The organism is Pseudomonas sp. SLFW (genome assembly GCF_009905615.1).
In the GTDB taxonomy this organism is placed as follows: domain Bacteria; phylum Pseudomonadota; class Gammaproteobacteria; order Pseudomonadales; family Pseudomonadaceae; genus Aquipseudomonas; species Aquipseudomonas bambusae.
In genome coordinates this window covers 172,758-230,428 of the sequence record NZ_JAAAKW010000007.1, presented here as the reverse complement: position 1 = coordinate 230,428, position 57,671 = coordinate 172,758, and the positions used below count along the sequence as shown (strand labels likewise).

Below are 57,671 nucleotides of genomic sequence, written 5' to 3'. Positions count from 1 at the left end.
GCACTCCATGCGACGGTTGTCCATGTGCGGTTCAGGGTCGGTTTCGTACGCCCAGTTGTAGCGCCGGCCTTGCAGCGGGAAGGCGAGGGCGGCGGGCATTTGCGTGCGGAAGTCAGCGCGGTAATCCGGGCCACCGGCTTCAAGCAAAAGGACCGTGACACCAGCGTCTTCGGTGAGACGGGCGGCCAGGGTGTTACCGGCCGAGCCTGCGCCGATGATGATGTAGTCGAATTCCTGGGACATTGAAGAACTCCCTCTGGAGAAAATGGCCAATGAGAGAGGGGAGGGGGAGCGGTGTGGCTGCTCTACCCCTAGCACCCCATGCTAGTGCGCTAGCCGAAGCGAGATCTGGACCTGTAGGAGTGAGCTTGCTCGCGATAGCGGCGGGTCAGCCGGCAAAGATGCAAATTGTGCCAACGTCATCGCGAGCAAGCTCACTCCTGCAGAGATCGGGTCATGGCGTAAGGCCGGGTTCAGAACACCGAAACGTAATCGCCCAGCTCGACCTGCACCGATTTGATCCGGGTGTACTGCGCCAACGAGCTGATCCCGTTTTCGCGACCGACGCCCGATTGCTTGTAGCCACCGACCGGCATTTTCGCGTCGGATTCGCCCCAGGCGTTGATCCAGCAAATGCCTGCTTCAAGCTGATGAATCACGCGGTGGGCGCGGGTGATGTCGCGGGTGACGATACCGGCGGCGAGGCCGAACTCGGTATCGTTGGCGCGGCGGATCACTTCTTCTTCGGTCTCGTAGCTGAGGATGCTCATGACCGGGCCAAAGATTTCTTCTTTGACGATGGTCATGTCGTCGCTGCAATCGGTGAACACGGTGGGTGCCACGAAGGCGCCTTGGGCGAATTCACCCTCGGTCAGACGGTCGCCGCCGATCAGCAGGCGCGCACCTTCTTCCTTGCCCTTGGCGATGTAGCCCAGCACGCTTTCCATGTGGGCGAAGCTGACCAGCGGACCGAAGTTGGTGTTGTCGTCCTGCGGGTTGCCGACTCGGATGCGCTTCACACGCTCGACGATCTTGGCTTCGAACGCAGCCTTCAACGCGCTCGGCACGAACACGCGGGTGCCGTTGGTGCAGACCTGACCCGAGCTGTAAAAGTTGGCCATCATCGCGATGTCGGCGGCGCGGTCCAGATCGGCGTCGTCGAAGATGATCAGCGGCGACTTGCCGCCCAGTTCCATGGTCACTTCCTTGAGCGACGAACTCGACGCGCTGGCCATGACTTTCTTGCCAGTGTCGGTGCCTCCGGTGAACGAGACCTTCTCGATGCGCGGGTGCTCGGTCAGCCAGGTGCCGACTTCACGGCCGCTGCCGGTCAGTACGTTGAACACGCCATTCGGCACGCCCGCTTGGGTGTAGATTTCGGCAAGTTTCAGGGTGGTCAGTGAGGTGACTTCGCTCGGCTTGAAGATCATCGCGTTACCGGCGGCGAGGGCTGGGGCGGACTTCCACAGGGCGATCTGGATCGGGTAGTTCCACGCGCCGATGCCGACGGTCACGCCCAGCGGCTCGCGGCGGGTGTAGACGAACGCGGTGTCGCGCAGCGGGATCTGTTCGCCTTCGATGGCAGGGACCAGACCTGCGTAATATTCCAGCACGTCGGCGCCGGTGACGATGTCGACGTATTTGGTTTCAGAGATCGCTTTACCGGTGTCGAGGGTTTCCAGTTCGGCCAGTTCGTCATTGCGCTCGCGCAGGATATCGACGGCGCGGCGCAGGATGCGCGAACGCTCCATGGCGGTCATCGCGGCCCAGATTTTCTGGCCCTTTTCAGCGCTGGTCACGGCACGTTCGACGTCTGCCTGAGTGGCCCGCTGGACCTTGGCGAGCACTTCGCCGGTGGCCGGGTTGATGGCTTCGAAGGTCGCATCGCCGCTGGCGTCGACGTAACCACCGTCAATGTAGAGTTTTTGCAATTCGAAACGGGCCATAAAGTCCTCGCAGTTGTCTGTGATGGGCGTTGACCGGATGCGCCGAGCGCAGTGCCAATCGTTGTCGGGCCGCTTGCCGTCCCTATCAGGATCAGCGCGGCGCTTTTGCCAGTTGGAAATCCATGTATTCGTAGGCGATCTGTTGCGCCTGTTCGGTATCGAAGGCGTCGCCCGAAAGCGCGCCACGCAGCCACAAGCCGTCAATCAAGGCCGCCTGACCGCGAGCGGCGGTGCGCGCCTGCTCCAGCGGCAAGACGCGGCGGAACTGGCAGCACAGGTTCGAATACAGGCGGTGATCGTTGATCCGCTGTAAGCGATGCAGCGTCGGCGAATGCATGCTGGTGGCCCAGAAGGCCAGCCAGGTTTTCATTGCCGGGCCGTTGACCTGGCTGGCGTCGAAGTTGCCCTCGATGATCACTTTCAGATGCGCGCGCGGGCTGTCATCGGTCAGCGCCTGACGCCGCTCGGCGACGTTGACGATCAGCGCGTTCATCAAGTGGCGCATGGTTGCGGCGATCAGGCCGTTCTTGTCCTGAAAGTAGTGACTGATGATGCCGTTGGAGACCCCCGCCAGTTTGGCGATCAACGCAATGCTGGCGTCGCCCATGCCGACCTGGTCCACCGCCGTGAGCGTGGCCTGGATCAGTTGTTGGCGCCGAATGGGTTGCATACCGACCTTGGGCATCTGTGAGTCTCCTTGGCTCGCCGAGTGATCGTTAAGGACTGAAAAACGGCCTCCAGTCTATTGCTTTTTAATTGAACGTTCAATCAAGAAAAAAAGATGGGCGCGCGGAAAGGGCACGAAATATGCCGAATCAGCTTTTTGAAACGATCAATTGTAGAAGTGAGCTTGCTCGCGATTGCGTTCTGTCAGTCACTCCATTTGTTGGATCTACTGACGTTTCGCGAGCAAGCTCACTCCTACAGGTTTTGCGTGAAGCGTTTGTGCGGTCAGCCGTGATTCTTGCCGAGCAACGCGTGATACAGCTCGCTGTCGCCGAGGATGCCGACCAACTGGTTGTTCTCTTGCAGCACCAGCTTGTTGCCGGTGTGGTAACGGATCTGTAGGGCTTCGCGCATGCCGATGTCCGAGTGCACGACGGTCGGTCTGCGGCCCAGGTTCTCTACCGACTGACCCGGTTCCCAGCTTTGCAGGTCAACCGGCGCGCCGTGTTGATGCAGGCCTTTGATGGTGTTGCCGTCGGCCAGATCGATCCACGAATCGTTGCCCGGGTCCAGGCACACTTGGGAGCCGTTGATGCGGGTGCAATCGTTGATCGGGCGCATCAGGCTGCGACCGCACAGCACGTTCAGCGGGTTGGTGTGGGCCACGAAGGTCCGCACGTATTCGTCCGCCGGGTTGAGCACGATTTCTTCCGGCACGCTGTACTGGATGATCCGGCCGTCCTTCATGATCGCGATGCGGGTACCGAGCTTGAGGGCTTCGTCCAGGTCGTGACTCACGAACACGATGGTCTTGCTGAGTTTCTTCTGCAGGGCCAGCAGTTCGTCTTGCAGGCCTTGGCGAATCAGAGGGTCAAGCGCCGAGAACGGTTCGTCCATCAGCAAAATGTCGGCGTCCATCGCCAGCGCACGGGCCAGGCCCACACGTTGCTGCATGCCGCCGGACAGTTCGTCGGGCTTCTTGTTGCGCCATTGGGTCAGGCCGACCAATTCGAGCTTCTCGTCCACCAATTGGCGACGTTCTTTCTCGGGACGACCCTGCATTTCCAGACCGAAGCTGATGTTCTCGCGAACGGTCAGCCAGGGCATCAGGGCGAACTTCTGGAACACCATCGCGATGCGCTTGGTGCGCATCATTTTCAGCTCGGCGGGCGTGCAGTTCGCGATGTTGATCTGCTTGCCTTCGTGCTCGACGAACAGCGAGCCACGGCTCACGGTGTTCAGGCCGTTGATGCAGCGCAGCAGACTGGATTTGCCCGAACCGGACAGGCCCATCAGCACGCAGATCTCGCCTTTGTTGATTTCCAGACTGGCTTTTTCAACACCGACGATCTGGCCGGTTTTTTTCAGGATTTCCGGCCGCGCAAGGCCTTGGTCCAGCAGCTTGAGAGCCTCACGCGGGTCTTTGGAGAAGACGACGTCTACCTGGTCGAATTTGATGATGCTCATGCGTCGGCCCTCACTTTAGCGTCGGGTTGTTTGCAGATACGGTCGAGCATGATCGCCAGCAGTACGATCGCAAGGCCCGCTTCGAAGCCCAGTGCGATATCAGCAGTGTTCAGTGCGTTGACCACGGGTTTGCCCAGGCCGTCGGCGCCCACCAGTGCCGCAATCACCACCATCGACAACGACAGCATGATGCACTGGGTGATACCGGCCGCGATGCTTGGCATGGCGTGGGGCAGTTCAATACGGGACAGCAGTTGACGGCGGGAGCAGCCGAAGGCTTTACCGGCGTCGAGCAGTTCTTGCGGGACATCGCAGATGCCCAGATAGGTCAGACGGATAGGCGCGGCAATCGCGAACACCACCGTCGAAATCAGACCCGGCACCACGCCCAGCCCGAAGAGGGTCAGGGTTGGAATCAGGTAAACGAAAGTCGGGACCGTCTGCATCAGGTCGAGGACCGGGCGCATCGCGGTGTAGAACCACGGTTTATGTGCGGCGACGATGCCCAGCGGCACACCAATGACCACGCAGACCAGGGTGGCGAACAGCACTTGCGCCAGGGTCTCCATGGTTTCCTGCCAATAGCCCAGGTTCAGGATCAGCAGAAAGGAAATCACGACAAAGGCGGTCAGGCCCCACTTGCGCTGAATGAAGTGAGCAAGCAGAGCAATCAAGCCGATCAGAACGAAAGGGTTAAACCAGGTCAGACCACCGGTAAGCCCATGAATCATGGATTCCAGCGACGAAGCGATGGCGTCGAAGGTGCTGGCGCCGTGTTGCGTCAGCCATTCGACAAAGCCTGCGATGTACTGGCCTAGGGGGATTTTATGATCAGTCAGCATGATATCGATTGTCCGCGTGCGGGATGAAAAGAGGACAACAGGCGGGCGCGCCCGCCTGCGTGTCGAGTTACTTCGTCAGCTCGGCTTTAGCGGCATCCAGGCCAGGTTTACCGTCCACTGTGGTGACACCCGCCAGCCAGGTGTCGAGTACTTGCGGGTTTTTCTTCAGCCACGCCTTGGCGGCGGCTTCCGGTTTCATCTTGTCGTCGAGGATGTTGCCCATCAGCTCGCTTTCCATGTCGACGGTGAATTCCAGGTTCTTCAGCAACTGACCCACGTTGCTGCATTCCTGGCTGTAACCCTTGCGTGTGTTGGTCGCGACGGTTGCAGCGCCGAAGTCAGGTCCGAAGAAGTCGTCGCCGCCGGTCAGGTACTGGATCTTGAAGCGCTTGTTCATCGGGTGCGGTGCCCAGCCAAGGAACACCACGGCGGTGTCGCGTTTGGAGGCGCGGTCCACTTGCGACAGCATGCCGGCTTCGCTCGATTCGACGACCTTGAAGCCTGCGTCTTTCAGGCCGAAGGCGTTCTTGTCGATCATGCTCTGGATCAGGCGGTTGCCGTCGTTGCCAGGCTCGATGCCGTAGATTTTGCCGTCGAGGTCTTTCTTGAATTTGGCGATGTCGGCGAAATCGTGCAGGCCCTTGTCATAGAGCGCTTGCGGGACCGCCAGGGTGTATTTGGCGCCCTTTAGGTTGGTGCGCACCACTTCGACAGTGCCTGCGTCACGGTAAGCCTTGATGTCGTTTTCCATGGTCGGCATCCAGTTACCGAGGAACACGTCCATGTTCTTGCCATCGGCCAGCGATTTGTAGGTCACGGGCACGGAAATCATCGTGGTCTTGGTTTTGTAGCCCAGCGACTGGAGGACAACGCTGGTAGTGGCCGTGGTGGCCGTGATGTCGGTCCAGCCGACATCAGAGAAATTGACCGTCTGGCAAGCGGCGGGCTCTGCGGCCTGGGCCAGCATCGGCAGACTCAACGCAACGCCTAGCAATAGCTTATGTGAACCTTTCATGGTTGGACTCCTTAGGTGCTTTCTTCTCGTCATCAGTCAGGGCTGACGCGTTTTTTTGGTGTCGGCGAGTCAAGTGGAAATCAGCTCTATCACTGCGTCTGGCGATTGAGTCGACAACGATCATGTAACAGCCAAAATCAAACGCCTACAGGGTGCGTCGTAACCAGTACAGAGGGGGTCGTATCCAGTGTCAGTGACGTCGCTTACAGATTTTTTCCCCGTCCGCCGAACGCTTTTCGAGTGTCCTTGCGGCAAAAAGTGTCGAAAACAGTGGCACTTTCTCCACGCACAGTGCTGCCCCCTGCGGATCATCAGCCGCGGCGTTCGTGGACAAGAGTGAGTCGGTGTGAGACGCCGTCCCTCCAGATAAAAGGCTGATGATGCCGACATCTCGATGGACTGCAGCTAGAAGCGTAGCAGCTCCGTCGCCGGCCGCTTGGCGCGCCGGAAGCCCTGTTCTTCGGAGGTTTGCGGTAAATGGCTATCAGCGTGTTCGACCTGTTCAAGATCGGTATCGGCCCATCCAGTTCTCACACCGTGGGGCCGATGCGCGCCGCCGCGTTGTTCGTTCAGGGCCTGCGTGAAAGCGACAAGCTGGCGCACGTGGAACGCATCGAAGTGCGCCTCTATGGCTCGCTGTCGGCAACCGGTGTCGGACACGGCAGCGACAACGCCGTGATCATGGGCCTGATGGGCGAATGGCCGGACGCAATCGACCCGACCACCATCGGCCGTCGCATCGCCGAGTTGCGCGAAACCGACACCCTGAAGCTCAACGGCGATCATCCGATCGCATTCGTCTGGCAGCGGGACATGTTGCTTATCGACGAAAACCTCCCTTATCACCCTAACGCCATGACGCTGATCGCCTTCGATGCCAGTGGCGAACTTCATCGCGACACCTATTACTCGGTGGGCGGTGGATTCGTGGTGGACGAGGCACAGGCGGCCAGCGGCGTGCTCGATGCCGACAGCACGGTTTTGCCCTATGACTTTTCCAGCGCCGAAGAACTGCTGCGTCTGTGCGAGAAGCACAACCTGCGTGTCTCGGAACTGATGCTGGAAAACGAGAAAGTCTGGCGCAGCGAAGAAGAGATTCGCGCCGGGCTCATGCGACTTTGGAAAGCGATGCAGGATTGCGTCGAGCACGGCCTTAAAGAAGAGGGCGTGTTGCCAGGCGGCTTGAACGTGCGCCGTCGTGCGGCGCGTTTGCATCGCAGCCTTCAGGAATTGGGTAAGCCCAACGTCATCGGCTCGACCCTGAGCGCAATGGAGTGGGTCAACCTCTTCGCCCTCGCGGTCAACGAGGAAAACGCAGCGGGCGGGCGCATGGTGACGGCGCCGACCAATGGTGCGGCGGGGATCATTCCTGCGGTGCTGCATTACTTCGTGAAATTCAGCGATGAAGTCAGCGAAGCCAACGTCGTGGATTATTTCCTCGGTGCGGCATCGATCGGCATCCTCTGCAAAAAGAACGCGTCGATTTCGGGCGCCGAAGTGGGGTGTCAGGGCGAAGTCGGTTCGGCGTGCGCCATGGCCGCTGCGGGTCTGGCCGACATTCTGGGGGCTACGCCTGAGCAGCTGTGCAACGCCGCCGAAATCGGCCTCGAACACAACCTGGGTCTTACCTGCGATCCAGTGGGCGGTCTGGTGCAAGTGCCGTGCATCGAACGCAACGCGATTGCGGCAGTGAAAGCCATCAACGCGGCACAAATGGCGCTTCGTGGCGACGGCCAGCACTTCATCTCGCTGGACCGCGTCATCCGCACGATGCGCGACACCGGCGCTGACATGCACGACAAATACAAAGAAACGTCGCGCGGCGGGTTGGCAGTCAGCGCGGTGGAGTGCTGACGCTAAATCGGTTCTGCTCGCTTTTCGCTCACGCGCTCAACCCGCCGCTACCTTTTGGCGCGTGAAGTGTGGGGACGTGGCGCAACGCCACGCTTCACCCACCTGGCTGACCTACCGCCGGTCAGCCGTGCACTGGGTGACACTCCCTCAGCGTCTGATCTCGGGGTTTTTCACACAAGTGATACCGATTTGCTCATCCCGCCCAATGTTCTCAAGGCTCCCGAATCGATAGGTCGCTAACGGAACACCCATGTCGCTCCCGAATAGACGCATCGCGACGTCGCTATCAGAAGTTATTGAATGCCCATTCAACTTTAGGCATGGCATTTGCGTTGCAATAGACAAAGCTCTCCACTGACGAGGGCAAAACAACAAGAGCCTCTAATTGGGGCCATCAACCGCTTTTCGTGTGAGGAGATACCGTGATGACTTCGTTCAACTCCGGGGCTCAACCCCAGAACCGTGCGCCTCAATCCATCGGCTTTCTGCTGTTGGACAATTTCACACTCATCTCTCTCGCATCTGCGGTTGAGCCACTGCGTATGGCCAACCAGTTGTCTGGCCGTGAGCTGTATCGCTGGACCACATTGAGCGTCGACGGCGGCCAGGTCTGGGCCAGCGACGGTCTGCAAATTACCCCCGACGCGGCCATGCACAAGGCCCCGGCCCTCGACACCGTGATTGTCTGCGGCGGCGTCGGCATTCAACGCACGGTGACTCGCGAACACGTGAGCTGGTTGCAAAGCCAGGCGCGTCAGTCCCGCCGTCTGGGTGCGGTCTGCACTGGCAGTTGGGCGTTGGCGTGCGCCGGTCTGCTCGACGGTTTCGATTGCAGCGTGCACTGGGAATGTCTGGCCGCGATGCAGGAAGCCTTCCCGCGCGTGGCCATGAGCACCCGTCTGTTCACCCTCGACCGTAACCGCTTCACCAGCTCCGGTGGCACCGCGCCGCTGGACATGATGCTGCACCTGATCAGCCGCGATCACGGGCGTGAACTGTCCGCCGCGATCTCGGAAATGTTCGTCTACGAGCGCATCCGCAACGAGCAGGATCACCAGCGCGTGCCGCTCAAGCACATGCTCGGCACCAACCAGCCGAAGCTGCAGGAAATCGTCGCGCTGATGGAAGCCAATCTCGAAGAGCCGATCGACCTCGACGAACTGGCTGTCTACGTGTCGGTGTCGCGACGTCAGCTGGAAAGGCTGTTCCAGAAATACCTGCACTGCTCGCCGTCGCGTTACTACTTGAAGCTGCGCCTGATTCGCGCGCGTCAGCTGCTCAAGCAAACGCCGATGTCGATCATTGAAGTGGCGTCGGTCTGCGGCTTCGTCTCCACGCCGCACTTCTCCAAGTGCTACCGCGAATACTTTGGCATTCCGCCGCGTGACGAGCGCGTGGGTTCCAACACCGCACAGCAAGTGGCGATGATGCCGATTCCGCAAGCCATGGTGCTGGCGCCGCTGTCCGGCCCGTTGTCGGCTTTGAGCCAAGCGCGTAATGAATCGACGTTTGCGAGTGTGAGGCTGTAAAAGCAGGCGGGACAATATTGGGGTCAGGTGCCGGGCGCATGACCCCTTGTGGGAGCGAATTCATTCGCGATCGGCCAGTACATCCGACAGATTTCTATCAGCTGTACGATCTTTCGCGAATGAATTCGCTCCCACAGTTTTCCAGGGCGTGCTCAGGCCTGCGCGCGCCCTTTGTTGTACGTTGCCAGCGCGGGCAACAACTGCTGATCGATCGCCTGGCGCACAGCTGGCAGGATGGTCGCGCTGCCGCTGAGCATCTTCTCCACCAACTGACGCAACGCACGGGCGCGGTCTTCCGTCAGGCCGCAGACCGCTTGGGCGCAGGCTTGTTCGGCGGTGGCGCCTGATGGCATTTCAAAGCCGATGGATCTGAGTTGACCGAGAAGATCGTCCTGGTCGATCAGGTCTGCATGCATCATGACGCTCGCTCCTTTTATTGAGGTTGAGCCGATTCTGGTAGTGCGCCGCACGCTCGGCAATACCTGTCGTCGGCAATGTCTGGCATGCACATCACTGTGTCGGTTTCAGCTATGTAACCATTTAGTTAATTCGGCATAATGGCGTCATTCAACATTGCTCGGGCCACGGTTTGGTCACCCTCTAGCCCGCGCAAGTCCCTCAACCCCGGTTTTGTAACGGCTTAACCGGGGCTTTTTTTGCCTGTCGTTTGGTCACCCCCGTTCGGCTACGGGCGGTCTGCGCAACGTCGACGGTTTTGGTAAACTCCGCAGCCTTCCAGGAGCCGCCATGAACTACCGTCACGCCTTCCACGCTGGCAACCACGCCGACGTCTTGAAACACATCGTCCTGACTCGCTTGATCGCGCTGATGTCGCGCAAGGAGCAGCCGCTCGCCTACCTCGACACCCACGCAGGCCTCGGGCTGTATGACCTGCAAGGCGATCAGGCGACTCGCACCGGCGAGTGGATCGAGGGCATCGGTCGTTTGTGGGAAGCGGATGACATTCCCGCCGCCGCTGCCGGTTACATGGACGTCATCCGTCACATGAACCGCAAGACCGGCGAGTTGCGCTACTACCCCGGTTCGCCCGAGCTGGCCCGGCGCGTCACCCGCGAGCAGGACCGCGTGCTGCTCAACGAGAAGCACCCCGAAGACGGCGCCCTGCTCAAAGACAACATGAAATACGACCGCCGCGTTGCTGTGCACCTTGGTGAAGGCTGGCAAGTGCCGAGGGCGCTGCTGCCGGTGCAGGAAAAGCGCGCCGTGATGCTGATCGATCCACCGTTCGAACAACTGGACGAGATGAAGCGGTGTTCCGTGGCGTTGAAAGAAACGATCAGCCGCATGCGCCAGACCGTCGCGGCCATCTGGTACCCGATCAAGGACCAGCGCGCGCTCAAGCGTTTTTATCAGGAACTGGCCGAAACCGGCGCGCCGAAGCTGCTGCGCGTGGAGTTGCTGGTGCACCCGCTGGACACGCCGAACAGCCTGAACGGCTCGGGCCTGGCGATTGCCAACCCGCCGTGGGGGCTGGAAGAGGAATTGCGCGAGTTGCTGCCGTGGCTGGCCAGCAAGTTGGGGCAGACCCAGGGTGATTGGCGGATAGATTGGTTGATTGCCGAATCCTGAGTGGTTTCCCGGGTGTCCCCGATCCTTGTAGGAGTGAGCTTGCGCGCGATTGCGGTCTGTCAGGTTGGTCAAACGTGACTGATACGCCGCATCGCGAGCAAGCTCACTCCTACAGGGGATGTGTCGAGCCTTAAGGATTCAAGCTCGCCGGCATGCACACCCCGGTCCCGCCAATCCCGCAGTAACCCTGTGGGTTCTTCGCCAGGTATTGCTGGTGATAGGCCTCGGCGAAGTACACGGTCGGGGCCTGGTCGATTTCGGTGGTGATCTCGCCCAAACCGGCCTTGGTCAGTTCAGCCTGGAACACCTTGGCGCTCGCCTGCGCCGCGTCCAGTTGCTCGGGCGTGGTGGCGTAAATCACCGAGCGGTATTGAGTGCCGATGTCATTGCCCTGGCGCATGCCCTGAGTCGGGTTGTGCAATTCCCAGAACATCGCCAGCAATTCGTCGTAGCTGACTTTCGCAGGCTCGTACACCACCAAAACAACTTCGCTGTGGCCGGTCAGGCCCGAGCAGACTTCTTCATAAGTCGGGTTCGGCGTGAAGCCGCCCGCGTAGCCCACGACTGTGCTGATCACGCCATCACGTTGCCAGAAACGACGCTCGGCGCCCCAGAAGCAACCGAGACCAAAAATCGCGAATTCCACGTCTTCGAAGAACGGCCCGAGCAGCGGACGACCATTCACGAAGTGGGTTTCAGGCAGGGCCATTGGGGTTTCACGACCCGGCAGCGCTTGCTGGGCGGTAGGCATTTCGTTTTTGTTCACAAGAATTTCCGAACGCAGAGCCATGAGGTCAATCCTCTCTGGACAGGTGACTGCCGTTAGTGGGGTCAGAATGTTCTGATTCAACTGTAGGCGACAAGTTTGCCGCACAACGTCAGGAGGGGAAAGTGTCGACGGGAGGCGTCGGCCGGGGGAGGCGACTCAGGCCAATGGCCCGCGAGGGTAGCGGCGCAGGGCTTCGATCAGGTTTTCGCCGGGGATCGGCTTGTCGAACAGATAGCCCTGACCCACGTCGCAACGGTGGCGGCGCAGGAAGGCCAGTTGTTCGGCGGTCTCGATGCCTTCGGCGACCACAGTCAGCTTGAGGTTGTGCGCCATGGCGATGACGGCCGAGGTGATTTCCATGTCGTCCTGATCATCCGGAATGTCGCGGATGAAGCTGCGGTCGATCTTGATCACATCGATGGGGAATTTCTTGAGGTAACTGAACGACGAATAGCCGGTCCCGAAATCGTCCATCGCCAGGGTCAGGCCCAGGGTCTTCAGGGATTCCAGCTGCAAGCGGGTGTCCTCTGTCGCTTCCAGCAACAGGCCTTCGGTCAGCTCCAGCTCCAGCAGGGAAGGGTCGAGCTGTTCTTCGCGCAAGATACTGGCCAGCGAACTGACGAGATCCGGGTCGGAGAACTGCTTGGGCGAGACGTTGATCGCCACGTGCAGCTTGCCGTAACCGGCAGCAGTCAGTTGCTTGCTCATGCGGCAGGACTGGCGCGCCACCCACTTGCCAATCGGGATGATCAGGCCGGTTTCCTCGGCCACGCTGATGAACTGGTCCGGGCGGATCATGCCCTTCTCAGGGTGATTCCAGCGCAGCAGTGCCTCCATGCCCAACAACCGGCCGGTGCGCAGGCACAGCTTGGGTTGGTAGAAGACTTCCAGCTCGTTCTGAGTCAGGGCGCGGCGCAGGTTGTTCTCGACGAACAGCTTGTAGCTGGCCTCTGCGTTCAGTGCTTCAGTGAACACCTGTACCTGATGCTTGCCGTTGGCCTTGGCTTTGTGCAGCGCCAGGCCTGCGTTCTTCATCAGGGTCTGAGGATCGCGGCCATGCAACGGCGCGCAGGCCAGGCCCACGGAGCCGGTGACGCTGATCAACTGGTTGTCGACGAACATCGGCTTGTCCAGCGTCGTCAGCACCTGGCTGGCGATGCGCTGACCTTCGTCAGGGCCGGTGTCGTCCAGCAAAACGGCGAATTCGTTACTGGCAAACCGCGCCAGAATGCCGGTCGGGCTGAGGCTGTTGCGCAGACGACGGGCGAGGCTGATCAGCAGTTTGTCGCCGGTCTGGTGGCCGAGGCTGTCGTTGATGCGCTTGAAGTTGTCGATGTCCACCAGCAACAGGCTGATCGGCGTCTCGATGTCCCGGGCGAAATGCTCGTCGAGGGTACGAATGAACGCCGGGCGGTTGCCCAGATTGGTCAGGTTGTCGGTGTAGGCCAGGCGCTCGATCCGCTGTTGGGAGAGCTTGGCCTGAGTAATGTCTTCGTAGATGCCGATGTAGTGCGTCAGTTCGCGGTTGTCGCCATAGACCTTGGAGATCGACAACTGGCCCCAGTACGGTTCCAGGTTCTTGCGACGGCTCTTGAATTCGCCCTGCCAGCTGTTGCTGGTGGCCAGGCTTGAGTTGGCGTCGAGCAGCAGAGAGTTCAGATTCTCCAGCGCTGGCAGTTCCGACAGGCGGTGGCCGTGGACTTCATCAGCGGAGTACTGAGTGATTTCCGTGAAGCTCGGGTTAACGTACTCAACCACGCCATCGCAATTCACCAGCAGAAACGCGTTGGCACTTTGCTCAACCGCACGCTGAAACAGGTGAAGGGCATTGGTGGCGGTGCGCCGGTTGTGGTTGTTGATGGCGTGGGCGAATTGATCGGCCAGCTCTCCCGCGAACGCGATTTCATCGGATTGCCACTCGCGACCTATTTCGGTGTGCTCCAGGCAGAGCACGCCGACCACCTGTCCGTCGATGCGCACGCTGGCGTCGAGGATCGCGCTGATCTGGCGCGGGAGTAAGCTCTCGGCCAGTTCCTTCGTGCGCGGGTCTTGCTCGAAGTCATTCGCATCAATGGCGCGGCTGGTGTGCAACGCTTCCAGATAACTGGGGAAGCGACTGATGTCGATGGGCCGGGCGGTGAGGTATTCGTCGGTGTCGCGGCGGTATTCCGCGATGGGCTCCAGCGTTTGGCCGTTCAGGTTCCAGATTGCGGCGCGGGCGATGTCGTAGATTTCACAGGCGCTTTTGGTGATCAGCTCGGCGGCTTCCTGCAACGAGTTGCTGGAGCTGTAGCGGTGTTTCGCCAGACGCAGGATCAGGCTTTGCTGAGCGCGAACCCGCTCCAGGTGCTGCAGTTGCTCGTGTTGCGCACGCTGATTGAGTTCCAGCGCGATTTGCAGCCTTGAGTTCTGCACTTCCAGATCGGGGCTGAACGTCAGCTCGCTGGCGTCGAACACTTCGTCGACCACCATCAGATAGCCTCGCAGCAGCTCGCGGTTGTGCTGTCGATAGCCCTCGCCGACTTCCAGCAGACCCAATGGGCCGCGTGTGGTGTGGAGGGTATAGCGAATGACGTAATGCGAGTTGCTGGCCATCTGCATCTGGATGGCGTCGTGCAGCTGATAGCGCGCTTCCGGCTCCATCAGGCTCGCGTAGGGCGCGCCGATGAGGGCGCACAGCTCCACGGCGGGCATGTCGAATTGCTTTTCGCAGCTGGGGTCCAGATACAGCATCGCCCAGCTGGCTTCATTCAGCCGCTCGAAACGCAGCATGCCGAGCCGCGAGGGCACCGGCAATTGCGTCACGACCTCGGCTGCCGATCGGGCGGCAGCATCAGGTTGGCTTTTCATGAAGGAACTCGCTTTAAGAGTACTGTCGCGCATGGGCAGGCGCCCATTGTGAAATCGCGTGTCGCAAGGTTGCATCATGGCGAACGGGCTGACAAGTGAGCGCGATGGCTTAGTGCTATAAATCTGTCGGCAAATCGCACATTAACTGAAGGTTGTTGGTCGGATTTGTCGGAAAGAAGGGGTAAGTGGTTGTTATTCGTGATTCTGAGGCGCTTCCAGGTCTGCTAATACCCGATTTCCCGGGGGATGTCTGCACGACAGACTTTTCCCGCGCCCAAAAAAAGCCCCGCCAAATGGGCGGGGTTGAGGTACGAGCGTGGCAGCTCGAAAAACAGCGAAGGCCCGTCTCGCAAGAGGCGGGCCTTGTACAGCTTACAGCAGGATGGTGCGGATGTCGGCCAGCACGTCGCCCAGACGCTTGGTGAAGCGTGCAGCTGCGGCGCCGTTGATCACGCGGTGATCGTAAGACAGCGACAGCGGCAGCATCAGGCGTGGCTGGAAGGCTTTGCCGTCCCAGACCGGTTGCATGGTGGCCTTGGAGACACCCAGGATGGCGACTTCCGGCGCGTTGACGATCGGCGTGAAGCCGGTGCCGCCAATGTGACCCAGGCTCGAAATGGTGAAGCAGGCGCCTTGCATGTCGTTGGCCGACAGCTTTTTGGAGCGCGCTTTTTCAGCCAGCTCAGCCGCTTCAGCAGCCAGTTGCAGCAGGTTCTTCTGATCAACGTTCTTGATCACAGGGACCAGCAGGCCGTCCGGAGTATCCACCGCGAAACCGATGTGGAAATACTTCTTGCGGATGACCGCTTTGCCGCTTGGGGCCAGCGAGCTGTTGAAGTCCGGCAGTTCCTTGAGCAGGTGCGCGATGGACTTGAGCAGCAATGGCAGCACGGTCAGCTTCACGCCCGCTTTCTCAGCGACGGCTTTCTGCGCAACGCGGAAAGCTTCCAGGTCGGTGATGTCGGCCTGGTCGAACTGAGTGACGTGCGGGATGTTCAGCCAGCTGCGGTGCAGGCCGGACGCGCCCAATTGCATCAGACGGGTCATCGGCACTTCTTCGATTTCGCCGAAACGGCTGAAATCGACTTCCGGGATCGGAGGAATGCCTGCGCCGCCGGTTGCGCCGCCAGCAGCAGGCGCTTCCTTGGACTTGGTCATGATGGATTTGACGTACGCCTGCACGTCTTCCTTCAGGACACGGCCGTGTGGGCCGGTGGCAGCCACAGCGCTCAGCTCAACGCCGAACTCGCGAGCCAATTGACGAACAGCCGGGCCAGCGTGGACTTTCGCGCCGCTGGCCGCTGGGGCCGCAGCCGGAGCAGGTGCTGCTTCAGCTTTCGGTGCAGGAGCCGACGCGGGTGCCGCAGCCGGTGCGTCAGCCTTGGCCGGAGCCGGTGCAGCCGCCTGGGCAGGAGCAGCGGCAGGCGCTGCGCCCGCGACTTTCAGTTTCAGGATCAGATCGCCAGTGCCGACTTCGTCTTCGACCTTGACGCTGATGCTCTCGACTACGCCAGCGGCGGGAGAAGGAATCTCCATCGAGGCTTTGTCGGATTCCAGGGTGATCAGCGATTGATCAGCTTCGATGCTGTCGCCCACCTTGACCAGCAGCTCGATGATGCGAGCCTTGCCCGACGAACCGATGTCCGGGACGTGGATGTCCTGAACGGTTGCTTCGGCGGCAGGTGCAGGCGCAGCGGCCGGTGCTGGGGCAGCCGCTTCCGCAGGCTTTTCAGCGGCAGCAGGGGCAGCAGCCGGAGCAGCAGCAGGCTCGGCGGCAGGCGCAGCAGCGGCGTCGCCTTCCACTTCCAGCTCCAGCAGTTCGTCGCCTTCTTTCAGGCGGTCGCCCAGCTTCACTTTCAGGCTTTTGACCACACCGGCTTTCGGCGCAGGGATTTCCATGCTCGCCTTGTCCGACTCCAGCGTCAGCAGGCTCTGGTCGGCCTCGATGCGGTCGCCAACCTTGACGAACAACTCAATGACTTCACCGTCACCGCTGCCGATGTCGGGTACACGAATTAGCTCACTCACAATGTCTCTCCTCAGGAGAACCTGTTCACTCGACTGCGCCGGTCCAGTAGCAACGAAACAGCCCTGGATGCTCATTTACCCGAAGTAAATTCCGCATCGTCGGCTGTTTCGCGCAATCTGTCAGCGCTCTATACGATCTTCAGCGCAGACCTTAGCAGTCCAGCGGGTTGCGTTTTTCCGGGTCGATGCCGAACTTGGTGATGGCTTCCGCCACGACTTTCGGTTCGATATCGCCACGGTCTGCCAAGGCTTCCAGGGCCGCCAGCACCACGAAGTGACGGTCAACTTCGAAGAAGTGACGCAGCTTCTTGCGGCTGTCGGAACGGCCGTAGCCGTCGGTGCCCAGGACTTTGTATTCCTTGGTCGGAACCCACTGACGGATCTGGTCAGCGAACAGTTTCATGTAGTCGGTCGACGCGATGACCGGGCCTTTGCGACCATTGAGGCACTCTTCAACGTAGCTCAATTGTGGCTTCTGGCCTGGCTTCAGGCGGTTGCCGCGTTCCACGGCCAGGCCGTTGCGACGCAGTTCGTTGAAGCTGGTGACGCTCCAGACATCGGCGCCGATGTTGAACTGCTCGCGCAGGATCTTCGCCGCTTCACGCACTTCGTTGAGGATGGTGCCGCTGCCCAACAGTTGTACGTGATGAGCCGCTTCGCGCTTGTCTTCTTCCAGCAGGTACATGCCCTTGATGATGCCTTGCTCTACACCGGCCGGCATTGCTGGCTGATGGTAGTTCTCGTTCATCACGGTGATGTAGTAGTAGACGTTTTCCTGCAGCGTCATCATGCGATGCGTGCCTTCCTGCATGATCACTGCCAGCTCGTAGGCATAGGCAGGGTCATAGCTGCGCACGTTCGGGATGGTGCTGGCCAGAATGTGGCTGTGACCGTCTTCGTGTTGCAGGCCTTCACCGTTGAGCGTAGTACGCCCGGAGGTGCCGCCCAGCAGGAAGCCGCGGGTCTGGGCATCGCCAGCCGCCCAGGCCAGGTCGCCGATACGCTGGAAGCCGAACATCGAGTAGAAGATGTAGACCGGCAGCATCGGGGTGTTGTAGTTGCTGTAGGCAGTACCCGCCGCGATGAACGAGGAGAACGCGCCTGCCTCGTTGAGGCCTTCCTGCAGGATCTGGCCGTCTTTCTCTTCGCGGTAGTACATGACCTGGTCGCGGTCGACTGGCTCGTACAGCTGGCCGACTGGCGAGTAGATACCCAACTGACGGAACATGCCTTCCATACCGAAGGTACGGGCTTCGTCGGCGAGGATTGGAACGATGCGCTTGCCCAGTTCCTTGTCTTTCACCATCGAGGCGAGGATACGACCGAACGCCATGGTGGTAGAGATTTCGCGGTCGCCCGAACCATCGAGCACCGACTTCAGCGTGTCCAGCGACGGCGTCGGGATGCTGATGTTGCCGCGGTTGCGCTGAGGCAGGGAGCCGCCCAGCTTCTCGCGGCACTTGCGCAGGTATTTCATTTCCGCGCTGTCTTCGGCCGGACGGTAGAACGGCAGCGATTCGAGTTCGGAATCGTTCAGCGGAATGTCGAAGCGATCACGGAATTTCTTCAGCGACTCGATATCGACTTTCTTGGTGTTGTGCGCGGTGTTCTTCGCTTCGCCCGCACCGGTGCCGTAGCCCTTGATGGTCTTGGCGAGGATGACGGTAGGCTGGCCTTTGTGGTTGACCGCCTGGTGGTACGCCGCGTAGACCTTGTACGGGTCGTGGCCGCCACGGTTGAGTTTCCAGATCTCGTCGTCGGACAGGTTCTCGACGCGCTTGAGCAGTTCTGGATCGTCGCCGAAGAAGTGCTTACGAACGTACGCGCCGTCTTTGGCCTTGTAGTTCTGGTACTCGCCGTCGATGGCTTTGTCCATGCGACGCTGCATGAGGCCGTCTTCGTCCTGGGCGAACAGGGGGTCCCACATGCGGCCCCAGATGACCTTGTTGACGTTCCAGGCGGCACCACGGAAAACGCCTTCCAGTTCCTGGATGATCTTGGCGTTGCCGCGAACCGGGCCATCGAGGCGCTGCAGGTTGCAGTTGATGACGAAGATCAGGTTGTCGAGGTTTTCACGACCGGCCAGGGAGATGGCGCCCAGGGTTTCCGGCTCGTCGCACTCGCCGTCACCGATGAAGCACCAGACCTTTTGCTTGCCGGCCGGGATGAAGCCACGGTTTTCCAAGTACTTCATGAAGCGTGCCTGGTAGATCGCAGTGATCGGGCCCAGACCCATGGAAACGGTCGGGAACTGCCAGAAGTCAGGCATCAGGTGCGGGTGCGGATACGACGACAGGCCGCCACCGTCCACTTCCTGACGGAATTTCAGCATCTGCTCTTCGCTCAAGCGACCTTCGAGGAAGGCGCGAGCGTAGATGCCTGGCGAGGCGTGGCCCTGGTAGTAGATCAGGTCGCCGCCGTGTTCTTCGGTCGGGGCCTGGAAGAAGTAGTTGAAGCCGATGTCATACAGGGTCGCACTGGAAGCGAAGGTGGAGATGTGGCCACCCAGATCTGGGTCTTGCATGTTGGCGCGCATCACCATCGCCAGGGCGTTCCAGCGAACGATCGAACGGATGCGGCGTTCCATGAACAGGTCGCCGGGCATGCGTGCTTCGCGGGTAACAGGGATGGTGTTGCGGTATGGCGTGGTGATGGAGTACGGCAGCTGCGAACCACTACGTGTGGCCAGCTCGCCCATACGGGTCATCAAATAATGAGCACGGTCTTCGCCTTCTTTGTCGAGAACCGATTCCAGGGCGTCCAGCCATTCCTGGGTTTCGACGGGATCGAGGTCTTGCATGGCTTGCTCCAGGGCGGAAAGGCTTCCAGAATCGGTTGCCTGAGTTTGTTGCGACTGGCCTTGTGGGCAGACGACGTAAAAATTCTTGGAGACCGGAGTGGTACCCGGCGCTGTGTAGTTTTACTACAAATCTCCAGCCGTTTCAGCTTTTTGACTTGTATATACAGTAGTAAAACTACAGCTGAACGATGTTTTCGCTCATGTATTGCGATGAATCAAATGAAAAATGTTGGTAGAAACCATAAAAAGATCAGCTGACTAATCATGCTGGCAACCAATAACAGGCAAATGCCAGCAATTTTTAACCTTTGTTCGACAGTCCAGTCCGTTTTGTAGGGGGAAACCCCTCGGCGGGTAGCCTTTTGAACGCCGATCAAGGATAGACCATGAGCCTTCCCTCGCTGGCCAATCTGCCGGCCGTCCTTCTGCCGTTGGTTTCTCGCGCGCAGCAATCCTTTCGCGCTGCACTCACCGCTCTGACCGAGGGTGGGCAGGCCACTTTCGAGGCCTGGCCCGCTGAACGTCTGGCCGCATTTGATCGCGTGTGCGCGTCCAGCGACTTTGTCGCCGAACAGATCATGCGCGACCCGCAGATGCTGCTCGACCTCGCTGAATCCGGCGAGCTGGAGCGCAGCTTTGCGGCCAATGAACTGCGTGAGCACATCGCCAACGCGGTGGCCGAAGCGACCACCGACGATGAGCTGGGGCGTAATCTACGTCGTCAAAGGACGCGTCAGCAAGTCCGAATTATCTGGCGCGACCTTACACGCCAAGCCGATCTGATCGAAACCTGCCGCGACCTTTCCGACATGGCGGATGGCAGTATCGACCTCGCGTACCGATGGTTGTATGACAGACATTGCCAACAGTTCGGCGTCCCGACGGGCCGTCGTACGGGCGAAGCGCAGCAAATGGTCATCCTGGGCATGGGCAAGCTGGGCGCCGTCGAGCTGAACCTCTCTTCTGACATCGACCTGATCTTCGCCTACCCCGAAGGCGGTGAAACGGTGGGCGTGAAGCGTCCGCTGGACAACCAGGAGTTTTTCATTCGCCTCGGTCAGCGATTGATCAAGGCGCTGGACCCGGTGACCGTCGACGGATTTGTGTTCCGCGTCGACATGCGCCTGCGGCCTTACGGTTCGTCCGGCGCGCTGGTCTTGAGCTTCAACGCGCTGGAACAGTATTACCAGGACCAGGGCCGCGACTGGGAACGCTACGCCATGATCAAGGCACGGGTCGTCGGCGGCGATCAGGCCAAGGGGAGCGAGTTGTTGGAAATGCTGCGACCGTTCGTCTATCGCCGCTACCTCGATTTCTCCGCCATTGAAGCGCTGCGCACCATGAAGCAGCTGATTCAGCAGGAAGTGCGGCGCAAGGGCATGGCCGCGAACATCAAGCTGGGTTCCGGGGGCATTCGCGAAGTGGAGTTCATCGCTCAGGCGTTTCAGCTGATCCACGGCGGACGCGACCTGAGCCTGCAACAGCGGCCACTGCTCAAAGTGCTGCGCACGCTCGAAGGGCAGGGCTATCTGCCCACGGCGGTCATCACTGAGCTGCGCGAAGGCTACGAATTCCTGCGCTACACCGAGCACGCCATTCAGGTGATTGCTGACCGCCAGACGCAAATGCTCCCTGAAGACGACCGCGATCAGGCGCGCATTGCTTTCATCATGGGCTTTGCCGATTGGGATGCCTTCCACGCGCAACTGATGTACTGGCGCGGACGGGTCGATTGGCATTTCCGCCAAGTGATTGCCGACCCTGACGAGGAAGAGGGTCAGGAGGACGGTGGCGAAGAGATTGTCGGCGGCGAGTGGTTGCCGCTGTGGGAAGAGTCGCAAAACGAGGAAGCTGCTTGCCGTCAGTTGCAGGAAGGCGGTTTCGTCGATGCGCAGAAAGCCCTGAAACATCTGAATAACCTGCGCAACAGCTCGCAATTGCGCTCGATGCAGCGACTGGGGCGCGAACGGCTCGATGCATTCATTCCGCGACTGTTGGCTCAGGCGGTCGAACACGCCAACCCCGATCTGGTGTTGGAACGGGTATTGCCGCTGGTCGAAGCCGTCGCTCGGCGTTCAGCGTATCTGGTGCTGCTCACTGAAAACCCCGGCGCGCTTCGGCGTTTGTTGACGTTGTGCGCCGCCAGTCCTTGGATCGCCGAGCAGATCGCCCGATTCCCGCTGCTGCTCGATGAGCTGCTCAACGAAGGTCGTTTGTTCAGCCCGCCCCAGGCATTGGAGCTCGCCGCCGAGCTCCGCGAACGACTGACGCGCATCCCCGAGGATGATCTGGAGCAACAAATGGAGGCACTGCGTCACTTTAAACTGGCGCACCGGCTGCGCGTGGCCGCGTCGGAAATCACCGGCAGCCTGCCATTGATGAAAGTCAGCGATTACCTGACCTGGCTCGCCGAGGCGATTCTCGAACAAGTGCTGGCACTGGCTTGGCGGCACACCGTTGCGCGTCATGGTGCGCCGCGCCGCCCTGATGGCACGTTGTGCGATCCGGGGTTCGTGATTGTCGGTTATGGGAAAGTCGGCGGCATTGAACTGGGGCATGGTTCGGACCTGGACCTGGTGTTCATCCATGATGGCGACCCCCAGGCGGAAACCGACGGACCGAAGCCGATCGACGGCGCGCAATTCTTCACACGACTGGGTCAGCGGATCATTCACCTGATCACCACGCAGACCAACTCCGGCCAGTTGTACGAAGTGGACATGCGCCTGCGGCCCTCGGGCGCGGCGGGTCTGCTGGTCAGTTCGTTGGGGGCGTTTTCGCGCTATCAGGAGAACGAAGCCTGGACCTGGGAGCATCAGGCGCTGGTTCGTGCACGGGTGCTGGTGGGCAGTGTGGATGTGGGCAATGGATTCGAAGGCGTGCGCGCGTCGGTGCTGGGGCGCGAGCGTGATCTGGCGACGTTGCGACAGGAAGTCAGCGACATGCGCGCCAAGATGCGCGACAACCTCGGAACCAAGGGCACGCTGGCCGGGAAGGGGGCAAATGCCTTCGAACCCACGTCGTCGTTCGATCTCAAGCAGGACGCCGGTGGTATCGTCGATATCGAATTTATGGTGCAATACGCGGCCTTGGCGTGGTCCAGAGAGCACCCCGCGCTGCTTCGATACACCGATAACATCCGCATTCTCGAAGGTCTGGAAGAGGCAGGGCTGATGCCCGCCGCCGACGCGAGCCTGTTGCGCGAGGTGTATAAAGCGTACCGTTCCGCCGCACACCGACAGGCCCTGCAGAAAGAGGCGGGCGCGGTCAGCGGTGATCAGTTCGCCAGCGAGCGGCGTGAAGTGATGCGGGTCTGGGGGCAGTTGGGGTTGAGTTGAGTCGTCTGAAAAGTTGAGATGACTGCTGGCCCTATCGCGAGCAAGCTCACTCCTACAGGTACGCTCGTTTCTTGTAGGAGTGAGCTTGCTCGCGATAGGGCCAGCCCAAACACTGCAAGTCCGGATGTTTGCGGACCTATATAAAGCTATGACAGGGAGGCGTCAGGCTGTGTGGAAGCGTCACGCAGTCTGATGGGCCTCCCTGCTCGTTTCTGGTCGTTTTTGGATTGAGCATGAGAATTCTGATCGTAGGGCCCAGCTGGGTCGGTGACATGGTGATGGCGCAAACGCTGTTCCAGTGCCTGAAACAGCGTCACCCGCAGTGCGAAATCGATGTGCTGGCCCCCGAGTGGAGTCGGCCGATTCTTGAGCGCATGCCCGAAGTGCGCACGGCCTTGAGCTTTCCGCTCGGCCACGGCGCGCTGGAACTGGCGACCCGTCGCCGCATCGGCAAATCGCTGAAAGGCCAGTACGACCAGGCTATTCTGCTGCCCAACTCGCTGAAATCGGCGCTGGTGCCGTTCTTCGCCGGTATCCCGAAACGCACTGGCTGGCGTGGCGAGTTCCGCTACGGCCTGCTCAACGACGTGCGCGTGCTGGATAAGCAGAAATACCCGCTGATGATCGAGCGTTTCATGGCCCTGGCTTACGACAAGGACGCGGAAATCCCGCGTCCGTATCCGAAACCGAGCCTGCAAATCGAAGCCGTCAGCCGCGACGCCGCGCTCGCCAAATTCGGTTTGACCCTTGACCGCCCGGTGCTGGCGCTGTGCCCCGGTGCCGAGTTCGGCGAATCCAAGCGCTGGCCGTCCGAGCACTACGCCAAGGTCGCCGAGACCAAGATTCGCGAGGGCTGGCAGGTCTGGCTGTTCGGCTCAAAGAACGATCACGCGGTGGGCGAAAGCATCCGCGAACGACTGATTCCCGGCCTGCGCGAAGAGTCCGCCAACCTCAGCGGCGGCACGTCCCTGGCCGAGGCCATCGATTTGCTGTCCTGCGCCGATGCGGTCGTCTCCAACGACTCCGGCCTGATGCACGTCGCAGCTGCGCTGAATCGCCCGTTGGTGGCGGTGTACGGCTCGACCTCGCCGGGCTTCACGCCACCGCTGGCCGATCAGGTCGAAATCGTACAACTGGGCATCGAATGCAGCCCGTGTTTCGAGCGCACCTGCCGTTTCGGACATTACAACTGCCTGCGCCTGCTGGAGCCCGAGTCGGTCATCACGTCGTTGAGCCACTTGGGTGGCACGCCGGTCGAGGTCGCCTGACTTGCGGGTACTGCTGATCAAGACCTCGTCGCTGGGTGACGTCATTCATACCCTGCCTGCGCTGACCGATGCGGCCAAGGCCATCCCCGGCATCCAGTTCGACTGGGTCGTGGAGGAAGGCTTTGCGGAAATCCCGACCTGGCACCCGGCGGTGTCCGGCGTGATTCCGGTGGCAATCCGGCGTTGGCGCAAGAACCTGTGGCAGACCTTCAAGAACGGCCAATGGCGCCAGTTCAAGCAACGCCTTCGCGACACCCGTTACGATCTGGTGATCGATGCGCAGGGCCTGCTGAAAAGCGCGTTTCTGACGCGCTACGTCAAAGCGCCGATTGCCGGTCTGGACAGGCTCTCCGCACGTGAGCCCTTGGCCGCACGTTTCTACGACAAGGCCTACCCCGTTGCTCGCGGGCAGCATGCCGTCGAGCGTTTGCGGCAATTGTTCGCTCAAGCGCTGGGTTATCAAGTTCCGGCGGGCCTGGGGGATTACGGGCTGGATCGCAGCCGTCTGCTGAACAGCGAAAGTGGCGCACCCTTTGTGCTGTTTCTGCATGGCACGACCTGGGACACCAAGCATTGGCCCGAGCTGTACTGGCGCCAGTTGGCCGAGCGCATGATCGGTCAGGGTCTGGAAGTGCACCTGCCGTGGGGCAACCCTGCCGAGAAAGCGCGCGCTGAGCGTATCGCCGAGGGACTTGATAAAGCCGTTGTGCTGCCCAAATTGAATCTGGCAGGCGTCGCTAAAGTGCTGGCTGGTGCGCAAGGCTGCGTGGCAGTGGACACCGGCCTTGGGCATCTGGCAGCGGCGCTGGACGTGCCGACCCTGTCGCTGTTCGGCCCGACCAACCCCGGCCTGACCGGCGCCTACGGCAAGTCACAGGTTCACCTCGCAGGCGATTACCCGGCCTGTGCGCCGTGCCTGCAAAAGAAATGCACCTATCGACCGACCCCTGAAGATCAGCGTCAGGTCGATACCGAACGCGAGTGGCCGATGTGCTTCACTCGCCTGAATCCCGAGCGAGTAGCGGGCCAGTTGGGCTCGCTGTTGCTGGCAAAGGAACATCCGTGATGCAACTGGCATTCGTGCTCTATAAATACTTTCCCTTCGGCGGCTTGCAGCGCGATTTCATGCGCATCGCGCTGGAGTGTCAGCAGCGTGGGCATTCGATCCGCGTCTACACGCTGATCTGGGAAGGTGACGTGCCGCCCGGCTTCGAAGTGCTGGTGGCGCCGGTCAAGGCGATCTTCAATCATCGCCGCAATGAAAAGCTCACCGACTGGATGAACGCCGACCTGGCCAAGCGCCCGGTGGATCGTCTGATCGGTTTTAACAAAATGCCCGGTCTGGACGTGTATTACGCCGCCGACGGCTGTTATGAAGACAAGGCGCAGAACCTGCGTCACGGCCTGTACAAATACTGGGGCCGTTATCGCCACTTCGCCGAATACGAGCGCTCGGTGTTCGCCAAAGACGCGAAAACCGAAGTGCTGATGATTTCCGAAGTGCAGCAGCCGCTGTTCATCAAGCACTACGACACGCCGCTCAAGCGCTTTCACCTGTTGCCGCCGGGGATTTCCCAAGACCGTCGCGCACCCGCCAATGCCGCCGAGATCCGCGCCGAATTCCGTCGCGAGTTCAAGCTGGGCGATGACGACCTGCTGCTGGTGCAGATCGGCTCCGGCTTCAAGACCAAGGGTGTGGATCGAAGCCTCAAGGCGCTTGCGGCGTTGCCGTCTGCGTTGCGCAAACGCACGCGCCTGTTCGTCATCGGTCAGGACGACCCCAAAGTCTTTCAGTTGCAGAGCACGACGTTGGGCCTGAGCGACAACGTGACCTTCATGAAAGGCCGCAGCGACATTCCGCGCTTCCTGCTGGGCGCCGACCTGTTGATTCACCCGGCGTACAACGAGAACACCGGCACGGTGCTGCTCGAAGCGTTGGTCGCAGGCCTGCCGGTGCTGGTCAGCGCGGTGTGTGGCTATGCCCATTACATCGCCGAAGCCGACAGCGGGTTGGTCCTCGATGAGCCGTTCGAGCAGCGTCAGCTCAATCAATACCTGAGCCGCATGCTCGAAGACGATGCCGCTCGCTCGGCCTGGGGCAAGAACGGGCTGGTGTTCGCTGACACGGCTGACCTTTACAGCATGCCGCAGCACGCTGCGGATGTGATTCTGGCGGAGCACCACGGATGAAATTGATCCTTGCTGAACCCTTCAAGACCCTCTGGGCCGGGCGCGACGCGTTCGAGGCCGTCGAGGCGTTGCAAGGTCAGGTGTACCGCGAGCTGGAAAACCGTCGCACGCTGCGCACTGAAGTCGATGGCCGCGGCTATTTCGTCAAGATTCATCGCGGCATTGGCTGGGGTGAAGTGGCGAAGAATCTGCTGACCGCCAAACTGCCGGTGCTGGGCGCGGGCAAGGAATTCGACGCGATCAACCGCCTCAAGGAAGTCGGCGTCCCGACCATGACCTCCGTGGCCTATGGCGAGCGCGGCAGCAACCCGGCCGCGCAGCATTCGTTCATCGTCACCGAAGAGCTGGCGCCGACCGAAAGCATGGAAGACGTCAGCATCAACTGGGTGAAACAGCCACCCGAGCCGCGCATGAAGTGGGCGTATATCGCTGAAGTCGCACGGCTGGTCGGCATGATGCACCGCGCCGGGGTCAACCATCGCGACTGCTACCTATGCCACTTCCTGCTGCACACCGACACGCCGGTCACCCCGGAAAGCTTCAAGCTGTCGGTGATCGACCTGCACCGTGCGCAGACCCGGGATCAGATCACTCAACGCTGGCGCAACAAGGACCTGGCCGCGCTGTACTTCTCGGCGCTGGACATCGGCCTGACCCGTCGCGACAAAATGCGTTTCCTCAAAGGCTATTTCCAGCAGCCGCTGCGCCAGATTCTGGCTGAAGAGTCGGCGTTGCTGGTGTGGCTGGAGGCCAAGGCCGAGAAGCTCTATCAGCGCAAGTTGCGGTACGGGGATGCGCTCTGATGGCGGGGTGGAACCTTGAACCGGAATACGCCGAGCTGGCCGCTGACTTTGGATCGCTGGACGCCGTGTTTGCCTTGCAAGGCGAGCGGCTGACCCGCGATCCGCTGTCAGAGGTGATTCGCGTGGAGCGTGGTGGCGTGAATTACTACGTCAAACGTTACGTCGCGGCGGGCAAAGGGCTGCGCCGTTATCTGGGGCGCCCTCGCGTGAAGTCCGAGTGGCAGAACCTCAAGCGTTTCGCCAAGTGGGGCATTCCGACAGCCGAGGTGATCGCCTGGGGCCTTGAGCGCCGGGGCGCCGCGTATGATCGCGGCGCGCTGATTACCCGCGAACTGCCGCGCACCGAGGATTTGTCGGAGCTGGCGCGGGTCCACGACGAGCGTCTGGACAACCGTTCCTGGGTGGACCGAATCAGCCAGCAGGTCGCGCGCTACACCCGGACCATGCACGATCATCGTTTTACCCATAACGATCTGAAGTGGCGCAACCTGTTGGTGGACGACCGCTCGACCGTGTTTCTGATCGATTGCCCGAACGGCGCATTCTGGGTCAGTTTCATGTTGCGTTATCGGATCACCAAAGACTTGGCGTGTCTGGACAAGGTGGCCAAATATCACCTGTCCGCGACCCAGCGCCTGCGTTTCTATCTGCAATACCGTGGGCGCGAGCGCCTGAACGCATCGGACAAGAAGCGCATTCGACACATCGTCAGCTTTTTCGAGGGGCGGGAATGAGTGTTTTCATCGCTGACGCCGACCGTGGCTTGCTGGAGCGCCACGGTCTGGCCGATTTCGATTCGCTGTGGGACGTGCAGCTCGACGCCGTGGACGAACCCAACACCGGGCGCGGCGGCTGGAGCAGTGTGTTTCGCCTGGAGCTTGAAGGCTCCGGTTATTACCTCAAGCGCCAGAGCAATTACCTGACCCACACCCTGCATCACCCGTTTGGCGAGCCGTCGTTTTCTCGCGAGTTTCGCAACATCAGCCTCTATCAGAAGCTCGGCATTCCGGCGCTGCATGCGGTGTTTTATGGCGAGAAAAAGGTCGATGGCGAGCGTCGGGCCATTCTGATGACTCGGGCGCTGGATGGCTGGAGCGATCTGGACACGTTGTTGAGCGAGTGGGACGCGCTGGCCGCGACTCAGCGCCTGGCGATTCTGCAAGCCTGCGGTCAACTGGCGCGCACGTTGCACAAGGCTGGTCAGGTGCATGGCTGTTTTTACCCCAAGCACATTTTCATGAAAGCCAAAGGCAGCGCCTATCAGGCGCAGTTGATCGACCTTGAGAAGACCCGCAAGTCAATCTTCGGCCAACGGGATCGGGTCAAGGACATCGAGCCTTTGCTACGGCGCGCACCGATGTGGAACGAAGCCGAAATCCGCGAACTGCTCGCCGCCTACTTACAGGCGCCGGGTGACAGTGGGCTGGTGGATTCCTGGTGGCAGCGGTTGGCGAAGCGCGGCAGTCATAAGCGCAGCGGTCGGTAAGCGGTGCAATGTCGATGAACACCGTCCTCTGTAGGAGCGAATTTATTCGCGAGAGGCTGGTACATCCGGCGTACTTGCGTGAGCCGAACCATTTTTCGCGAATAAATTCGCTCCTACAGGTTCATCATCGTTCGCAGGGTCTGCGTTTCATTTCATGTTTGATCGAAGAGGGCGCCGATGCGTTTGTCTGAACTGAAAAACGCCGGTCGTACCCCGACGCTGCCGATGAGCATTGCGTTGGCGGATGCGGCAGGACCTGCCGAATTGCAGCTGTTGAGCCTGGTGCGTGTGCTGCCGGGTCAACGTTACGTAGGCGCGGGCATATGGCGTGGGCGTCCGGTGCTCGCCAAATTGCTGGTGGGCAGCAAGGCGCCCCGGCATTTTCAGCGTGAGCGCGCCGGGGTGCAGCTCCTTGCCGAGCAAGGCTTGACCACGCCATTGCTGCTGGCCGAAGGGCTGAACGAAGGCGAAGGCGGCTGGCTCCTTTTCGAATTCCTCGATCAGGCCGAAAGCCTCGGCGAAGCCTGGAAAGCCGTCGAGCACCTGCCGCCGCTGGCCGACGAGCAAACCACCGTGCTGAGCGAAGCCCTCGCCGCCGTTGGCCAGATGCACGCCAAGGGGCTGTGGCAAGAAGACCTGCACCTCGACAATCTGCTGCGACAGAACGGCCAGCTGTACCTGATCGACGGCGCCGGAATTCGGGTCGAAGAAGCGGGCAAGCCGCTGTCCCGCCCAAAAGTCCTGGAAAACCTCGGCGTGTTTTTCGCTCAGTTGCCCAAGTCCCTGGCGCCGTTCACTGAAGAACTGCTGGTCTACTACCTTCTGAGCAATGGCGAGCACGCGCTGCCGGTCGAAGCGCTGCAAAAGCAGATCGACAAAGTCAGCGCCTGGCGACTGCGGGATTACCTGATCAAGATCGGGCGCGAGTGCAGCCTGTTCAGCGTATCGGACGGCCCCTTCGGTCTGCGGGCAATTCGTCGCGAGGAAGAGGCGGCGATGCTGCCGGTTCTGAACAGGGCCGACACCCTGATCGACAGCGGCCACCTTTACAAGACCGGCGGTGCCGCCAGTGTGGCCAAAACCGAGGTCAATGGCCGGCCGTTGGTGATCAAACGCTACAACATCAAGAACTTCGCCCACTGGCTCAAACGCTTCTGGCGCCCGAGCCGTGCCTGGCATTCATGGCGCGAGGGCAATCGCCTGATGTTCCTCGGCATCGCCACGCCCAAGCCGCTGGCCTTGCTGGAACAGCGTTTTTTCTGGCTGCGACGCAAGGCGTATCTGGTCACCGAATACCTGCCGGGCCCGGACGTCATCGAACGTTTCGCGCCTTACGTGGCATCGGGGGATGCGCCGGAAAACGAACTGCAGGCGCTGGACGCACTGTTCGAGCAATTGATTCGCGAGCGCATCAGCCATGGCGACCTCAAGGGCCATAACGTGTTCTGGCACCAGGACCGCTGGGCGCTGATCGACCTCGACGCCATGTGCCAGCACAATTCGCAAAGCGCGTTTGCTGCCGCGTTCGCCAAGGACCGCGCGCGTTTCATGCGCAACTGGCCCGCCGACAGCGCGCTGCACCAGTTGCTGGAACAGCGCTTGCCAAAAGCGGTGTGAGGGAGTCGGGCAGACGTACTAACGACATCCGTCCCTGTAGCAGTCCGACTTGCCGGCGGCAGCGATTTCAATGGCGCCACCGCCGGCCCACCGTGCTGCTAAAGGCTTACCCCACTCGCGTCAGGTTGATGTCTTCAAGCGCCAGAATCAGGGCATCAAGGTCGTCATAGGGTTGCAGATGTACCGCTGGCCACGCCGGACGATCCACGAAAACCTTGCCGGCCTCATCGACCTGCACCGGCGTGCGCAAGATTTCGCCCGTTCTTGTCCTGTGGACAATCACGTACACGTCATCCAGTTCCAGTTCGGTCACGAACATGCCCGGCCGTGCCAGGCGTTGCTCCAGTGACAGTGGTTGTGGCGCCAGAATGCGGGTGGGGCTGACTTGATTGATCCTGCCCGGCACCTCCACTTCGAGCTTGAAATCCCCCTTCACGAATGCGTTTGCTCGGGTCATCGACGCCCGGGCGCTTTCGCCCGGATCTCGAACGATGCCCTGCGAGGTGCCCGGTGCCACGTCATCGACCCGCACGCCGATGGCGCCTTCCAGTTCGGCCACCCCCGGAACGCGGTTGTAACGGTTGGAATGGCTGTTGCCGACCAGCGCGACCCAGCGGTGCCGCCCGACAACCGCCTGATGTCGACGAATCGTCCGGGACGCAAAATAATTCATCATCTCCTGTCGAGTGGTCTTGGTCTCGCGCACGCCCTTGAGGTGATAGCTCGCTGCACAATCGATGGCGCGGACCTCAATACCGTGCTCTCGCGCCTTGATCACTAGCATCTCGAAATTGTAAGCCTTGGCCGGATCCGTCAACTGACCTCGATCCAGATGCTGGAGGCTGTTCAAAAGCTCATTGCTCATTTGACCCGTTTCATGAAACCGGTCCAGATGCAGTTGGTGCAGGTCGGTCAGCAGATGCTCCATGTACAGGGTTTTCACCTGTTGTTCCGCCAGCAGTGACAGGTTGTCGATGAGGAATTTTTTGCTGCCCACGGACGCATGAAACTCCCCGACGACCATTCCATCGGTGTGCTCGTACAGGCGCTGAATGAACTGTGGGGCGCTCAGCGCCGGTTCCACCGAAGGCATCGTCGGGCGCGGGGGGAGATCGGCTGTCAGAATTTCGCGCGCGTCGTGGCGCAGTTTCGTCCGCAGGCCAAAGAAAACGTCCTCCACGTCATTCAGGTGTTCATTGAAGAAAAAATACTCGCTGTTTAGCCCTCGATGCTCCTTATACGCCAGCTCATACAAGATGGCGTGCGACTCGAATGGCATGTCGTAGCGCGGGTCGGCGAGCGACTGCTGAAGCGCGGTCGGCGGCGTCTCTGGCAGCCATTGCTCAGGGTCGATGTGCTGCCAGCCGGTAGCTTCGTCCCACTGAAATCCAAGGCTGGCTCCTGAGGCGTGCGCCCCGGAGGACTGAGGGATAGCAGCCGGAGGCGACGCCGCAATCACGGGAGCCGTTGCAGGTTCTGCCAGGCTGGAAGAGGGGAACTCGATCTTGAAATCGCTCGACGCCATGTTCGTCTCGGTATTGACCAGCGTGGCTTCCTGACTGATTTTCGTTGCCCGGCCTGCAGGTACGTCTTCGATACGCACACTAATGGCGCCTTCCAGCTCAGCGATGCCGAGGACGTGCTCATGGGTCGTGGCGAGCTTCTGATCGACCAAGGCCACCCAGCGTCGGGTCGGTTCGGCGGCCGCGTCACTACCGATCACTTTGTGGCCGAAGAAATTGCTCATTTTTTGAGCAGCAGCGCTATCCCCGGCGGCCCCGGACACCGGGAACGCCATGACCGGATAACTCACCGACGAATTCAAGGGGCGCACCTCGATCCCGTGACGATGGGCCTCTTTGATGAGGTGGTAATAGTCGAATTCGCGACTCATGTTATCCAGCGCCTTGTTGTTCAGGTACCTGAGATGAGCCTTGATCTCATGGGATCCGGCGCGAACCCGGCTGCCCTTGACGCGATACTTCGCCAGCTTGCGCAGGTGCTTGTCCGTGAACACATGTTCGATGTACAGCACCTCGACTCGCTGCTCGGCGAGGGGCTTCATGTTTGTCATCAGCAGGCGTTTGCTGGCGATGGATTTGGGGGCTTCACCGAACACCAGACCGTTGCTGTTGGCAAAGACACTCTCCAGAAAGTCGCCGACCGTGGTCGAGGCATCGACGGCGGGAAGGGCGGGACGCGCCGGGAGTGCGATCGGTTCGGCGAAGAACGCCCGAGCGTCGCGATACAGTGTTTCCCTGAGCTCGCTATAGGTTCGGCGCATATCGCCGTAGTAGGCCGCGAAGAAATCCTCCAGACCCAACGCCACGGGGTCCATGGACGTGCCGGTCAAAATCTCTTCCATGTGCGGTTGCAGATTGGCAGGTAACTCCCACGCTTGCAGCCCTGCATCTGGGGTGCCTGCATGGGTGTCTTCGCGCAGAGGGTTGAACGTGCCGGGAGTGTCATTCCCGCCGCGCAAGCCCGAGCGGGAAATGCGTTGCCACTGCCCTTGCTCGTTCAAACGCACGGGCTGGCGGCCAAAGAACGCGAACGGGTTCTGCGGATCGACGATGTGCCAGCAATGCAGGCTGGCGTCGTAGTGCACTTGATACACCTCGCCGTTCATCTCGATGTAATGCTTGCCCTGGCCGAGGCTCACGCCGTTGGCATGGCCTTCGGTCACTCGCGGCAGATCCTGCAGGGACACGCCGGTGACGCGGTAGTCATTGACTGCGCTGGAAGGCGAGGACGCAGAGGGTTGATCCAGTGGCTGCCAGACGCCGTCGTCATTCTTGCTGGCGTAGTGACCGGTCGGGAAGGCGTCATCCGGTTCGAAGCCGGCGTTGTCATACACCTGCGCCTGCCCCTTGGCATTGGGCGGACCGAGGAGAAAGTGTTCGTCTTCGAGCTTCACCGGATGCAGCTTCATCCGTGTGTGTGACGGTTTTTTCAGCGCCGCAGGACGTGCCCCCTGTTTCGAGCGCTCGGCCAGTTTGCGTGCGACGCCGCCAAAGCCTTTCAGTCCTTGTTTCAAGTCGCCGTAAGCCCCCAGCAGGTTCAACCCTGCCGCGAGGAACAGGCCCGACGCCGTTTCCGGCTCATGCCCTGCCAATGCCTGAACCGCTTTGCTCGCATCGCGTAACGCAAGGGCGACCCCCACCGCAAAACTCAGTGGCGGGAAGGGGGCAGTGACCACTGTGGCGATGATGTCCACGCTGTTCCAGATCACCTGGCTCAGCATGTCATGGCGATTGGTGGAAGTTTCCTCGGCGTCGCGCAGCTTGCGTTCGATCTTTCGGTTGAAGCAAACCTGCGCGAAGTCGGCGATAGGCTCGGCAGGCAGCACCGGTCGTTTATTGCCGTTGCCTGTTTTCATGTCATTCAGGAAAAACGACAGCACGCGGCGGGCGTTGATGCGACAGCGGTCCTTGTAGTAATCGATCATCCCCGGCGCACCGAGGGAGTCAACGAACGAACTGAAGGCCCTGAACTCCAGACCGTCCGGCGCATTTGGCGTGTACAGCAGCGCCGCCAGCCTGACTGCCGTCGGCATCAGTGCATAGCAACCCTGAACGGTTTCGATGTGGATCAAGTTCGTGTCGGTGACGACCAACTGACTGATCCCGCCCATGTGCAGCGCGATGAAGGGCTTGTCGATGTGGATCTGCAATGGATAGACGGGGTGGTGAGCGCGAACCTCGGGCGTCGCGTCGTTCAGATGGCGGATGCTCTGTTGCAGCCACTCATACTGCGTTTCGTCGATGTGCCCCTTCAGCAGGCTGCGCAGGGCGGCGGCCTGCATGTTCAGGCGTGTGATCAGCGCGCGGGTCTGGCGCCGGTAGCCGTAGCCTTCGGACTGCGGATCAAGCAGCGTGCGTTTCACCAGATCGCGATAAGCGTCGGCGAGCCATTTTCCCCGAACCGACCCGGCAACGGAGGCGGGCGTCAACGGGCTGAGGTCGATGCCCTGCGGACCGCTGAACGTGGCCGTCGTGTCGGCCGTGGGTTTAAACACACCAAAACTGTCGTCGTAGCCGTTTCGCATCATTGCGGTGTAGCTCAGCGCTTCACGCTCGGTCTTCACGATGATGTGATCAGGGTCGACCGTTCCCGCAGGCACCTTCAGTAACTGACAAATCTTCTCGCTGGCGCGCTGATGAACATAGTCTTCGAAATCCTGAACCCGAGTGTGCGGCTGCGCGGCATAGTTCGTGATAGCCCCGTTGGCCGCGTCCTCCAGCGCCAGCAGCTGCTGACGCTGTTCACTGCTGGCGCGGATGTACCAGTTCGGGGTGTGGGCCTCGTTCTGCGAGCGCACCACGTTCATCCCTTGGATGACGAGGGTTTGCAGCGCGTTGTCGTAGCTTTCCTGAGTGACAAGGCGCAAAAAATCGGCGCGAGGAAACGGCTTCTCACGCAGTGCGTCGAGGGTTGAATAGAGCGCGGGACGATCAGCCACATTCAGTTGGTCGATGAGGTAGCGGGTCATTTCCGGGCTGGCGGTCCAGGCCACCAGTTCGTGGAGCAGTTGCGTCTCGCTGTTGAAACTCTGGAACAGCTGAGGGCGAGGGGCGTCCGAGGCGAACATGATCAGCCGTTGCAGTTCGCCCGCCGCGTTTTCCTTTCGGAACACCAGGGTGCGACTCAGCGTGGCCCGGTTATTGATCCTGATGTGCTGAATGCGTAACACCTGGTCGGTGGCGGTGAGCACGCCCTCAGTCACTGCGGTTACCACGTTGAAGTCGTCAAGCGAGAGGTGCCCCTGCATTTTGGCGACATACGCGGATTCGGCGATTTGCAGGTCGAGCAGTTCACGCATCAGTTTCTGGCTGGCCGGCTTTCCGTAGGCTTCGCGCTGGTACTCAGCAAAGCTCAAGCGCAGTTTCAGCTCATCGATCACCCGGGCGACATACGCCGGAGTCAGCAAGGCATGGGTGGCCCCGACGGGGCTGCCGTCGATATTCACGGTGGTATGGGTCAGGAATTCCGAGCCTTCGCTCAGGTCATTCGGGTGCAGACCGTACAACGCCAGTTCCGGGAGTGTGCGGGTGACGGTGTAGGTCTCACGCGTCACCGGCAGGGTCCGACGGGTGCTGACTGTGATCGATTCGGGCGCCAGATCATAACCAAGGTCGCTGGCCAGGCGTGCGCGCAAGCTCACCTTCGCGTATTGCTCCGCTGATGCCGCACCGTTCAGCGCGCTTGCCAATGCGGTATGCCCGTCCTCAAAACGTTTCAGACGCTGACGGTATTCGTCCAGGTCTTCGCCCGAGGCCAGTTTGATCCAGTCGGGCAGCGCCGTTCGCGCCTTGCGCTCGGCCAGAGTCAGCTCGCGTCGCTCCAGCATCGCCCGGGGGCCGGACACGCCTGACAGGCTCACCGCGCCTTCGATCTGATTCGCGTGCAGGGTCGAGTCCGGGTTCCGTCCCTCGCCGCAGACGTACAACACGTCTGCGCGCTGTTTCTCGATTAAGCGCTGGATGGCGTGGCGATAAGGGTTTCCTGTGACGAGGCGCAGTTGCACATCGTTTGAGTCGAAAGGCTCCAGATACACGTCCGGATCGTCCGTGGCCGCAAACAGGGCATCCTGATGACGCTGTTCGGCGTTGATGAGCAAGCCCCACCGCAATGCGTTGTCGTTGAGCCAGTGCGCGACCGTGTCGAGCATGGATCGCTGTGTCGCGAACTCCGACACGCCGCTGCCCGGCAGCGCGAGCAGAGTGCGGCCCGACGCGAGGCTCATGACCAGCGCACCATGGATTTCCGCCAGGGCGTGCGCGTCGATGGCAATGTGCAGTGCGCAGACCGTAGGTTGGTCCTGTGCGTCTGTGTCCAGCGAGCCGGGCAGACACTCCAGGGCGTTCGGCAGCAAGTCATTTTCATGGGACTTGAGCGCGACCTCGTCCCGTAATGCTTTTTCGAACAAGGTGGTGAACAGTTTGCGTCGGCTTTGACCTTGGGCGCTTTTGGTGCGCCAGTAGGTGTCCAGCGTCTCGAGCAGCGTGCCGGTTTCTTGCTCGATGGCGGTTTGTTCGCCGGTTTTCAGGGCGTCGAGCAGCGCGGCGTGTGGAGAGGAAAGCTGCAACAGCTCAGTCGTCAGCGTTTCGCAGGACTCGGTCAGACGCTTGAGCGCACTGGCAGCGGCAGGGTGGGTGAGTGCGGGCGAGGGCCGCGTGGGAGTAAACGTCTGCATGATGTGGGGTTCCTGATTCGCCCTGTCCGGCAGGGCATCCATGGCGCGGGCAGGCCGCGTGATTCATGGAGCGAATCAATCACGAGTCGATCAGGAAATGGCGGTAGATATGTAGTGCACGGCATCAAGCCGGGTTTTCGATAATGGCCCCTGATGCTGAGTCATATTGAGCCAGGTCAGCGTCGTCGCGTGTCCTGAAGCGGTTTTGTTCGGGCTGCGCCATATCGCAGTTCATTACGCTATAATCCCGCCCTTTAGCTGCCCGCCGCACCCGCGCCAGGCGCACCTTATTTGTCAGGCGCACGACGCCTGCTTGCAGACTTTAAGAGGCTAGACCCTAGTGGCATTGACGATCCTTGGCCTGTCCGGCGCCCTTAGCCATGATCCTTCCGCAGCCCTTTACATCGACGGCAAGCTGATTGCAGCCGCCGAGGAAGAGCGCTTCGTTCGCGACAAGCACGCAAAGAACCGCATGCCGTACGAGTCTGCGAAGTTCTGTCTTGAGCAGGCTGGTATCAAACCGTCTGATGTCGATGTGGTGGCCATCCCGTTTGCCCCGATCAGCCTGTTCGGCGAAGCGCGTTGGCACTACGCCAAGCGTTACTGGTACGCCCCGGACCGCGCGCTCGACGCCATCCTGATGGGCAACCGTCGCTACAAGCGCTATCGCAACAAGATCGTCTGGTGCCTCGAGCAACTGGGCTTCGACCCGAAAAAAGTCAAGATCGAGCCGGTCGAGCACCACCTGGCTCACGCCTCCAGCGCTTATCACTGCTCCGGTTTCAAAGAGAAAACCGCGATTCTGGGCATCGACGGCAAGGGTGAGTACGCCACGACCTTCTTCGGTTATGGCGAGAACGGCAAGATCCACAAGATCAAGGAGTTCTACGACCCGGACTCCCTCGGTGGCCTGTACGGTGCGATCACTGAGTTCCTCGGCTTCGAAATGCTCGACGGCGAGTTCAAGGTCATGGGCATGGCGCCATACGGCGATGCGTCCAAATACGATTTCTCGCGTCTGGCGAGCTTCGAAAACGGCGAATTGGTGATCAACACCGAATACGCCAACGTCATCGGTCTGCGCCGTTATAAAGAGAAAGGCAAAGGCTTCTATTTCTCGCCGAAGCTGATCGAATGGCTGGGTCCGAAGCGCGAAGGCGACATCGCCGACGAGCCGTACATCCACTACGCGGCCAGCATGCAGGCGCTGTTCGAGAAGCTGGCGCTGCAAATGATGGATCACTACCTGGGCGACATCCTCAAGGAAACCGGCAAGATTGCCTTCGCCGGTGGCTGCGCGCTGAACGTGAAGCTGAACCAGAAGATCATCGCCCGTCCGGAAGTGAAAGAGCTGTTCGTTCAGCCCGCGTCCGGTGACGCCGGTACAGCGGTCGGTGCAGCGGCCTATGTTTCTCACGCCCGTGGTGTGCCGGTCGAGAAGATGGAACACGTCTACCTCGGCCCTTCGTACAGCAACGAAGACGTTATCGCCGCCTGTGCCCGTCACCCGAGCGCGCCTGCATGGCGCAAGCTCGACAACATGCCGGAGCAGATCGCCAAAATCATGGTCGACGGCAACCCTGTCGCCTGGTTCCAGGGACGCATGGAGTTCGGTCCACGTGCGTTGGGCGGTCGTTCGATCATCGGTTGCCCGAGCGTGGCCGGTGTGGCCGACCGCATCAACCACCAGATCAAGTTCCGCGAGCGCTGGAGGCCTTTCTGCCCGTCGATGCTCGACACCGTGGCGCCGCAGATGATCAAGATCGATCACCCTGCGCCGTTCATGACCTTCACCTTCGAAGTCGCCGAAGAGTGGAAGACCCGCGTGCCGGAAGTCGTCCACGAAGACGGTACGTCCCGTGCCCAGGTCCTGAAGCGCGAATACAACCCGCGTTACTACGACATGATGAAGGCGCTGGAAAACCTGACCGGCAACGGCGTGTCGCTGAACACCTCGCTCAACCGTCGCGGCGAACCGATGATCTGCTCGCCAACCGACGCGCTGAACATGTTCTTCGGCTCGGACCTGCAGTACCTGATCATGGAAGACATCCTGGTAGTCAAAGACGGCGCGGACGCTTATGACACGCTCGGCTGAGCGGCATGTGTTGCAGTTCTGCCACGGCTATGACGGGCCGTTCCTCGACTGTGCCCGTCAATACGCCAGCCTGTTCGCGGGCAAGGGATACCGGGTCACTACGGTATTCCTGACGGGCGCTGCCGACCCTGATGTCGCAGCGGGCTGCTCGTCGGATGAAGTCCTGTTCATGGAATACAGCTCCAAGGCCATTCGTGGCCTGAAGCTGGGCGCCATCCGTGACTTGCGCAAAATCGCCGCCTCCCGGGATTTCGCGTTCTGCATTGCCCATCGTTTCAAGCCCATCTACATCGCTTTACTGGCCACGCGCTTGCCGGTGATCGGCGTGCATCACGCTTTTGGCGACTACGAGCGACGCAGCCGAAAACTGTTCGCTCACCTGTTTCGTATGCGTTTGAGCCTGCTCGGCGTGTCCGATGCGGTGCGGGACGATCTGCGCAAGTGTCTGCCGAAATGGCCGACCGGACGTATTCAAACGCTTTATAACCGCATTGACATCGATCAACTCGCCGCAACCCAAGCGTCACGCGAAGAGGCTCGCGAAGCGTTGGGCTTGCCGCAAGGCTCGTGGGTCGTGGGAAACGTCGGTCGTCTTCACCCTGACAAGGATCAGGCCACGCTGCTGCGCGGTTTTGCGCAGGCACTTCCCAACCTGCCTGCTGACAGCCAACTGGTGATTTTGGGCAAGGGGCGTCTTGAGCAGGACCTGAAAGAGCTGGCGATGGAGCTGGGCATCGGTCGGCAGGTCATGCTGCTAGGTCAGGTGCCCCTGGCCAGCCGCTATTTCAAGGCGTTCGATGCGTTTGCCCTCAGTTCCGATCACGAACCCTTCGGCATGGTCCTGCTGGAAGCCATGGTCGCGGGCGTGCCGGTGATTGCCACGGCGGCGGGCGGTGCCAAGGAAGTGGTCGAAAGCGTGGGTATTCTCTTCCCGCTGGGCGACGCCGAGCACCTGGCCCAAGGCCTGGCGCACCTGTCGCGACTGGATGCCGAACAGCGAAATGCCTGTGCCGAGATGATGCTGGATCGTGTGCGTGAACGGTTCTCAGACGACGCCGTTCGCAACGTCTTCTGGCGTTTGCCGCAAGTCACCGACCTGACTGCGGAGTCCTGATGCTCAATCGTTTTCAAGCCTGGCGAGAACGTGGCTGGACACCCATCGACGCGGCTGCGTATCAGGGCGCCTGGGACCGATTTGGCGGCAGTGTCGCCACGCATCCTCTGGTGGTTGAGCGATTGGCCGGGTTGGCTGACATCCCCGTGCGTTATCTGGGCTGGTCGCAAGGCGGTGAGTTGAAGGCCGCGATCCCGACGTGGGGGCGTTCGCTGGCGCTGTCCAAAGACGTGCTGAAAAGCCGCGGCAAAAAAGGCCTGTTCGATCTGGGCAATGCTGAGCTGATTTTGCCCGCCGCTGCCGATACCCAAGCCCCGTTGCGTCATCGCGGCCGTTATCTCTCGGAGCTGAATCAGGGGCGTTTTGCCGAACTCCTGCCGCAGACCGAGTCTTTGGCGATGGCCCGCGCACCCGAAGACCTCTCCAAGAAGTTTCGCTACAACCAGCGCCGCGAGCTGCGTCTGCTGGAAGAGGCGGGCGGTGTGGTGCGTCCTATCACCGACTTCAACAGCGCCGACATTGCCCGCATGTACTGCGATCTGTTTCAGCGCCGGTGGGGGTTCGCTGCCACGGGCGCCGAGCGCATGGCCGAGGTGGTCGAGCTGCTGCGCGATCTGCTGATCGGCTCGGTGATCTTTCTGAATGACGCGCCCATTGCCATTCAACTGATCTACCGCGTCGAAGCGCCGGAGTGGATCAGCATCGAATACGTCAACGGCGGCGTTGACCCCGAAACCCGCGATTTCAGCCCAGGCAGTGTGTTGAGCTTTCTCAACACCCAAAGCGCCTGGGAAGACGCACGGGCGCGGGGCAAGGCCTTGCGTTTCTCGTTTGGTCGCGCCGATCGTGAGTATAAGGATCGTTGGTGCAACCCCGTTCCGGTATTTCAACGTTGAGCCGCAAACAGGCATTGCTCAAGCGCCACCGCCGCAACAAGCGTGTGGCGCTGCTGGTGGCATTGGCGATTCTGGTGCTGTTCGGTGTACTCGTCGCCTGGTGGCTGCCACCGGTGTTGGCGCTACTGGGGTGGGTCGCTCATGAGGCCTGGTTTTCCGATCATCTGTTCTACGCGCCGAGCGACGATTACCAGTATCGGCTGCCCGCGCAGAACGAGGTGGCAGGGGTCTGCGTGCAGGGTGATCGGTTGCTGGTCGATCAACTGCCCCCGCTGAGCGGCGATGAAACCCTGATTCTGGCGTTGCGCATCAAGAGCTCATGGCTGGGGCGCTTCTTCGACCCATCGGTTGAGTTGATCGGCGGCGATCTGCACGACAGTCAAGCTTTCGAGCGGGGTGTGAAGGGGCTTCGCTATCTGAATCTCACGGGGCTCAGCGCGGCGCTCACCGCCAACGAACTGCGTATTCGCGGGCGCCGCTGCAGCATTCAGGGCGAGCCCCGGTTGTGGTCGTTTGCCCATCCCGACGCCCGCCGCCAGCGTGTGATGGTCATCGCGCCCCACGCCGATGACGCCGAACTGGCGGCATTTGGTCTGTACAGCCAGGCTGAAGAAAGCTGGATCGTCACACTCACCGCGGGTGAAATCGAGGCCGAACACTATCAGGAGATGGGCATGGCTCCGGCCGAAGCGGCGCGGACCAAGGGCCGGCTGCGTGCGTGGGACAGCATCACCGTCCCGCGCTGGGCTGGAGTGCCCGAATCCCGCTGCGTTCAGCTGGGCTACTTCTGCCTTCAATTGCCTGCGATGCAGGCGGCCCCCGATCAGCCGATCGCCTCCCGGGAAGCGGATCTGTGCGATACCCGACTGTTCAGGCAGTTCAATACGCTGACGTTGCCGGGCGATGCCGATGGCGCACCGACGTGGAATAACCTGATTGCCGATCTGCGCGCGCTGCTGTTGGAGGCCAGGCCTGAAGTGTTGGTCATGCCTCACGCCACCATCGACCCGCATCCAGACCACATCTGTTCGCAGGCGGCGGTGCTGGAAGCGTTGCAAGGACTGGCCTGGCAACCGAGCGTGATACTCGGTTACGCGAATCATCTTCATGACAACGATCGTTGGCCGATGGGCGATGTCTATAGCGGGGTCGCCTTGCCGCCGGTGTTCGATCCTGCGCAGGAATTGGTGCCTTACAGTATCGAGCTGGATAACGAACGGCAGCGAGACAAGGCCATGGCCTTGGGTATGATGCATGACCTGCAGCCGCCGGCGCCGCTCAAACGTCGCATTCGGCGCTGGTTGCAGAAAAAGCTGGCCGGTCGCCACTGGCCGGCGGAAGGCGAAAACGAATTTTTCAGAAAGGCCGTGCGCCGGCACGAACTGTTCTGGCGCAAGGAAATCTGATTGCCCTCTGCCCCGAAACGGGGATTGAGCGGCCGGGCGGGTAGTGATCTGGTTTTAAAAGGAAGCCCATGAAGGTTTTGTTTCTGGTCCAGAAAGAGCAACGTGCCATTCTGGATCGTCTTTACGAAGGCGTCGCAGCCCATTGCGAGTGTGACCTGCGTTGGCTGACCTCTGACGAGCAGCGCAACCTGCGCCGCTATTTCCGCCAGCATGTGGACGTCAAGAAATACGACCGTATCGTGTTCTTCCTGCGGTTCAAGCAGGAAATCCGTCAGGCGGGCTTCATCCGTACGGTCCCCAATCTGGTGATCCTTGAACACGATGCCTATCAGAACTACATCCCTTGCAAGTACACCGGCAAGTTCAGCGCGCATTACCGCAAGCTGCCGTGGGTGCGCGTTCTCAGTTCCGGTTTCGTGGTCAGCGAGCGCCTGAGAGAAGAAGGTTTTGACGCGGTGTTCGTGCCCAAGGGCTACGATCAGACGTTGCTCAGCGACCAAGGCCGTGAGCGGGACATCGAACTGGCATTCGTCGGCAGCACCAATAGCGTCGCCTACAGCGGTCGCAAGGCATTGCTCGACGAGCTTGGCCAGGTCGAGAAACTGGTGGTGACCCGCACCAAGTCCGGCCAGGAATACGGCGACACCCTGAACCGCATCCGTTTCTTCGTGAGTGCAGACGTCGGCATGGGCGAATTCATGATCAAGAATTTCGAGGCAATGGCCTGTGGTTGTGTGCTGTTTGCCTATGATCAAGGCGACGCCGAGAGCCGTGCGCTGGGCCTGCAAGACATGCACAACGTGGTGTTTTACAGCGACATACCCCAATTACAGAAAAAGCTCGCGATCCTGCGGGATGATCCGAGTCTTGCTGCGCGTATTGCGGTCAACGGGCGCGATCTGGCAGTGTCTCAGTTTGGATTCGGGGCGATTGGCGCACGCATCGTGCGTGAGCTTGAGCCGGCATTGCGCGAGCAGGCGCCAGTGAGCGGTGTCGAGAGGCTGCGGGCAGCATTAGGGATTTGATTTGAACGGTTCATGCGCTGAATATAATGATATTAATTTGAAACCAGATAATCTCCGCATGCCATTTTTCACACTGTCAGGTTGCCAGGACATCCGTCGTCAGCCTTCAGAAATGTGGCCATTGAAGGCGCAGCCAGAAGCCAAGGATCGAGTGCGGGTATGAAATGGCCATTAGTCTCGATTTTAGTGCCGTGTTTCAACCATGAGCGTTACATCGAGGAGTCCCTGCTTAGCGTGCTGGAGCAGGACTACGACAATTTTGAGCTGATCGTCGTCAACGACGGCTCCACCGACGCCAGCGCGGAGAAAATCGAAGCGCTGCGCAAGGTTCATGATTTTCAGTTCTATCAGCAGGACAACCAGGGCGTCAGCGCCGCGCTCAACAACGCCTTGAGCCACGCCCGTGGCGATCTGGTGGTGACCCACGATTCCGATGACGTGATGCTGGCCGGACGAATTCGCCGCCAGGTCAGCTACATGCAAGAGCACCCGGAAGTCGGGTTGCTCGGTGCGAAGGTCATCTACATCGACTCCGTTGGCAATCCCCTCAAGCACAAGGTGGCCAGCCATGCGCCGGTCCAGCGCTGGAGCTTCGACGAGCTGTTGGCCGATGCCTATGCCGTCGGCGGCCCGGTCGCCATGTACCGGCGCGAAGCCATCGACAACGTGGGCGGCTATGACCCCACAATCAAGGTCCAGGATTTCCAGATGACCCTGCGCATCGCCAAGGCGGGCTATCAGGTGCATATTTTGCCGGACCGAGTCACGCTGTATCGACGCCACGACACCAACATCTCCAAGACGGCGTATAAGAGTCAGCTGATCTATGACCTGAAAGTGATCGAGGCCTACCAGGACAATCCTGCCTATGAAGCGGGCCGTCTGGCGATCATCAACAAGGCGTTGAAAGAGTCGGTCGTGGCGGACAAACCGTTCGCTCGCAGCCTGTTCGCCAGTGTGCCCGTGCACCGCTGGAACCGCGTGACATGGAAGCGGTTCCGACACTTCGTTTTCAAATACCGTAAGCCCAAGGGTGCACAGTGAGTCAGTCCCTACAGAATCAGCCATGGGTTAGCCGCGTTTTCACACAGGGTAGTGAGCAGCTTCGTACGGTCAGCGCGCATCTTGGCTTGGCCGGTGTGGTACTGGCCTTCGGTTTGTTCTGGAGTGTCGCGGGTGTTCTGCTGACACCCACGATGAAGTTCTACAGTTGGCTGCTGACCGCGTTCGTTTACCTACCCTGTCTCTACCTTATCGCCCGGTATTTCGGCGAGTTTCGCCACACGGTGCTCAACCGTCGCGAGCTCTGGCTGTTTCTGCTGTTGTTCATCTGGTCGCTGATTTCACTCGCGTGGAGTGACGGGGCGGAGCGCTACTTGACCATCATCAAGCGCGAACTGTTCTTTCTCATGCTGATTCTGGGCTGGATCGTCTGGGGGCGGACGTTCAATCGACCCCTGCAAAGCATGCTGATTCTGTGGGGTGGGCTGGGGGGGCTGTATTCTCTGGCTGCGCTGATCGCCTACCCGATTCGTGGCATCGACCGGATGTACGGCTTCGGCGGTTTCATGGACAACCCCAATCCTGCGGGTTACACCATCGCCGCACTGGTGGTGCTCAGCTGTACGTGGTGGCCGCAAAAAACCAGTGGGCGTGTTCTATGGGCGCTGCTTCAGGCGTGTTCGGTCGCCTTCGTCATCCTGACCGGCAGCCGGGGCTCGATTGTTTCGCTGATGGCCGTGGCCGCCGTGGTCGTGTTGCTGGGTGGCGGGCGGTTCTATCGAACTCTCGCGATTCTGGCGCTGGTCGCCGCCGTCGCCCTGGCCATTTTTGAACCGTCGATCCTGCAGCGGGGCGATTCCGAGCGCACGGTGCTGATCAAGGGGGCCATCGACTTGATTCACCAGCGACCTTGGCTGGGCATTGGTCTGAGCAGTGATTACGAAGTCTCGGCCGGCGGTGTCATTTTCGGCCATTGTCACAACCTGATGCTCGACACGGCCGTGCAGTACGGCATTCCGTTTACGGCGCTGTGGATCGTCTTGTGGCTGTGGTTGGGCCTGCGTGCCTGGCGTCACCGCAACGAGGCGTTGGGCATGGCCATCCTGATGATCTGGGTATTCGCCACCGTCGCCGTGCAGTTTGACGTGTTCACCGTGTTTGGCCGGGCGCGCGCCATGTGGATGGTGGTGTGGATGCCGTTCGTGCTGTCGCTGTGCCTCGGTAAATCCGAGAAAAAGGCCGCGCTCAGCTAGCCATTCCCACGTTACGCCTTCGCCAACGCCAGGTGCTCGCTGAGCAGTTGGCGTTTCCACTGATGCGCACTGTGCTCGATGTAACTCTCGAAGAACAGATCCCCATCCTGCTGAAGCAGCCACGCATGGTCGCTCTTGTAGCGACGCATGTGCTGGAAATTGCGCAGGCACAGGTTTTTGCGCAGCGGACGACGCAGGGTCTTCATGTCGGCGATGTCGATCAGCCCCAGTTCGTTTTCCGGGGTCATTACCACGTTGCCCAAGTGCAGCGAACGAAAGTAGATGCCCTGATTGTGCAATTCAGCCACGAAACGACCGAATGTGCGCAGCAGCGTGGCGTCCTGAAAATGCGCGGGGTCGGCGATCAGTTGACGCAGGGTCAGCCCCGGCAGCGGCTGGTAATGCACCACGTCGCGCGCAATATCCGCCACCCGGTAGGTGTCGAGCACGTCCGGGCACGGAATGCCGCGTTTGCGAAGGGTCAGCGCGTTTTTGGCGAAACGCTTGGCGTAGGGAAAGAACGCTGCGGAGGAGATCAGGCGTTTGCGCCGGAACAGCTTCATGAAGTTGCCGTCGGTGAGGCGGAGCACCTTGTCTCCGAAGAAGTCGGCTTCAATGACTTCGGCATCTCTGCGTAAGGCTTGGTAGTCAGAGTAGGCGAGTGCGCGCATGCGGGCTCCTTCGAAAATGGCCGCCATCATACCCCAGCCTGCCGCCTGAGGCCCAACCCCCCGCCCATGTGTTAGTATTCCGGCTCTTTTTATCGTATCGATGACTATGAGCACGCCAGAGAACCGCGAATCCTCAAGCCTGAAAATCTATCTCCGACTGCTGACCTACGTGAAGCCTTACGTGGGCGTCTTCCTGCTCAGCATCGTCGGTTTCGTCATTTTCGCCTCGACCCAGCCCATGCTGGCCGGCATTCTCAAATATTTCGTCGATGGACTGACCAATCCCGAAGCGGCGCTGTTTCCCGACACGCCATACCTCAAGGACCTGCAATTGCTGCAGGCTGTGCCGTTGCTGATCGTCTTGATCGCGGCGTGGCAGGGCTTGGGGTCGTATCTGGGCAACTATTTCCTGGCCAAGGTCTCGCTGGGCCTGGTCCACGACCTGCGGGTCGAGTTGTTCAACAAACTGCTGGTCCTGCCCAATCGCTATTTCGACACCCACAATACCGGGCACCTGATTTCACGCATTACTTTCAACGTGACCATGGTCACCGGTGCGGCGACCGACGCGATCAAAGTGGTGATCCGCGAAGGCCTGACCATCGTGTTCCTGTTCTTCTATCTGGTGTGGATGAACTGGAAACTGACGATTGTCATGCTGGCGATCCTGCCGTTGATCGCCGTGATGGTCGGCAGCTCCAGCAAGAAATTCCGTAAGCAGAGCAAGAAAATCCAGGTGGCGATGGGGGATGTGACCCACGTCGCTTCCGAGACCATTCAGGGCTATCGCGTCGTTCGCAGCTTTGGCGGCGAGGCGTATGAAGAAGAGCGTTTCGCCAAGGCCTCCACCAGCAACACCGACAAACAGCTGCGCATGACCAAGACGGGGTCGATCTACACCCCGATGCTGCAACTGGTGATCTACACCGCCATGGCCGTGCTGATGTTTCTGGTGCTGTGGCTGCGTGGCGATGCGACGGCGGGCGATCTGGTGGCCTACATCACGGCGGCAGGCTTGCTGCCCAAGCCGATTCGTCAGCTTTCCGAAGTCAGCTCGACGATCCAGAAAGGTGTTGCGGGCGCGGAAAGCATTTTCGAACAGCTCGATGAAGAGCCGGAAGTGGACACCGGAACGGTGGAGCTGGATCGGGTGCAGGGGCATCTGGAAATCCGCAATTTAAGCTTCACCTACCCCGAGACCGAGCGTCAGGTTTTGCACGACATCAGCTTCTCGGCAGCGCCGGGGCAGATGATTGCGTTGGTCGGCCGCTCGGGCAGTGGCAAATCGACGCTTGCGAACTTGATTCCGCGTTTTTATCACCACACTTCGGGCGAGATCCTGCTCGATGGCGTCGAGATCGAGAACTATCGCTTGCGTAACCTTCGCAAGCATGTGGCTCAGGTGAATCAGAACGTAACCCTGTTCAACGACAGCGTTGCCAATAACATCGCCTACGGTGATCTGGCCGATGCGCCGCGTGCCGACATCGAAGCCGCTGCAGCGGACGCCTATGCCAGGGAGTTTGTCGATCAGCTCCCCGAAGGGTTTGATACGCAGGTGGGTGAAAACGGTGTACTGCTGTCGGGTGGCCAACGTCAGCGTCTGGCCATTGCGCGCGCCTTGTTGAAAAACGCTCCGCTGCTGATTCTCGACGAAGCGACCTCGGCGCTGGACACCGAGTCCGAGCGGCACATTCAGGCCGCGCTGGACCACGTGATGAAAGGCCGTACCACGCTGGTCATCGCGCATCGGCTGTCCACCATTGAGCGGGCCGATCTGATTCTGGTCATGGATCAGGGCCGTATCGTCGAGCGTGGCACCCATGCACAACTGCTTGTGCAGAACGGCTACTACGCCCGCCTGCACGCCATGGGTCTGGACGAGCCTGCGCCGGTCGGTGCGGTGTAAACGACTGTCCTTAATTTTGCGTGGCCAGCCGTCATCGCGAGCAAGCTCGCTCCTACAACGAACCGTGTTGTCCCGACATGTCGGGGCGACCTTCGACCCTGTAGGAGTGAGCTTGCTCGCGATAGCGCCAGACCAGATACGCAAATACCGAATGACACAACCCAGTTCGCGGGCAAGCGCGCTCCTACATGGCGTTGTGTCGTTCCTACACCCGTGATCGGCACTGACTGTCACACCGAGTTTCCCTTCCTGCCTCAAGCCATTGAAACCCTGTGCTAAGATTCCGCCCCTGTTCATTCTTAGTTACGGGTTGTTCGATGAAGTTGTCCATGCCGCGTTTCGATCAGGCACCAGTTCTGGTAGTGGGCGATGTCATGCTCGACCGCTACTGGCATGGCGGTACCTCAAGGATTTCACCTGAGGCCCCGGTGCCAGTGGTCAAGGTCGATCAGATCGAAGACCGTCCCGGCGGCGCCGCCAACGTGGCGTTGAACATCGCCGCACTGGGGGCCAAAGCCTCGCTCGTTGGCGTGACTGGCCAGGACGAAGCCGCTGAAAGCTTGAGCAACAGCCTCAAGGCCGCAGGCGTGACTGCACGTTTCCAGCAGATCGCTCATCAGCCAACCATCGTCAAACTGCGCGTCATGAGCCGCCATCAGCAACTGCTGCGCATCGATTTCGAAGAACCGTTCGCCACCGACGCGCTCGCTTTGAGCGATGAAGTCGATTCCCTGCTTGAGGGCGTCAAGGTGCTGGTCCTGTCCGACTACGGCAAAGGCGCGCTAAAAAACCATCAAGTGCTGATCAAGGCCGCTCGCGACCGGGGCATTCCTGTGCTGGCGGACCCGAAAGGCAAGGATTTCGCGATCTACCGTGGCGCGAGTGTCATCACCCCGAACCTCAGCGAATTCGAAGCCATCGTCGGCCATTGTGTCGATGAGGCCGAATTGGTCGCGAAGGGCGCGCAACTGATGTCCGAGCTTGAGTTGGGTGCGTTGCTGGTCACCCGTGGCGAGCACGGCATGACCCTGTTGCGTCCCGATCAGCAGGCGTTGCACCTGCCTGCCCGAGCCCGCGAAGTGTTCGACGTGACAGGCGCAGGCGACACCGTGATTTCCACGCTGGCAGCGGCCATCGCGGCCGGTGAGGAATTGCCCCATGCGGTAGCGCTGGCCAACCTGGCCGCCGGTATCGTGGTCGGCAAACTGGGTACGGCGGCCATCAGCGCACCTGAACTGCGCCGCGCCATTCAGCGCGCCGAGGGATCCGAGCGTGGCGTGCTGAGCCTTGACCAACTGCTGTTGGCCATCGACGACGCCCGTGCCCACGACGAGACGATCGTGTTCACCAACGGTTGTTTCGACATTCTCCATGCGGGCCACGTAACCTACCTGGAGCAGGCTCGCGCCCAAGGCGATCGTTTGATCGTGGCGGTTAACGACGACGCATCAGTCAGCCGCCTTAAAGGCCCTGGACGCCCAATCAATAGCGTCGACCGTCGCATGGCGGTGCTGGCTGGTCTGGGGGCCGTGGACTGGGTCATCAGCTTCCCGGAAGGCACGCCCGAAAACCTGCTGACCCACGTCAAGCCGGACGTGCTGGTCAAAGGCGGGGATTACAGCGTGGATCAGGTCGTCGGTGCGTCGATTGTGCAGGCGTATGGCGGGGAGGTTCGGGTGCTGGGGCTGGTCGAGAACAGCTCGACCACGGCGATTGTCGAGAAGATTCGCGGGCAGTAGTTCAGTCGTCATCTATGCGTCGGCATTCGAAGCTCTGAAGGCGGACGCTTCTAACTGTGGGAGCGAATTTATTCGCGAACAATCGACCAGGCGACGCGTATGTGTTGAACGTCCTGGCCCTTCGTGAATAACTTCGCTCCCACAGGTTTTTGCTAACTCCAATAAGAATGCGGCGTCCTGGACCTATGACTTATGCAGCTTCTGCCGCGCAATGCGCAGCAGCTGCTTCGCCCCCACTTTCAACCGGCGCTTGATCCCGGTCTTCTTCGCTTTCGGCGGCACCATCCCTTGCTGCAACAGCCAGTCCTTCCAGCGAATCCGCTCTTCACGCACCACCCAGCCTTCCTGCGCCGCGAAGCTTTCGGCCAGGTACAGCCCCCGGGTTCCCGCAGGCGTGAGCTTGTCGTTCTTGAGCGTATACAACTCTGGCAGCGGCGAGCCGTTCTCCAGCGGCATCAGGTACAGATCGGGTTTGCTGCGATTGAGCCGGGCAACGAGTTGATCGTTTTCCAGCGCCTCATCGACGTGAAACAGGCTCAGCGGACGGGCCTCTTTCGGCACTTCCAGGCGCATGTCGTAGATCAACTGCAACGAGGCCGTCGGCAGATGAACATAAGCGCGAGGGCGTTCGATCAGCGTCATGGCGCCACAGCGCACCGGACGGGCAGCGCCAGACAGAGGGCTCAGGCGAAAGGGCATGGCCTCGCGATAATGCAGCGCAGCCGCGTAAGGCGCGGGCAGCCAGGTATCGTTGAAACGCCCGCCCAGCCAGCCTTGCGGGGTTTCGATCAGGCATTCTTCGGCCACTTCCTGAATCGCCGTGTGCAATGGAAGATTCAGCTCATGGGCCGGGACGTAACCGGAAATCAGCTTCAGTACCACGTCGCCCCGGTCCTGACGGCGTTGGCGCACCAGCACCCAATAGTCCCGATTCTGCCAATTCAGCGTCAGCCGTACCGAGACACCGAGGTTCGCCAGTTCAGTCGAAAACCGCTCGCTGTCCTCTACCTCGATCTTGCGACGGCGTTGCAGGGTCTGGGAGAAATTGAGCGGCATCCCGACGCTCTGGTAACTCAGGCTTTCGGGGGTGGCTTCGACGAACAGGGGCAGGGTCTTGAAGTTACTGGGGTTCTTTCTTATCAGGGTTCGCGGCATATCGGCTCCTTCTTGCGTTGGGGTCGGCCGCCTGTCATCAGGAGCGACTAAGAAGCGGGTTATGTAGCACGGCAGCAGCAGTGGTCACGTTGTGGGACAGGTGCAGTGGATTGATCGTTCCGACGATAGCACCGGTGACGCCAGGATGCTGGAAGAGCAATTCGAAACTGGCCTGCACCGGATCGACGCCGGGACTCAGACAGACGTGCCCGCTGGCCAGCGCCTTTTTGATCAGGATGCCTTTACCGTGGACAGCAGCGTAGTCCAGCACAGGCTTTTCGCCCTGTTCATTGAGGTTGTACGTGACCATGGCGCAGTCGCCTTCCTGCAAAGCCAGCAACCCACCCTCGACAGTTTTGCCGGAAAAGCCGTAGCCGCGAATCTTGCCTTCGCGCTTCAGTTCAGCCAGCGTTTGATACACGTCGCATTCGTTAAGAACGTGCAGATCGTTGCCATCGGAGTGCACCAGCACTAAGTCGATGAAGTCGGTTTCCAGACGCTTGAGGCTGCGCTCCACTGACATCCGCGTGTGCGCGGCGCTGAAGTCATGACTCGATTGACCCGCTTCGAACTCTTCCCCCACCTTGCTGACAATCACCCAATCCTGACGCTGGCCGCGCAACAATGGGCCGAGGCGCTCTTCGCTCCGGCCATACGCCGGAGCGGTGTCGATCAGGTTGATGCCCAAGTCCCGTGCCAGCTTGAGCAGCATGCGCGCTTCGTCGTCGTCGGGAATGGTGAAACCGTTCGGGTATTTCACGCCCTGATCACGACCCAGCTTGACCGTGCCCAAGCCGATGGGAGACACGTCGATGCCGAGGCCGCCCAGTGGTCGATGCAGATCGTGCAGGGTCTTCATGGCAGCAGCTCATCCCACGCCGGTACGGCCAGTGGCGGTTTGGGCAGATTCGGATACGGCGGCTGTGGGATCGGGTGAATGTCATCACGGGAGAGCGAAGCCAGCACGCGGTCAGCGAAATCAGGCGCGAGGGCGAGTTTGGTCGGCCAGCCCACCATCAGACGGCCCTGCACGTCGAGAAACGCATTGTCGGGGCGGACCAGTCCGGTCTGCTGAGGCTCGGCGCGGTCTACCCGCAACGTGGCGAATTGCGCCTGGCTCAGATCGACCCACGGCAGTAATTGCGCGAGCTCTTTCTTGGCAAAAGCAATCTGCTCGGCCGGTTCGCGAGCCACGCCATCGGCTTCGGAGATGTCCCCGCCCAGGTACCAGACCCACTCACCATTGGCAGCCGGGTGCGTGGTCACGGTGATGCGCGGTTTCGGTCCGCCGCCCAGGCAATGGGCGTACAGCGGCTTGAGTGTCGGGCCTTTGACCATGACCATGTGCAGCGGGCGCCGTTGCATGGCCGGTTGGTTGACGTTCAGTGCCTTGAGCAGATCGGCCGTGCCGCCGCCTGCGCTGAGCACCACGCGCTGGGCATGAATATCACGGTCGTCGACCCGCAAGCCCACCAGTTCGCCTTCGTGCAGCAGCGGCTCGATTTTTTCGCCTGCCAGCAGGCTGTCTCCGGCGAGTTCAGCGAGTTTCTGCACCAGGCTCGGCACGTCGATCACCAGCTCGGCCAAGCGATAGACCTTGCCCTTGAAGCGCGGGTCTTGCAGAGCGGGAGGCAGATCGTTGCCCTTCACCTGATCCACACGACCGCGCACGGCCTTGCTGGCGAAAAAACTGGTGAGATTGCCGGCGATGGTGCCTGGCGACCAGAGGTAGTGGGCTTCGGAGAGCAACCGAACCCCCGACAGATTCAGTTCACCCTTGCCGTCCAGCGCCTCGCGCCAGCGGCGGGGCATGTCGGCGATGGCCTCGGAGGCACCGGACAGCGCACCGTGCAGCGCGTACTTGGCGCCGCCGTGAATGATCCCTTGCGACTTGAACGTCTGCCCGCCACCGAGGCTGGCGTTCTCCACCACCACTGTCGAAAACCCCTGGCGACGCAGCCGCGCATTGAGCCAGAGACCGGCAACGCCCGCGCCGACAATCAGGACGTCAGTGGAGATAGCAGATGGCATGGAGACCTCAGGTGACGAAACGAATCGCGCCATTATAAGGGAAGCAGCTTCTCCATCACCCGCTTTTCATGCCCTCTTAATGGCCAGCCGTTTTGGAGAACAGCTGAATCACCACCACGCCCGCCACGATCATGGCCATGCCGCCGATGGCAGGGAGGTCGAGTTTCTGACCGTAGATGATCAGCGCCGCAATACTCACCATGACGATGCCCATTCCGGCCCAGACCGCGTAGGCAACGCCCACCGGAATCGTGCGCACCACCAGGGTCAGCATCCAGAACGCCACGGCGTAACCGACGATCACCAACAGCAGCGGCAGCGGGGTGCTCAGGCCTTTGACGGCTTTCATGGAAACAGTGCCGATCACTTCGGCGCAGATGGCGATGGCGAGCAGGTAGTAGGCGGACATGGCGATAACCCTCAGGGCAGATGCATTCTTCAATGACGGCGATTTTAGCCGTTGCTCAGATGGGGTAAAGTCATTACCTATCTCAAAGGCTGATAGGTTGGCAGGTCATGGAATGGAGCCTCGAACAGATCCGTCTGTTTGTCAGTGTGGCTGAGCAGCGTTCGTTTTCCGCCGTGGCGAGGGAGTCGCGGCGTGCGCAGTCGGCGGTCAGCAGCGCGATTGCGATGCTGGAAACCGACCTCGGGGTGAGCCTGTTCGATCGCAGCAGCGGACGCCAGCCTCGCCTGACAGAAGCGGGGAGTGCCTTGCTCGAAGAGGCGCGGGAATTGTTGCGGCAATGCGACCGGCTCGACGGCCGTGCCATGGCCCTGATGCGCGGGCAAGAAGCACGTTTGCGGCTGGCCCTGGATGAAGCAATGCCCTATCAGCCGGTGCTGGACAGTCTCGAAGCGCTAGACGAGCGTTTCCCCAGCGTTGAGGTTCAACTGGCCAGCGGTGCTCAGGGCGATGTGGCGCGCAAGCTGTTGGAGCGAAAGGCCGACCTCGGTCTGCTGTTCCATCACGAGCAAATGCCCGAAGCCCTCGAACGGCGCGTGCTCGGCAGCGTGGAGATGGTCACGGTTTGTGCGATTACGCATCCGTTAGCCAGCGAAACCGCCATCACCCGACAGAAACTGGCGCGGCATCGGCAGTTGCTGATCACCCCGCAACAAAGCGGCTACCCCGGCGGCGAACAGATCAGCCCGCAGGTCTGGCGCGCTGACAGTTTTTACGCCATGGCCGAGCTGTTGATGCGCGGCCTGGGCTGGGCCTGGCTGCCGCGCCATGTGGTGCAATACCCGACCTACCAAAATCAGATGCTCGAACTGAGCAGTGAATGGACGCCACCCGCGCTGGTCGTTGAAATGGTCTGGCGCCGCGACGAGCCACTGGGGCCAGCCGCACGCTGGCTCGCTGAATGTTTCACCCATCATTTGAAGGCCATTGGCTGATAAACTCCGCGCCCATGAATAGAACTCTCTACACATTCCTGTTTCACCTCGGCCTGCCTTTGATCGCGTTGCGCTTGTGGCTTCGGGCGCGCAAAGCCCCGGCTTACGCACAACGTATTGGCGAGCGTTTTGCCCGTGGATTGCCGCCGATGCAGAAGGGTGGCATCTGGGTCCACGCAGTCTCAGTGGGCGAAAGCATTGCCGCCGCGCCGATGATTCGCGCCTTGCTGACGCGCTATCCCGAATTGCCGATCACCATCACTTGCATGACGCCGACCGGCTCCGAGCGCATCCAGTCGATGTTCGCCAACGAGCCTCGGATTCAGCATTGCTACCTGCCGTACGATTTTCCGTGGGCAGCGGGGCGGTTTCTCGACCATGTCCAGCCAAAGATCGGTGTGATCATGGAAACCGAGCTGTGGCCCAACCACATTCACCAGTGTGCGAAACGGGGTATTCCGACGGTATTGGCGAACGCGCGGTTGTCAGAGCGTTCGGCGCGAGGCTACGGAAAATTCGCCAAACTGACCCGTCCAATGCTTGCCGAAATGAGCCTGATCGCTGTGCAGACAGAAACGGAAGCCCAGCGCTTTCGTGACCTCGGCGCTCGCCCGGAATGCGTGACGGTCACCGGCTCGATCAAATTCGACCTGACCATCGACCCGCAATTGCTGGGGCGGGCGGCGCAGCAGCGGGCGGATTGGCAGACCACGAACCGCCCGGTATGGATCGCGGCCAGTACACACGCCGGTGAGGACGAGGTGGTGTTGTCAGCCCATCGCCAATTGCTGAAAACCCGGCCCGACGCGCTGCTGATATTGGTGCCCCGTCACCCCGAACGCTTCAACAGCGTGTTCGAAATGAGCCAGCAGCAGGGCTTTTCCAGCGTTCGGCGTTCGACGTCCGAGCCTGTGACGAATACGACATCGGTGTTGGTGGGCGACACCATGGGCGAGCTGCTGTTTCTGTATGCCTTGGCTGACATCGCCTTCGTCGGCGGCAGCCTCGTGCCCAACGGCGGGCATAACCTGCTGGAACCTGCAGCACTGGATAAACCTGTCCTGAGCGGCCCCCACCTGTTCAACTTCCTCGAAATCGCCGCCCTGTTGCGTAATGCCGGGGCGTTGGAAGAGGTGAGCGATGCAGCGGGATTGGCAGCGGTGGTGCAGCGGTTGATCGAACAGCCTGAGCAGGCAAAATCGATGGCCGATGCGGGATTGGCGGTGATGAAGGCTAATCAGGGGGCGCTGCAGAAGTTATTGGATGGGATCGGGCGGTTGATCTGATTCCAACCTGATTCTTCAGACCTGGGCATGATCTGTAGGAGCCGGCTTGCTGGCGAATGCGGTGGAGCAGACACATTTGTGCTGAATGACACACCGGGTTCGCCAGCAAGCCGGCTCCTACAAGAATGTGTGTTACCCGCCCGAAAGGGTGGGCAACTTACCGCTCCGACGGCCTTTCAAAATTCTTCGCCGCCTCTTTCGCCAGATCCGGCGGCAGGAAGTCTTTGTCCGGGTTGTAATCCGGTTTGAGGAAGCGCGACAGATCTTGCAAATCCCCCGGGCTCAACGTGCCCGCCGCCTGTTTCAAGCGCAGGTTGTCGAGGATGTAGTCGTAGCGGGTGTTGTTGTAATCGCGCACCGAGGCGTACAGCTGGCGTTGCGCGTCCAGCACGTCAACGATGTTACGTGTGCCCACCTGATACCCGATTTCCGTGGCTTCCAGCGCGCTCTGGTTGGAGATGATCGACTGTTTGCGTGCCTGGACCTGCTCGACGTCGGTGTTCACGGCGCGGTGCAGGTTGCGGGTGTTTTCCACCACCTGACGGCGCAGGCCTTCGCGTTGCTGCTCGGTCTGGCCAAGGCGGGCGTAGGCTTCGCGCACTTGCGAGCTGGTCAGGCCGCCGCTGTAGATCGGGATGTTCACTTGCAGACCGATGGTGCGTTGTTCGACGCTGCCGTGAAAACTCTGACCGGTGTAGTTTGGGTTGGTGAAGCCCAGCGGGTCGTTGTCGCCTTTTTCGTATTGGGCGACGGCATCGACGGTCGGCGCATGACCGGCCTTGCGTTGGCGCAGGGTCTCTTCGGCGGCGCTGACAGCGTAGTTGCTGGCCAGCAGGTTGAGGTTCTGTTGCGAGGCGGTATCGACCCAAGATTTGGCGTCGTTTGGCGTCGGTGCCAGCACTGGCAAGGTATGCACGATGCCTTCGATGGCGTTGTATTCGCGGTTGGTCAGGGTCACCAAGGCCTGAAACGCATCGTCCACCTGACGCTTGGCGACAATGCGTGCAGCGCGAGCGGTGTCATAGCTGGCCTGGGCTTGCAGCACGTCGGTCTTGTCCGAAAGGCCTACGTCAAAGCGCTCATTGGCCTGATCCAGCTGGCGCTTGAATGCCGCTTCTTCCGCCTTGGTCGAGGCCAGATTGTCCTGGGCGCGCAGCACCGTGAAGTAATCTTCGGCGCTTTGCAGGATCAGGTTCTGTTCGGTGGCCGACAGTTGCAGGATCGCCTGTTCGTTGACGTCCTTGGCGGCCTTGAGCTGGAACCAGCGGTCGGCGCGGAAAATCGGCTGGCTCAGGGTCGCGCGATAAACCGTGCCGCTGCGATTGATCACGGCAGACGGCTCGTCGATCTTGGTGCGCGTGTTGTTCACGTCGGCACCGCCGGAAATGTTCGGCAGCAGACCCGCGCGGGCCTGGGGCACGATTTCTTTCTGCGCGTCATAGCTGGCGCGGGCCGCAGCCAGGTCGGCGTTATTGTTGACGGCTTCCTGGTAGACGCTGACCAGTCCGGTCTTGGTCGGCAGAGGCAAGTCCGCTGCCCCGGCCATTGCATTCGACGCACACGACACGGCAATGGCCAGTGAAAAGTTGCGCAGCATAGACATTCCCTAGTAGTTGTTGTCGCTGATTCAGTGCAGACGGCTTTTGGCGTCGCGTAGCGAGTGTAGTTCCGCGCGATCCCTACAACAATCCGCCATATCGGCCATTTAACAAGCGTTTGAATTCCTCGCTTGGCGTTTGCCCCGTCACGCGTCTAGACTGGCGCCGTTCTTGTCGGGGTGCCTTGCTATGAGGCTGAGATCGGATAATCCGGATCCCGTTGAACCTGATCAGGTTAGCGCCTGCGTAGGGAACAAGATTTCTCGTCTCCCGGCGAGTCCTCTTGAGCGTCGTCCGGGGTCGTCTTTGTTCAATTTTTGAACAGTCCTCGTGTTACGATCCTCAGCATCCGTGTCGTCTCAGGGTGCATCCGTCCGTTCGAATCAGGCTCACGCTCCGACAAATCAATCCGCCGCTGGATGATGTCTGGAGAGCCCGTGATGAGTACAACACTAAAAAACGCCAATCTGAGTGAATCCGCCCAAGTCGATTCGGGGTCGGTGCAGCCGTTCACCCGCTCGCAAAAAATCTATGTTCAAGGCTCCCGGCCGGACATCCGCGTGCCGATGCGTGAAATCAGTCTCGATGTGACACCCACAGACTTCGGCGGCGAGATCAACGCGCCGGTCTGCGTGTACGACACCTCGGGCCCGTACACCGACCCCAACGTCGTCATTGACGTACGCAAAGGCCTGGGCGACGTGCGTTCGGCCTGGATCAATGATCGTGGCGACACCGAACGTCTCGACGGCCTTAGCTCCGACTTCGGGCAACAGCGGCTGGCCGATGCCGAGCTGACCAAACTGCGCTTCGCCCACGTGCGCAACCCGCGC

Annotated in this window: 41 protein-coding genes and 1 riboswitch (2 of these 42 cut by a window edge); of the genes, 23 read left to right on the top strand and 18 right to left on the bottom strand. The window is 60.6% G+C overall.

Annotated features, from left to right (window positions below):
• From betA to GVN17_RS15110, 6 genes are all read right to left on the bottom strand, one after another.
• A protein-coding gene (gene betA / locus GVN17_RS15135; RefSeq protein ID WP_166596078.1) for a choline dehydrogenase crosses the window boundary here: on the bottom strand, nt 1-243 show its beginning. 1,458 nt of this gene lie to the left of the window's left edge; only the first 243 of its 1,701 coding nucleotides appear in the window; the start codon lies at nt 241-243; the stop codon falls past the left edge of the window.
• A 230-nt stretch (nt 244-473) separates the two neighbouring features.
• Nucleotides 474-1,946, bottom strand: coding sequence for a betaine-aldehyde dehydrogenase (betB, locus tag GVN17_RS15130; RefSeq protein WP_166596077.1), 1,473 nt, complete (start codon nt 1,944-1,946; stop codon nt 474-476).
• A gap of 91 nt (nt 1,947-2,037) precedes the next feature.
• Nucleotides 2,038-2,631, bottom strand: coding sequence for a transcriptional regulator BetI (betI, locus tag GVN17_RS15125; protein ID WP_166596076.1), 594 nt, complete (start codon nt 2,629-2,631; stop codon nt 2,038-2,040).
• A gap of 266 nt (nt 2,632-2,897) precedes the next feature.
• Nucleotides 2,898-4,079, bottom strand: a complete 1,182-nt coding sequence (gene choV, locus GVN17_RS15120; RefSeq protein ID WP_166596075.1) for a choline ABC transporter ATP-binding protein — start codon at nt 4,077-4,079, stop codon at nt 2,898-2,900.
• Complete coding sequence (choW, locus tag GVN17_RS15115; RefSeq protein WP_178115732.1) at nt 4,076-4,924, bottom strand: choline ABC transporter permease subunit; 849 nt, start codon at nt 4,922-4,924, stop codon at nt 4,076-4,078. The genes choV and choW overlap by 4 nt, the downstream gene beginning before the upstream one ends.
• Before the next feature lie 64 nt (nt 4,925-4,988).
• Entirely contained in the window at nt 4,989-5,936 is a 948-nt protein-coding gene (locus GVN17_RS15110) for a choline ABC transporter substrate-binding protein (protein WP_166596073.1), read from the bottom strand.
• Between the two features lie 477 nt (nt 5,937-6,413).
• Here GVN17_RS15110 and GVN17_RS15105 point away from each other — a divergent pair, with 477 nt between their 5' ends.
• Nucleotides 6,414-7,790, top strand: coding sequence for an L-serine ammonia-lyase (locus GVN17_RS15105; RefSeq protein ID WP_166596072.1), 1,377 nt, complete (start codon nt 6,414-6,416; stop codon nt 7,788-7,790).
• A gap of 425 nt (nt 7,791-8,215) precedes the next feature.
• Complete coding sequence (locus GVN17_RS15100; protein WP_166596071.1) at nt 8,216-9,319, top strand: GlxA family transcriptional regulator; 1,104 nt, start codon at nt 8,216-8,218, stop codon at nt 9,317-9,319.
• Between the two features lie 152 nt (nt 9,320-9,471).
• On the opposite strand, the gene GVN17_RS15095 is transcribed toward GVN17_RS15100, so the two are convergent.
• Entirely contained in the window at nt 9,472-9,738 is a 267-nt protein-coding gene (locus GVN17_RS15095) for a hypothetical protein (protein ID WP_166596070.1), read from the bottom strand.
• Between the two features lie 328 nt (nt 9,739-10,066).
• On the opposite strand from GVN17_RS15095, the gene GVN17_RS15090 reads away from it, so the two are divergent.
• Nucleotides 10,067-10,909: a 23S rRNA (adenine(2030)-N(6))-methyltransferase RlmJ gene (locus GVN17_RS15090; RefSeq protein ID WP_166596069.1), complete on the top strand. Its 843-nt coding sequence runs from the start codon at nt 10,067-10,069 to the stop codon at nt 10,907-10,909.
• A 130-nt stretch (nt 10,910-11,039) separates the two neighbouring features.
• Here GVN17_RS15090 and msrA read toward each other — a convergent pair whose 3' ends face one another.
• From msrA to aceE, 4 genes are all read right to left on the bottom strand, one after another.
• Nucleotides 11,040-11,699 (bottom strand): peptide-methionine (S)-S-oxide reductase MsrA, encoded by a 660-nt coding sequence (msrA, locus tag GVN17_RS15085; RefSeq protein WP_166596068.1) that lies wholly within the window; start codon nt 11,697-11,699, stop codon nt 11,040-11,042.
• 135 nt (nt 11,700-11,834) lie between these two features.
• Nucleotides 11,835-14,528 (bottom strand): bifunctional diguanylate cyclase/phosphodiesterase, encoded by a 2,694-nt coding sequence (locus GVN17_RS15080; protein ID WP_166596067.1) that lies wholly within the window; start codon nt 14,526-14,528, stop codon nt 11,835-11,837.
• A gap of 372 nt (nt 14,529-14,900) precedes the next feature.
• Nucleotides 14,901-16,556 (bottom strand): dihydrolipoyllysine-residue acetyltransferase, encoded by a 1,656-nt coding sequence (aceF, locus tag GVN17_RS15075; RefSeq protein ID WP_166596066.1) that lies wholly within the window; start codon nt 16,554-16,556, stop codon nt 14,901-14,903.
• A 151-nt stretch (nt 16,557-16,707) separates the two neighbouring features.
• On the bottom strand, nt 16,708-19,356 hold the full coding sequence (gene aceE, locus GVN17_RS15070) for a pyruvate dehydrogenase (acetyl-transferring), homodimeric type (protein ID WP_166596065.1): 2,649 nt from the start codon (nt 19,354-19,356) through the stop codon (nt 16,708-16,710).
• 386 nt (nt 19,357-19,742) lie between these two features.
• Between aceE and glnE the strand changes: the two genes are divergently transcribed.
• The 8 genes from glnE (at nt 19,743) to GVN17_RS15030 (ending at nt 30,058) form a co-directional block, all read left to right on the top strand.
• Nucleotides 19,743-22,694 carry a bifunctional [glutamate--ammonia ligase]-adenylyl-L-tyrosine phosphorylase/[glutamate--ammonia-ligase] adenylyltransferase gene (gene glnE / locus GVN17_RS15065; protein ID WP_166596064.1) on the top strand — a complete coding sequence of 984 codons (2,952 nt, stop codon included), beginning with the start codon at nt 19,743-19,745 and terminating at the stop codon, nt 22,692-22,694.
• A 233-nt stretch (nt 22,695-22,927) separates the two neighbouring features.
• Entirely contained in the window at nt 22,928-23,962 is a 1,035-nt protein-coding gene (gene waaF, locus GVN17_RS15060; RefSeq protein ID WP_166596063.1) for a lipopolysaccharide heptosyltransferase II, read from the top strand.
• 1 nt (nt 23,963) lies between these two features.
• The gene (gene waaC, locus GVN17_RS15055; RefSeq protein WP_166596062.1) at nt 23,964-25,028 is read left to right on the top strand and encodes a lipopolysaccharide heptosyltransferase I; all 1,065 of its coding nucleotides are present in this window, start codon (nt 23,964-23,966) and stop codon (nt 25,026-25,028) included.
• On the top strand, nt 25,028-26,152 hold the full coding sequence (locus GVN17_RS15050; RefSeq protein ID WP_166596061.1) for a glycosyltransferase family 4 protein: 1,125 nt from the start codon (nt 25,028-25,030) through the stop codon (nt 26,150-26,152). Before waaC ends, GVN17_RS15050 begins: the two co-directional genes overlap by 1 nt.
• Nucleotides 26,149-26,955: a lipopolysaccharide core heptose(I) kinase RfaP gene (gene rfaP, locus GVN17_RS15045; RefSeq protein ID WP_166596060.1), complete on the top strand. Its 807-nt coding sequence runs from the start codon at nt 26,149-26,151 to the stop codon at nt 26,953-26,955. The genes GVN17_RS15050 and rfaP overlap by 4 nt, the downstream gene beginning before the upstream one ends.
• Nucleotides 26,955-27,689: a lipopolysaccharide kinase InaA family protein gene (locus GVN17_RS15040; protein ID WP_166596059.1), complete on the top strand. Its 735-nt coding sequence runs from the start codon at nt 26,955-26,957 to the stop codon at nt 27,687-27,689. The genes rfaP and GVN17_RS15040 overlap by 1 nt, the downstream gene beginning before the upstream one ends.
• Nucleotides 27,686-28,441 carry a lipopolysaccharide kinase InaA family protein gene (locus GVN17_RS15035; protein ID WP_166596058.1) on the top strand — a complete coding sequence of 252 codons (756 nt, stop codon included), beginning with the start codon at nt 27,686-27,688 and terminating at the stop codon, nt 28,439-28,441. Before GVN17_RS15040 ends, GVN17_RS15035 begins: the two co-directional genes overlap by 4 nt.
• Before the next feature lie 177 nt (nt 28,442-28,618).
• The gene (locus GVN17_RS15030) at nt 28,619-30,058 is read left to right on the top strand and encodes a lipopolysaccharide kinase InaA family protein (protein ID WP_166596057.1); all 1,440 of its coding nucleotides are present in this window, start codon (nt 28,619-28,621) and stop codon (nt 30,056-30,058) included.
• Nucleotides 30,059-30,164: 106 nt separating this feature from the next.
• On the opposite strand, the gene GVN17_RS15025 is transcribed toward GVN17_RS15030, so the two are convergent.
• Nucleotides 30,165-36,254, bottom strand: a complete 6,090-nt coding sequence (locus GVN17_RS15025) for a membrane-targeted effector domain-containing toxin (protein WP_166596056.1) — start codon at nt 36,252-36,254, stop codon at nt 30,165-30,167.
• Between the two features lie 340 nt (nt 36,255-36,594).
• Between GVN17_RS15025 and GVN17_RS15020 the strand changes: the two genes are divergently transcribed.
• The 7 genes from GVN17_RS15020 (at nt 36,595) to GVN17_RS29815 (ending at nt 45,048) form a co-directional block, all read left to right on the top strand.
• The gene (locus GVN17_RS15020; protein WP_166596055.1) at nt 36,595-38,352 is read left to right on the top strand and encodes a carbamoyltransferase; all 1,758 of its coding nucleotides are present in this window, start codon (nt 36,595-36,597) and stop codon (nt 38,350-38,352) included.
• Nucleotides 38,336-39,466, top strand: a complete 1,131-nt coding sequence (locus GVN17_RS15015; RefSeq protein WP_166596054.1) for a glycosyltransferase — start codon at nt 38,336-38,338, stop codon at nt 39,464-39,466. The genes GVN17_RS15020 and GVN17_RS15015 overlap by 17 nt, the downstream gene beginning before the upstream one ends.
• Nucleotides 39,466-40,362: an antimicrobial resistance protein Mig-14 gene (locus GVN17_RS15010; protein ID WP_166596053.1), complete on the top strand. Its 897-nt coding sequence runs from the start codon at nt 39,466-39,468 to the stop codon at nt 40,360-40,362. The genes GVN17_RS15015 and GVN17_RS15010 overlap by 1 nt, the downstream gene beginning before the upstream one ends.
• On the top strand, nt 40,359-41,768 hold the full coding sequence (locus GVN17_RS15005) for a PIG-L deacetylase family protein (protein WP_166596143.1): 1,410 nt from the start codon (nt 40,359-40,361) through the stop codon (nt 41,766-41,768). Before GVN17_RS15010 ends, GVN17_RS15005 begins: the two co-directional genes overlap by 4 nt.
• 68 nt (nt 41,769-41,836) lie before the next feature.
• Nucleotides 41,837-42,793: a glycosyltransferase gene (locus tag GVN17_RS15000; RefSeq protein WP_166596052.1), complete on the top strand. Its 957-nt coding sequence runs from the start codon at nt 41,837-41,839 to the stop codon at nt 42,791-42,793.
• Nucleotides 42,794-42,952: 159 nt separating this feature from the next.
• Nucleotides 42,953-43,837, top strand: coding sequence for a glycosyltransferase family A protein (locus GVN17_RS14995; protein WP_166596051.1), 885 nt, complete (start codon nt 42,953-42,955; stop codon nt 43,835-43,837).
• Nucleotides 43,834-45,048 (top strand): O-antigen ligase family protein, encoded by a 1,215-nt coding sequence (locus GVN17_RS29815; RefSeq protein WP_166596050.1) that lies wholly within the window; start codon nt 43,834-43,836, stop codon nt 45,046-45,048. Before GVN17_RS14995 ends, GVN17_RS29815 begins: the two co-directional genes overlap by 4 nt.
• An 11-nt stretch (nt 45,049-45,059) precedes the next feature.
• Here the strand turns inward: GVN17_RS29815 and GVN17_RS14985 are convergent, their stop codons facing one another.
• Nucleotides 45,060-45,719 carry a toluene tolerance protein gene (locus tag GVN17_RS14985; protein WP_166596049.1) on the bottom strand — a complete coding sequence of 220 codons (660 nt, stop codon included), beginning with the start codon at nt 45,717-45,719 and terminating at the stop codon, nt 45,060-45,062.
• 106 nt (nt 45,720-45,825) lie between these two features.
• Between GVN17_RS14985 and msbA the strand changes: the two genes are divergently transcribed.
• Entirely contained in the window at nt 45,826-47,628 is a 1,803-nt protein-coding gene (gene msbA, locus GVN17_RS14980) for a lipid A export permease/ATP-binding protein MsbA (protein WP_166596048.1), read from the top strand.
• A 317-nt stretch (nt 47,629-47,945) separates the two neighbouring features.
• Nucleotides 47,946-49,367, top strand: coding sequence for a bifunctional D-glycero-beta-D-manno-heptose-7-phosphate kinase/D-glycero-beta-D-manno-heptose 1-phosphate adenylyltransferase HldE (hldE, locus tag GVN17_RS14975; RefSeq protein ID WP_166596047.1), 1,422 nt, complete (start codon nt 47,946-47,948; stop codon nt 49,365-49,367).
• 183 nt (nt 49,368-49,550) lie between these two features.
• Here hldE and GVN17_RS14970 read toward each other — a convergent pair whose 3' ends face one another.
• The 4 genes from GVN17_RS14970 to GVN17_RS14955 form a co-directional block, all read right to left on the bottom strand.
• Nucleotides 49,551-50,522, bottom strand: a complete 972-nt coding sequence (locus GVN17_RS14970; RefSeq protein WP_166596046.1) for a metal ABC transporter ATPase — start codon at nt 50,520-50,522, stop codon at nt 49,551-49,553.
• Between the two features lie 37 nt (nt 50,523-50,559).
• Entirely contained in the window at nt 50,560-51,381 is an 822-nt protein-coding gene (locus tag GVN17_RS14965) for an aldo/keto reductase (protein WP_166596045.1), read from the bottom strand.
• The gene (locus GVN17_RS14960; RefSeq protein WP_166596044.1) at nt 51,378-52,553 is read right to left on the bottom strand and encodes an FAD-binding oxidoreductase; all 1,176 of its coding nucleotides are present in this window, start codon (nt 52,551-52,553) and stop codon (nt 51,378-51,380) included. Before GVN17_RS14960 ends, GVN17_RS14965 begins: the two co-directional genes overlap by 4 nt.
• A 76-nt stretch (nt 52,554-52,629) precedes the next feature.
• The gene (locus GVN17_RS14955) at nt 52,630-52,962 is read right to left on the bottom strand and encodes a multidrug efflux SMR transporter (RefSeq protein WP_166596043.1); all 333 of its coding nucleotides are present in this window, start codon (nt 52,960-52,962) and stop codon (nt 52,630-52,632) included.
• Nucleotides 52,963-53,069: 107 nt separating this feature from the next.
• On the opposite strand from GVN17_RS14955, the gene GVN17_RS14950 reads away from it, so the two are divergent.
• Together GVN17_RS14950 and waaA are read left to right on the top strand one after the other, a co-directional pair.
• Nucleotides 53,070-53,954 (top strand): LysR family transcriptional regulator, encoded by an 885-nt coding sequence (locus GVN17_RS14950; RefSeq protein ID WP_166596042.1) that lies wholly within the window; start codon nt 53,070-53,072, stop codon nt 53,952-53,954.
• Between the two features lie 14 nt (nt 53,955-53,968).
• A complete protein-coding gene (gene waaA / locus GVN17_RS14945; RefSeq protein ID WP_166596041.1) occupies nt 53,969-55,240 on the top strand; it encodes a lipid IV(A) 3-deoxy-D-manno-octulosonic acid transferase in 1,272 nt (423 codons plus the stop codon).
• A gap of 157 nt (nt 55,241-55,397) precedes the next feature.
• Here the strand turns inward: waaA and GVN17_RS14940 are convergent, their stop codons facing one another.
• The gene (locus GVN17_RS14940) at nt 55,398-56,837 is read right to left on the bottom strand and encodes a TolC family outer membrane protein (protein ID WP_166596040.1); all 1,440 of its coding nucleotides are present in this window, start codon (nt 56,835-56,837) and stop codon (nt 55,398-55,400) included.
• Between the two features lie 166 nt (nt 56,838-57,003).
• Nucleotides 57,004-57,108, top strand: a riboswitch (TPP riboswitch).
• Between the two features lie 170 nt (nt 57,109-57,278).
• On the opposite strand from GVN17_RS14940, the gene thiC reads away from it, so the two are divergent.
• A protein-coding gene (gene thiC, locus GVN17_RS14935) for a phosphomethylpyrimidine synthase ThiC (RefSeq protein WP_166596039.1) crosses the window boundary here: on the top strand, nt 57,279-57,671 show its beginning. It continues 1,494 nt past the right edge of the window; 393 of the gene's 1,887 nt are visible here — the first part of the coding sequence; its start codon is at nt 57,279-57,281; the stop codon falls past the right edge of the window.

Coding starts and splice junctions, on each gene's coding strand:
- betB (WP_166596077.1), bottom strand. CDS start 1,946: ATGGCCCGTTTCGAATTGCAAAAACTCTACATTGACGGTGGTTACGTC.
- betI (WP_166596076.1), bottom strand. CDS start 2,631: ATGCCCAAGGTCGGTATGCAACCCATTCGGCGCCAACAACTGATCCAG.
- choV (WP_166596075.1), bottom strand. CDS start 4,079: ATGAGCATCATCAAATTCGACCAGGTAGACGTCGTCTTCTCCAAAGAC.
- GVN17_RS15110 (WP_166596073.1), bottom strand. CDS start 5,936: ATGAAAGGTTCACATAAGCTATTGCTAGGCGTTGCGTTGAGTCTGCCG.
- GVN17_RS15105 (WP_166596072.1), top strand. CDS start 6,414: ATGGCTATCAGCGTGTTCGACCTGTTCAAGATCGGTATCGGCCCATCC.
- GVN17_RS15100 (WP_166596071.1), top strand. CDS start 8,216: ATGACTTCGTTCAACTCCGGGGCTCAACCCCAGAACCGTGCGCCTCAA.
- GVN17_RS15095 (WP_166596070.1), bottom strand. CDS start 9,738: ATGATGCATGCAGACCTGATCGACCAGGACGATCTTCTCGGTCAACTC.
- GVN17_RS15090 (WP_166596069.1), top strand. CDS start 10,067: ATGAACTACCGTCACGCCTTCCACGCTGGCAACCACGCCGACGTCTTG.
- msrA (WP_166596068.1), bottom strand. CDS start 11,699: ATGGCTCTGCGTTCGGAAATTCTTGTGAACAAAAACGAAATGCCTACC.
- GVN17_RS15080 (WP_166596067.1), bottom strand. CDS start 14,528: ATGAAAAGCCAACCTGATGCTGCCGCCCGATCGGCAGCCGAGGTCGTG.
- aceE (WP_166596065.1), bottom strand. CDS start 19,356: ATGCAAGACCTCGATCCCGTCGAAACCCAGGAATGGCTGGACGCCCTG.
- glnE (WP_166596064.1), top strand. CDS start 19,743: ATGAGCCTTCCCTCGCTGGCCAATCTGCCGGCCGTCCTTCTGCCGTTG.
- waaF (WP_166596063.1), top strand. CDS start 22,928: ATGAGAATTCTGATCGTAGGGCCCAGCTGGGTCGGTGACATGGTGATG.
- GVN17_RS15050 (WP_166596061.1), top strand. CDS start 25,028: ATGCAACTGGCATTCGTGCTCTATAAATACTTTCCCTTCGGCGGCTTG.
- rfaP (WP_166596060.1), top strand. CDS start 26,149: ATGAAATTGATCCTTGCTGAACCCTTCAAGACCCTCTGGGCCGGGCGC.
- GVN17_RS15040 (WP_166596059.1), top strand. CDS start 26,955: ATGGCGGGGTGGAACCTTGAACCGGAATACGCCGAGCTGGCCGCTGAC.
- GVN17_RS15035 (WP_166596058.1), top strand. CDS start 27,686: ATGAGTGTTTTCATCGCTGACGCCGACCGTGGCTTGCTGGAGCGCCAC.
- GVN17_RS15030 (WP_166596057.1), top strand. CDS start 28,619: ATGCGTTTGTCTGAACTGAAAAACGCCGGTCGTACCCCGACGCTGCCG.
- GVN17_RS15025 (WP_166596056.1), bottom strand. CDS start 36,254: ATGCAGACGTTTACTCCCACGCGGCCCTCGCCCGCACTCACCCACCCT.
- GVN17_RS15015 (WP_166596054.1), top strand. CDS start 38,336: ATGACACGCTCGGCTGAGCGGCATGTGTTGCAGTTCTGCCACGGCTAT.
- GVN17_RS15010 (WP_166596053.1), top strand. CDS start 39,466: ATGCTCAATCGTTTTCAAGCCTGGCGAGAACGTGGCTGGACACCCATC.
- GVN17_RS15000 (WP_166596052.1), top strand. CDS start 41,837: ATGAAGGTTTTGTTTCTGGTCCAGAAAGAGCAACGTGCCATTCTGGAT.
- GVN17_RS14995 (WP_166596051.1), top strand. CDS start 42,953: ATGAAATGGCCATTAGTCTCGATTTTAGTGCCGTGTTTCAACCATGAG.
- GVN17_RS14985 (WP_166596049.1), bottom strand. CDS start 45,719: ATGCGCGCACTCGCCTACTCTGACTACCAAGCCTTACGCAGAGATGCC.
- msbA (WP_166596048.1), top strand. CDS start 45,826: ATGAGCACGCCAGAGAACCGCGAATCCTCAAGCCTGAAAATCTATCTC.
- hldE (WP_166596047.1), top strand. CDS start 47,946: ATGAAGTTGTCCATGCCGCGTTTCGATCAGGCACCAGTTCTGGTAGTG.
- GVN17_RS14970 (WP_166596046.1), bottom strand. CDS start 50,522: ATGCCGCGAACCCTGATAAGAAAGAACCCCAGTAACTTCAAGACCCTG.
- GVN17_RS14965 (WP_166596045.1), bottom strand. CDS start 51,381: ATGAAGACCCTGCACGATCTGCATCGACCACTGGGCGGCCTCGGCATC.
- GVN17_RS14960 (WP_166596044.1), bottom strand. CDS start 52,553: ATGCCATCTGCTATCTCCACTGACGTCCTGATTGTCGGCGCGGGCGTT.
- GVN17_RS14955 (WP_166596043.1), bottom strand. CDS start 52,962: ATGTCCGCCTACTACCTGCTCGCCATCGCCATCTGCGCCGAAGTGATC.
- GVN17_RS14950 (WP_166596042.1), top strand. CDS start 53,070: ATGGAATGGAGCCTCGAACAGATCCGTCTGTTTGTCAGTGTGGCTGAG.
- waaA (WP_166596041.1), top strand. CDS start 53,969: ATGAATAGAACTCTCTACACATTCCTGTTTCACCTCGGCCTGCCTTTG.
- GVN17_RS14940 (WP_166596040.1), bottom strand. CDS start 56,837: ATGCTGCGCAACTTTTCACTGGCCATTGCCGTGTCGTGTGCGTCGAAT.